Source organism: Rathayibacter sp. AY1E2, assembly GCF_002932325.1.
GTDB lineage: Bacteria > Actinomycetota > Actinomycetes > Actinomycetales > Microbacteriaceae > Rathayibacter.
The window spans coordinates 55,092-112,762 of sequence record NZ_PSVO01000008.1; the positions used below are offsets into that span (position 1 = coordinate 55,092).

Here is a 57,671-nt window from a genome sequence, read left to right on the forward strand (position 1 = left end):
GGTCGGCGGGCGGTGGGGCGGGCGCCGTCGAGCGTCGGAGTCCAGGATCGCGCTCTCCCGCCCCCAGGGGAACCGTGTCCGGGGTGCTGTCCACCTGGTTGGGGGCTGCGGAGTCGAGGTGCGCGACAGGTGTCCGCTTACTCGACTGTTCCGGGCCTTCTGAGTGCGGTGAGGACTCGGCAGCCGCCGTCCTCGCGCGTGACCACGGCGACTCCTGCAGAGTCGCCGGCGGGCCGGGCCGAGGGCGGCCGAGGGTCGGTGGCGCGGATCGACTGGCGCGAATGGACGGGTTGAAGTGAGGTAAGGCTATGCTTACTCGGGCTGCGCGCCGACACGCGGGTGCCGCCCGCCGACGGACCGGGCCGACGAGCCCTGCCGGCGAACCGGGCCCATGAACCGGGCCTATGAACCGGGCCGACGACCGACGCCCACGAACCACGGGAGATCCATGTCCACGCACCGACGGCGCCCCGCCGCCCTCGCCCTCGCCGCCCTGACCCTGCTCGCCCTCACCGGCTGCGGCGCCTCCGAGCAGATCGAGCCCGAGAGCACGGCCGCCGCGGGGGAGGGCACGACCTCGTACCCGCTCACGCTGGACAACTGCGGCACCGCGACCACCGTCACCGCCCCTCCGCAGCGGGTCGTCTCCCTCGACCAGAACTCGACCGAGATCCTGCTGTCCCTCGGCCTCGAGGACCGGATGGTCGGCACCGCCTCCTGGACCGACCCCGTGCTCGAGACCCTCGCCTCCGCGAACGAGAGCGTGCCGCGCCTGGCCGACAACGCGCCCACCTACGAGGTGCTGCTCGGTGCCGACCCCGACTTCGTCACCGCCTCCTTCGGCCGCCACTACGCGCCCGAGGGCGTCGCCTCGCGCGACCGCCTCGCCGAGACGGGGATCGGCTCCTACCTCGCCCCCTCCGACTGCGACAACGGGGCGAGCGTCAACGGCGGGAGCGGCACGCGCACCGTCCCGCTGACCGTCGACGTCCTCTACCAGGAGATCCACGAGCTGGCCGAGGTCTTCGACGTGCAGCAGCGCGGTGACGCCCTGGTCGCGCAGCTGCAGGAGCGCGCCGCCGCCGCCACCGAGGGGGTCGACCTCGGCGGCCGGAGCGTCGCCTTCTGGTTCGCCGACACCAAGACGCCCTACATGGCCGGCGGCTACAACTTCGCCTCGATGCTCGGCACCACGACCGGCATGACCAACGTCTTCGCCGACCGCACGGAGGACTGGCCCGCCGTCGGCTGGGAGAGCGTCGTCGCGGCCGACCCGGACGTCCTGGTCCTCGGCGACCTGCAGCGCGACCGCTTCCCCGGCGACCGCCTCGACGACAAGACCGCGTTCCTCCCCTCCGACCCGCTGACCAGCAGCCTGCCCGCGGTGCAGGACGGCCGCTTCATCGCGCTCCACGGCGCCGAGATGAACCCGTCGATCCGCTTCGTCGACGGGCTCGAGAAGATCCGCGCCTGGTGGGACGAGAACGGGGCGTCGCTCTGAGCACGGGCACGGGCACGGGCACGGTCCTCGTCCGCCGGGTGCCGCGGGGCCTTGCCGCCGCGGCGCTGGTCGTCGGCGGGCTGCTCGCGCTGGCGCTCTCGGTCGGCGTCGCGGTGACGCTCGGCCCGGCCGACGTCTCGCTCGTCAACGTCCGCGACATCCTCCTCAACCACCTCGGGCTCGCCTCCGTCCCGGTGCGCCCGGCCGAGGACGCGATCGTCTGGCAGGAGCGCCTCCCGCGCGCACTCGTGGCCGCGGCCTGCGGGGCGGGGCTCGGCGTGTGCGGAGTGATCCTGCAGTCGCTGCTGCGGAATCCGCTCGCCGACCCGTTCGTGCTGGGCGTCTCGTCCGGAGCGTCCACGGGCGCGGTGCTCGTCGGCGTGCTCGGGGTCGGCGGAGGAGTGGTCGGGCTCTCCGGAGGCGCCTTCGTCGGCGCGCTGGTCGCCTTCGGCTTCGTGCTGCTGCTCACGCGGTTCTCGGCGGGCGGCACCTCGGGCGTGATCCTGGCGGGGGTGGCGAGCACGCAGCTGTTCTCGGCGCTGACCTCGCTGATCGTGTTCGCGCTCGCCGACTCGGACGAGACGCGCGGCGTGATGTTCTGGCTGCTCGGCTCCCTCGAGGGCATGCGCTGGGACGACGTGGCGCTGAGCGGAGGAGTCGTGCTGCTCGGCTCCGTGGTCTGCCTCGCCGCGGCGCGCACGCTCGACGCGTTCGCCTTCGGGGAGGACGTGGCCGCGTCGCTCGGCGTGCACGTGGGCCGCACCCGCCTCCTCCTGCTGGTGGTGACGGCCCTGCTGACGGCGACCCTGGTGAGCATCGCCGGCGCGATCGGCTTCGTGGGGCTGGTGCTGCCGCACGCCGCGCGACTCGTGTTCGGGCAGCGGCACTCGCGGGTGATCCCGGCGACGATCCTGCTCGGCGCGGTGTTCCTGGTGTGGGTCGACGCCGGGTCACGGGTGGCGTTCGCGCCGACTCCGCTGCCGGTGGGGGTCGGCACGGCACTCGTCGGCGTGCCGGTGTTCATGCTGCTGCTCCTGCGGCGGAGGGGCCGCTCGTGACGCTCGAGGCCGACCGGGTCTCGTGGCGCCGGGGCGGCCGCCTGGTGGTCGACGGGGTCTCGCTCCGCCCCGCTCCCGGCTCGACAGTGGGACTGCTCGGGCCCAACGGCTCGGGCAAGTCGTCGCTGCTGCGGCTGCTGCAGGGCACCGCGGCTCCGGACGCCGGCGTCGTCACCCTCGACGGCGCGCCGCTCCGCTCGCTCCGCCGCCGCGAGGTCGCCCGGGCCGTGGCCACGGTGACGCAGCAGGCCGAGACGGAGGCGGACCTCCCCGTCCGCGACGTCGTCCGGCTGGGGCGCACCCCGCACCGCTCCCTCCTGGGCGGAGACACGGCCGAGGACCTGCGCGCGATCGATCGCGCCCTCGAGCAGGTGGGCCTCGAGGCGAAGGCCGACCACCTCTGGCACACCCTCTCGGGCGGCGAGCGGCAGCGCGCGCACATCGCCCGGGCGCTGGCGCAGGAGCCGCGCGAGCTGCTGCTGGACGAGCCGACCAACCACCTCGACATCCGCCATCAGCTGGAGCTGCTGGCCCTGGTGCGGGCGCTGCCGGTGACCACGGTCGTCGCGCTGCACGACCTCAACCTCGCGGCCCTCTTCTGCGACGCGCTGCTGGTGCTGCGCGAGGGGCGCGTGGTCGCGAGCGGCACCCCGGAGGAGGTGCTCACCCCGGCGCTGATCGCGGACGTCTACGGGGTGCGCGCCCGCGTGATCGTCGACGCCGGACGGCCGCACGTGCTGTTCGACTCCTGAATCCGCTGCCGCATCCTGACCCCACTGCCAGACGATCGTCGATCAGTCAACGGTCTCGTCCACTTCCAGCAGCGCGTTCTACCGTCAATGAACCGGCTTCGAGACCTCACAGGAGAGGTCCTCCTCGCGCTGGGCGAGGTGCTCTCCTGACGGAGGGCGATGGACGTGCCGGTGACGACGAGGGGAGTCGAGAGATGTCCAGAGACGACGTGGCACCGGGGCGGTTCGCGCGGTTCGTGAAGTGGGTCAACAAGGCCGACGGCTGGGAGCCGCAGTACCTGCGCGGGCGGGTCGTGGCCAAGAAGGACGGCGAGTGGATCGTCGCGGTCGACGGCGAGGAGCGCCGGATCGTGAAGAAGGAGTGGAGCGTCTACCGCTGACCCTCGGGGAGGACTCGTGATGCTGCCCGACCGGCGCACTCCCGAGATCAGAGAGGCGCGTCCCGGAGTCTTCGTGCTCGAGCTGCGCCGCACCCGCCGCCGGCCCGCCGAGGAGCTGGGCGTCCTGATCCGCACGGGCACGACCTGGACGGTGCTGGGCCCCGAGGGCGTGCTCTCCGACGTGCCGAGCTTCCACGACGCCGTGGCGGCCCTACGCGAGTAGCGAGGCACCACCGAGGTACCCGCGGCCCCGCTGAGTCGCCCGAGACGGTCGCCCGCTCTGGCGTGTCGACGACCGACTAGGGCGCCTCAGCGCTGACGCGAGAGTGGACGGCGCGGCGGTGGTGCCGCCGAGGCGTGGGCCCGCCGCGCCTACAGCTGGCGGCCCGGACGCTGCACGCCGACGACGGTGACGGTGAGCGTCGCGGAAGTGCTCTGCGCGGCGGACGGCGCGGACTCCGAGAGGCGCACGGTCAAGCGGAGGTGGTCGGTCGCTCCGACGGCGAGGGCGGGGGAGCCGGGCAGGTCGAGGCGGGAGGCGGCGGGGCGGTCGGCCGACACGGTGGTGACGGTGCCGGGGCAGGTCGCGGCATCGGCCGACCAGGACAGCGAGCAGCGCTCGATCGCGAGCTGCAGGCCGTCCGAGAGGTCGGTGCCCGTGGCGGTCTGCAGTTGGAGGGCCGACATCGGCAGGGTCCCGGCGTTCGTCAGGTCGAGGAGGCGCCGGGCCGTGCCACCGGGGACGAGGCCCGCGACGGGGACCGGCACGGTCGTCGCTCCGGTGCCGGTGAACGTCGCGATGACGGTGCCGGAGGCGACCCGCGCGCTCACGGAGCCCCGGTCCAGGAGCACGGCGGTGGCGGTGGCGGCGGCGCCGAGGACGAGCGCGCCGGCGACGAGTCCCGCCAGGCCGGCGCGGGAGACCACGCGGCGGCGGACCTCGGGGGAGTGGCGCGGGGCTCCGCGGTCGCGGGAGGACGGCCGGGCGCTGTGCCGCCCGTGCTCAGCGGGCGGACGCAGGGGCTCCGGGGGCGGCGTGCCGTCCGACGAGCGGTGCGCGCCGCTCACGGGGCGACCTCCGCGGGGCGGCGCCAGATGGCGATCAGGAGCGCGCCCACGATGACCGCGCCGCCCGCGGCGAAGAGCGCGAACCGCGCCTCCGGGTGGGCGAGGCCGATGCTCGGCCAGCCCAGCAGCGGCACCACCGAGCTCTCGCGCCAGATCCGCTCGTCCGCGATCGTCACGATCCACGGGTCGGCCGACTCGTTGTTGTCGCCCTTGGTGGTGAGCGCCAGCTGGCCGGGCTCGCGGCCGCGGAGGGCCGCCGCCTCCTCCTCGGAGTAGACGAGGGTGACGCGGTGGATGACGCGGCGGCCCGGATCGTCCGGGTCGGTGAAGACGATCACGTCGCCGGCGCGGATCGCGGCCTGGTCGACGGGCAGGGTGACGGCGAGGGAGCCGACGGGCATCCCGGGCGCCATCGAGTTCGACAGCACCGGCACGAGCCGCACGAGACCGAGCGCGGAGAGGACGAAGACGGCGATGCCGGCGACGGCCACGATCGTGACCAGTCCGCCGAGGAGAGCGCGGAGGGCCTTCACGCCTGCTCCCTCCGGTGACGACGGCGCGCAGCCGCGGCGAGCAGGGCGCCCGAGCCGAGGGCGAGCATCCCGCCCAGGAGCGCGGCGCCCAGGTCGCGGCCGGTGACGGCCAGCCCGCCGCCCGCCGCTCCGGGGAAGGAACCGGGGCCGGGCGTCGCGGAGGGATCCTCCTCCGTCGTGCCCACGAGCACCCGCAGCGACGCCGCCGCGAGCTCGGTCCCGTTGCCGGCCGACTCCGGGAACAGGACGCGGACGCGCACGCCCACGGTGGCCCCGCGCTCGAGCGGACGGACACCGTCGAGCCGGCCGAGCGTCGCCGCGGGTCCGGATCCGAGCGGCATCGCTTCCTCCGGGCAGAGGTAGCGCTCGACCGTGCGCCCCCCGTCGACGACCTCGGCGACCGTGAACGCCGAGTCGCAGAGCTCGACGGACAGCTGGAGGCCGTCGCGCGGGTCCTGCGCCAGCGTCCCTCCGTCGACCGCGAAGGCCACGGAGACCCCCTGCGGCGACAGGCCGGTGCTGGTCACCTCGACCGCCCACTCGGCGCGGTCGCCCGGAGCGAGGTCGGTGAGGGATCCGGGCGCCGAGAGCTCGCGCACGTCGAGCACGCCGACGGGCTCGGCGCTCGCCGCGGGCGCGAGGATCACCGCCGCGAGGACGACGACGAGCGCACGGGCGTGGGGCATGGGGACGACTCCGGGAGGAAAGGGGGATGCCTCCGCCCCGCGCCGGTGGCGGCCGGGCAGGACGGAGGCGGTGGGGGACGGTCTACTTCTGGATGCCGGCGCGCTGGATCGCGGCGGCCGTGAAGGTGACCGTGGCGGAGGCGTTCTCGTACGCGTTGTCGGCCGCGGTCGGCAGGACGAGCTCGATCAGCGTGTTCAGCGTCACGTCACCGGCGTCCGAGGGGAAGGTCCCGGTCGTGGTGGGGGTGATGCCGAAGTTCGCCGGGGTGAAGTTCGCCGCGTTGGCGACTCCGCCGATGGTCGAGAGCTTGCCGGTGCCGGTGACGGTCTGCGTGCCCGCGCAGGTGTAGGGGCCGGCCTCCGCGGGAGCGGCGGCGGGGACCCAGGCGGTGGAGCAGGTCAGCAGGCGGTAGTCGAGTCCGTTCGCGCCGGTGACGAGGGACGCGCCGACGCGGCCCGGGTCGGTGGTGTCCGAGCCGACGACGTCGTTGGTGACGTCCTGGTAGAAGCGCACCGACGAGACGAGGTCCCCGTCGTTGGTCGCGTTCGGCAGCACGAGGCTGATCGGGCGCTGGACGGTGTCGCCGGGCGCGATGTTCGCGACCGTGAACGCTCCGGTCACCGAGATGTCGGTCTGGCCGGCGTCGACGTTGCCGACGGCGGTCCCGGAGTCGGTGAACACGGCGAAGGCGCCGGCGCCGGCGAGGGCTCCCGCGGCGAGGAGGACGCCGCCGGTGAGGGCGATCTTCTTCCAGGGGCTGCGACGGGTGGGTGCTGTGGTGGTCATGGCGACCGTTCCTTTCTGGTGGGTGGTGCCCGGTGCGGGCGTGGTCTCCCTCACGAGGACACGTGCAGGACGAGAGGGGTGTCGGCGGGGAGGCATCAGCAGCCTCCGGCGGTGGTGACGGCCGGCTGGGCGACGGCGGTCGAGGCGGCGGACGCGACTCCGAGCCAGCGCTGCAGGTCCGGGCGGACCCGCCACTGGTAGCTGCGGCCCTCACCGACCCGGTCGTCGGTGAAGCTCGTCGCGGAGGCGGCGGGTGCCGCGATCACGGTCCACGGGCCGGGCGTCGTCCCCGCGAGGCGGCGCTCCAGGGTCCAGCCGGTCGCTCCGGCGGCGGCCGACCAGCTCACGAGGGTGCTCGGCCGACCGGCCGTGCAGCTCGCGACGGGCGTGGCGACCACGGAGGAGCTGGTCCAGGCGCCGAGCCCGACCGCTCCGCTCGTGCTGCCGGTGCCGGAGAAGCCGCGCCGGACGAGGGGGGCGGGATCGACCCACACCGTGATCGTGCCGCCCGCCGTGAGCGCGCCGTCCGTGACCGTGTACGCGATCGTCGCGCTCCCGGTCCAGCCGTCGGTCGCGGGCGTGTAGGTGCACGTGGATCCGGAGCAGGAGAAGGTGCCGCGCAGCCCGGCCGGGACGCTCGTGCCGGCCAGGGCGAGGGTCGTGCCCGGGTCCTCGTCGGTGTCGTTCGCGAGCGGAGCGACGGTGACGGCGGGGCCGCCGGTGGTCGCGACCACGCGGTCGGGCCGGGCGACCGGCGCGCGGTTCAGCGCGGTGACGGTGACCGTGACCCGCACGTTCCAGGTGCCGTACTGGCCCGAGAGGGAGTAGTCGAAGACGTCGGTGCCGACGAAGGCGGCGATCGGGCGGTAGGTGCACTGGCCGCGGGTCGCTCCGCTCGCGACGCAGGAGACGGACCCCTGCACGGGAGTGGCGGGGGCGGGGGTCGCCGCGCCTCCGATCGCCTTCGGGGTCGCCGAGAGCTGCGCGCGCGAGAAGGTCGCTCCGGTCGCGGCGGGCCCGTCGTTCGCGAGCACGTCGATCACGACCGATCCGCCCTGCACGACCGTTGCGGCGTCGGCGGCAGGATCGGGGATCACCGAGATGCTCACCGAGGCGGTGCGGGTGAACGCCCCGCCGGTCGGGCCGGTCGCCGTCGCCGTGGCGGTGTTGGCGATCGTGCCGGCGGTGACGTCGGCGGCGGTGGTCGTGTAGGCGGCGGTCGCGGTGACGACCTGGCCGGGTAGCAGTCGTCCGGAAGTGCCCGGCCAGGAGTAGGTGAGAGCGGAGAGCCCGCTCTTGGGGTCGCTGATCGCGACCGCGGTGAGGGTGGTGGTGCCGGTGTTGGACGCGCGGAAGGTGTAGGTCACCACGGTGCCGGCGGCGCTGATGAAGGCGGGGTTCGCGGTCTTGGTGAGCGCGAGGTCGTTCGTGCGGGCGATCGTCACCGTCCGCGAGGCGGTGGCCGTGACGGCGGCGCCCGTCGGAGGGGTGCCGGTCACGGTCGCGGTGTTGAGGACCTGGCCCGCGTCGACGTCGGCCTGCGTGAGCGTGTACGAGGCGGTCGCGGTGACCGACTGGCCGATCTCGAGGCGCCCGGCGGTCCCCGGCCAGGAGTAGGCGAGCGCGGAGAGCCCGCTCTTGGGGTCGGTGACCGCGACGGCGCTCAGTCCGGTGTTGCCGGTGTTGGTGGCGGTGAAGCTGTAGGAGACGGTCGAGCCCACGGCGGCGCCGGTCGGGATCGTGCCGTTCTTCGTCAGCGAGATCGAGGGCGCGTAGCGGATCGGCGTGGTGGCCGTGGAGGTCGCGGTGACCGTCACGGGCGTGGCGGCCAGGGTGCGGCCGGAGACGGTCGCCGTGTTGACGAGCGACGTGTTCTTGTCGATGTCGGTCTGAAGGACCGTGTACGGCGCCGACGTGAAGGTGGCGCTCGCTCCGGGGGCGAGCTGCGTCGAGGCGGGCGTGATGCCGGTGACCTTCGGGTCCGTGACCGCGACGTTCTGCAGAGTGACGGTGCCGGAGTTGAGGGCGAGGAAGGAGTAGCGGATCTGCTCGCCCGCGTCGGCCTGGGCGTTGCCGTTCGTGTCGGTGAGCAGGGCGGTCTTGGTGAGGGTCAGAGCGGGAGCCGGGGTGGCGATGGGGGCGGTGACGGTGGCGGTCCTGCTCGTGACGGTCGTCGTCGTCTCGCCGGTCGCGGTCCGTGTGGCCGAGGCCGTCGCCGTGTTGACGAGGGAGCCGGCCACCGCCTCTGCGGCCGTGACCGTATGGGATCCCGTGCAGATCGTGGAGGCGAGCGGAGCGAGCGTCGTGGCCGCGCAGGTGATCGTCGCGACCTTCGGGTCGGTGACGACGATCCCGCTGAGGGACGCCTTGATCGAGCCGTTCGTCACGACGAACTGGTAGGGGATCGCAGCGCCCTCGGTGTAGGCGGAGGGCTGGGCGGTGGTGCGGTCGATCTGCTTGACGAGGGTGATGTCGTCGAGCGTGTTGATGGACGAGACGGAGACGTTCCGGATCAGGTGGGTGTCGAACGAACCCCCCGTGGAGGCGGTGAAGCCGAGCTTGTACGTGGACGGAGCTGCGGTCGGCATCGTGAACTGCATCACCTGCGCGAGTGAGGCGGCCGCCAGGCCTGCGGTGGAGCCGTAGTAGACCGTCACCACCGGCGTGGCCGCTGCCGACACCGTGATGCGGATGGTGCGTCCGTTCGACGCCGGCGGATTCGTCGGGTCCCCCAGGTTGACCGTCGGGCGCAGGGACTGCAGAGTTCCGGGCGACGCTCTCTGGATGAAGCAGTAGCCGGTCCTCCCGTCGCCGGGCCCGCGAGCGACGATCCGGTTGGCGAGCGACCCGGGAGGAGCGGTGGGGCAGCCCGCTCCCAGCCCGTTCGCCGTGCTCGAGAAGTTCCCATAGGCGTCCAGTCCGATACCGAGGTAGCCGCCGCTGACCCCGTCGCTGGTCGAGGACTGCCCGTATCCGAGCGAGGCTCCGGAGGCTCCCGCCGCGGTGAGGCTGCGGGAGCCGTCCGTCAGGAAGAACCCGATCCCGTCACCGCCGGTGACGTCGAGCGTGCCCTGGTACTGGTACTGGTCGAACTGCACATCGAGTCCGCCGGTGGCCGGGATCGGCCGGTTGAAGACCGCGCCTCCCTTCGAGGATCCGCGGCTGTCCGTCAGCTGCAGGAAGCCCGGATCCGTCGAGGTCGCCGGCGCCGCGTTCTTCGGGGTCACGCACGTGCCCAGCCGGGAGCTGCCGGTCGGCGGAGTCGCGGTCGCCCGGGTGAGGCACGCGGCGTCGAGCGGCTGCCACGCCGAGTCCGCGACGCTGGTGCCGCCGAAGCCCTCCTGGAGGAGGACCGTGGCCGCCGCGGCCCTCGACGCGGGCAGGACCACGAGGACGGCGGCGAGCAGGAGCAGCACCAGGCCGAGGGCGATCGAGCGGTCGTGGCCCGGTCGGGCATGCGCGTTCGACACGGATCGACCTCCCCCCGGGGCGCCTCGCCGGGCCTTCCGGATGGAGCGGGATCACGATAGGTCGCGGCTCGGAGTCGCCCTGTCCCCCTGAGACGGGACGTGGGCGGCGGACGACGGACCCTCGATCCGGTCGGCACTCAGAGGGGGGAGAGCAGGCGCTGAACCAGCGATCAGGTCGTGCTCAGATAACGAGACTCATCCGGGGGTCTCCCGCGAGAGTGTTGACGTGCGCATGGCCCTCGCGCCGGGCGCAACGCGGCCTGGATCCGTGCCGGCCCCGTGACGCCCCGGTGTCCCGCCACCGGGACGATGCGGTTCCGCTCCCGTGGCGGGCATCTCCAGAGCAGTGGCGCGAGATAGCGCTCTCACCAGGACCTTCTCGCGTCCCTCCGCCGCTCGATGCGAGGTGGGAGCGCCGCCGCGGGTGTCCCTGAAGCGGGTCTGGCGGTCGCGCGGCGGACGCGGGAGGATGCACTCGCGCCTGCCCGCCCGCACGGTCCCCCGAAGGACCGCACCGCGCCCCCTCCACGGTGGTCCGATCCGGACCGCAGCACCCCCCTCACTCCTTCCGGTCAGGCTCCGCCGACCGAGCAGCCCTCTCCACGTCGGGATCCCATGTCCTCTCCTGCGCGCCACAGCCGCCGTCTCGTCCTCACCGGAGCCGCCCTCGGCGTCGGATCCGCCTTCGCCTACGCGATGACCGCGTCCGCGGCGCCCGACTACAGCGTGATCCCGCCGCTGCCCAACGAGCTCGGGCGCAGCGACACGGCGATCTCGCGCGTGGGGAAGAAGCCGTACCAGATCATCGACGTGATGATCGGCACCGACCGTGCGCGGCTCTTCGTCCCGCACACCGCGGTCCCGTCGCAGCGGATCGGCCGGGTCGTCTACTGGTACTACCACGCCAACGGGAGCACCTACGCGGCCCTGTCCGGCGCCTACCAGTACAGCGCCGACCAGGCCGTCGACAAGGGCGTCATCTCGATCTGCCCGAACTACGGCGGCAGCATCTACACGAACAAGCGGGCCGTCGCCATGCAGGTGGACGCGGTCGCCTGGTTCCAGAAGACGTGGCGGATCGGGGCGAGCTTCCTCCGCTCGAACTCCGGCGGTGGCGCACTGCTCTGCTGGGCGTACGGCAACAAGCTGGTCCCCGAGATCCGCGGCGCGTACCACGCGGCCGGCGTCTACGACATGGCCGACATGGCCCGCCGCGACCCGGAGCGCGTCCTGCCGGACTACGACAACGACCCCTCGACGATCCCGGCGACCGACCCCGCGCTGCTGCCGCAGGCCTCGTGGGCGGGGGCGCGGATCCGCACGACCGGCTCGACCGAGGACGTCCTCGTCCCCATCGCCGTCCACGGAGGGGCGTGGGTCGCGCTCGCGAAGCCCGTCGCGAAGGAGGCGGTGGTCCTCTACACGCCGACCGACGGCGCTCCGAACGGCCACAACGTGCCGAGCCTGACGAACAAGGACATGCTCGACACGTTCGACCGCTGGCTCGCGGAGCAGCCGGTCGTTCCGCTGCCCGACGAGCCCGCCTCGTCGATCCCCGGCGAGGGCACCTACCAGAACTACTCGCCGCTCATCACGACCGCGGGCACCTGGAGCACGATCTCCTCCTCCGCCGACAGCGGTGGGAGCATCAGCTACTCCAGCTCGGCCGGAGCGTCCGCGAGCTTCCGCTTCTCGGGCACGGGCGTCAGCTGGGTGAGCCGGATGACGGCGACCTCCGGCATCAACGAGGTGCTGCTCGACGGCGTCCTCGTCGCCACCGTCGACCGCTACAGCCCCACGACCCGCTCGGGTCAGACGGTGTGGACGAGCGGGCCGATCGCCGCCGGCACCCACACGGTCACGATCCGCCGCGGGACGACACGCAACCCGGCGTCCACCGGATCCACGCTGATCCTGGACGCCTTCGTCGTGACCGCGGGGACCGTCTCCACGTCGACCCCCACCCCCACCGCGACGGCGTCTCCGACCAGCACGCCGACGCCCACGGACACGCCGACGCCCACGGACACGCCGACGCCCACCGACACGCCCACTCCGACCGAGACCCCGACGGCCACGTCCACGCCCACCCCGACCTCGACGCTGCCGGCGGCGGGGACGTACCAGAACGGAGCCGCCGTCATCGCGACGGTCGGCACCTGGGCGACGCTCTCGAGCACCGCCGACAGCGGCGGCAGCATCTCGTACTCCAGCACCTCCACGGCCTCGGCGACCCTCCGCTTCCGGGGCACGAAGGTCAGCTGGGTGAGCCGGATCACCCCGACCTCCGGCATCAACGAGGTCCTGATCGACGGCGTGCTCGTCGCCTCCGTCGACCGCTACAGCGCCACGAACCGCTCGGCCCGCACCGTGTTCACCAGCAGCACCCTCAGCGCCGGCGAGCACACCATCACCATCCGCCGCGGCAGCAAGCGCAACGCCGCCTCCACGGGCAACTCGCTGATCCTGGACGCCTTCGTCGTCGTGTGAGCCGCTCGGGCACCCGAGCCGCCCGCGTGATTCCGGACAGAGGACGCGGGCGGGCTCGGGTGGTCGGGTGTGCGGGGGCTCGTGGAGGGGGCCCTTGTCGCTGAGGCGCTCGCTCGGCGCGCACCGCGTCGAGTCGCCCGAGGATGCAGCTGTTTCAGCGTTCTCGGAACCGTCTCGGGCACCTCAACGGGCCTCGCGAGAGGAGCCCGTGCGAGCATGCGGGGATGAGAACGCTGATCCTCGGAGGCACGGGCTGGCTCGGCGGGCACCTCGCGGCGGAGGCGCTGCGGCGCGGCCACGACGTGACCTGCCTCGTGCGCGGGACGGCCGTGCCCGCGGGGGTGTCTCTCGTCCGGGCCGACCGCGACCGCGAGGACGCTCTCGACGCCGTGGCTGCGGCACCGTGGGACGCGGTGATCGACGTCTCCTCGACCCCGCGGCACGTCCGCCGATCCGTCCGCGACCTGCGCTGCAGCGCCTACGTCCTCGTCTCGACCACGAGCGTCTACGCCGAGAACGCGGTCGTCGGCGCGGACGAGGACGCCGAGCTGCTCCCTCCCTCCGACGACCCCGCCTCGTACGGCGCCGCGAAGGCCGCCTGCGAGCAGACCGTGCTTGCCGGATCCGCGCCGTCCCTGATCGCGCGCGCCGGCCTGATCGGCGGCCCCGGCGACCCCACGAGCCGCTCCTCCTACTCGCCCTGGCGCTTCAGCGCGCGGTCCCGGCCCGTGCTGGTGCCGGATGCGCCCGAGCTGCCGACGTCCGTGGTCGACGTGCGGGACCTCGCCGCCTGGCTGGTGGCGTCCGCCGAGGCGCGGGTGGAGGGCGTGATGAACGTCTGCGGGACCCCCGTGCCGTTCGGCGAGCACCTCGCCGTGGCGCGCGGCGGGTCGTCCGCCGAGCCGGTCGCCGTGCCGGAGGAGTGGCTGCTCGAGCGCGGCGTCGGCCAGTGGGCGGGCCCCGGTTCGCTCCCGCTGTGGATCGCGGACCCGGACTGGCGCGGCATGAACGCCCGCTCGACGGCACGGGCCGAGGCCGCGGGCTTCGAGCGCCGCGAGCTCGCCGAGACGCTGCGGGACGCGGCGGCCGCGCACGTGCCGGGACGCGGCGCCGGACTGGGGGAGGAGCGGGAGCGGGAGCTGCTGCGGGAGTGGGGTGCGGGGCGGGATTGAGGCGGCGGGCCGTCTGGGCTGAGTCGATCGGACAGGGGCGGCTGGGGGAGTGCGGACATGCTCGGGCGGCAGTCATCCGCCCGAGCACGCGATCAGCGTGTGATCGGCGTCAGGAAACCCAGTACCCGCCGGATGCTCCGAGCACCACCTTCCCCTGCCGAACCGCATCGTCGATGGACTGAGCGACCAGACCGCGGATGTTGTCGGTCATGCGGAGGATTCCGAGAGTGGTCATCGTCGCCCTGACCAGGGCGTAGTGATCGATACCGGGCGTCGCGCGAACACACTGCGAGACGGCGTTCGCGGCCTCGAAGGGGTCGATGTGCTCGTACACCCGGTCGACTCCGAGGTAGACACCCGTCCGAGCCCCGTCGTAGTCGTCGGGCCCGAGACCCGCAGGCCAGAGGAATCCCGGATCCGCCAGGCGCCGGAAGTGCTCGGGGAAGCAGTCGACGATGCTGTCGACCCGGGCTGTGCTGACCTTGTTCAGCTCATAGGCCCCGGCGATGAGCTTGGCCGCGCGCGTCTCGTGGAGGGGCCCCTCCGCCTCGACCACCTCGGACACCAGCTCGGCGATGGCGCGGCGGGACGACTCTGCGGGGAGGGCGTTCAGCACGTCCTTCGACCCGACCACGCGTTCCCGCCAGGCGGTGTACGTCGTGATGCCGCCCTGTCCGTTCGCCCCGGGCCGCTCCGGTGCTGCGGGTACGGAGACGGGCTCGGAGCGTGATCGGAAGGTCCCGGCGACGACGTGGAAGCTCCGTGCCAGTTCCGGTGCGTCGGCGACGAGATCGACGACCTCGGGTTGTGGCGGGGTCGGAGCCGAGGGCTCGGCCTCCGGCAGCTCGACCTCAGGTGTCGACGCCTGCTCGTCCCGCACCAGATCGTCCGCTCGCCGGACCGCGTCCCGCAGGCGCTCGATCACCGCGTCGCGATCGGCCAGCCATTCCGGCAGCCACACCCGCTCGACGGCGGGCCAGCCCATCGCGTTCTTGAGCACGGCGCCGGGGAGTCCGTCGCGGTCGCTGACGGTGCGACGACGGCGCCAGGAGGCTCCGTCCAGCAGCACGGCGACGAGAGGCCGGCCGGGCCGCTCCGCGGTCGCCAGCGCGATGTCGACGCGGAACTCCGACAGGCCCACGTCGATGCGAGCGGCGAGGCCCGCCTCGATGAGGGCCGCGGCGAGCTCGTCGCGGTGCGCGTCGGGGTGCGGGAGCCTGTCGAGGGCGTCGTTCACTCCACCGGAGCCCGCCTGCGCGAGCTGCAGATAGGCCTTCAGGTGCTTCACACCGACGGACTGGGTGTCGTCCGCTCGCAGCTCGGCCGGGTCGAAGCTGCAGAAGAGGACGACCTCCCGGCGGGCGCGGGTGATGGCGACGTTCCAGCGCCGTTCGCCCCCGGCACGGGTGAGCGGGCCGAACTGCAGAGGGACCATGCCCTTCTCGTTCGCGCTGAACGCGATCGAGAACAGGATCGTGTCCCGCTCGTCGCCCTGCACGTTCTCGAGGTTCTTCACGAACAGCCCGTCGGTGACGTCGAGCGACCGGGCGATGCGGGGATCGGACGAGCTCCGGAGCAGGCCGTCGATCAGGTCGCGCTGCTGCGCGTTGAACGTGATGATGCCGAGGGACGGGACGACGTCCGGCGACGCGTCGAAGCGGCGGTGGACCTCGGCGACGATCGCTTCGGCCTCCGCCGCGTTCGTGCGCAGAGCCTTGCCTCGACCGGTGCGGATGAAGGTGCCCGCCACGCGGACGAAGGAGATGCCGTAGCCCTCCTGCCCGTCGCCGGCGTCATCGGCGTGCGGGGTCGGGAAGGACGAGAGCCGGCTGTCGTAGTAGCGGCTGTTGCTGAAGGCGATGAGCCGCTCGTCCTGGCTTCGGTAGTGCCAGGAGAGCCAGCGCGACGGGACCCTCGCCTGCGACGCCTCGGACAGGATCGACTCCTCGTCCACGACGGTGTCCGCCGGAAGCGTCTCGTCCTCGACCGCGCCCGTCTCGGCGAAGCTCGTCGGCGGCATCTGCTTGCTGTCTCCGACGATGACGGCGCTGCGCGCCCGTCCGAGCGCACCCACGGCGTCGGCGACCCGGACCTGCGACGCCTCGTCGAAGACGACGATGTCGTAGAGGTCCGCGTCGACCGGCAGGAACCGGGCGACCGACTCGGGACTCATCAGGGTGCAGGGCGCGAGCCGGGTGATGAGCGGACCGAAGTCGTTCATCAGGCGGCGCACCTTGAAGCCGCGCGCTTTGTACTCGAGCTGGCGCTTGAGCCCGCCCATCATCGATGCGGGAAGCGAGCTCAGGTCCCGACGGGCGAGCACCTGCGACGGGATGATGCGCGGCAGCTCGTTCCGCACGGCGCTGGCGCTGGTCGTGTAACGGCCGAGGAGCCGCTCGTGCGCGGCGGTCTGGAACCCGCCGAGCTCCGTGCTGGCCAACCGCTCATCGACCGAGGAGGCGGCGAGACCCTTCTCGAAGGCCAGGAGCGCGTCGTCGACGTCTCCTCCGCCCTCGAGGTACTGCCGGCGGGCCGTCGACATCCCCGCTTCCCGGAGCGGTTCGAGGCGCTCCAGGAAGGCCAGCCAGGTCTCGAGCGAGCGGACAGCACCTCGCCCGCTGCCGCGCTCGGTCGCGGACTGCCGCCAGGCCTCCACGACGGGTCTGCCGCCGGCCCAGTCGGACAGCTCCTCCGACGGTGCTCCGGCGACCTGCAGCAGGGAGCGGTGGGCGTCGATGAAGCGCTGCAGTGCCGCGCCCAGGACCGCGCGGTCGGGACGGGCGTAGACCGACCGGATCAGGTCGCGGTCGACCGCTCCGTTCGCCTCCTCGCCGACCACGACGAGCCGTCGCAGGGTGCGCAGCACGCCGATCTCGGCCGAGATCCGACGGAGGGTCTCGCCGTCGAAGGCGTTCCACCGCTCGGGGGCGATCGGTGCGGGAACCTGCCGGACGAGCTCGCGGAGGTAGAGGGCGTGCTGACGAGCGAGGAGGACGCGGTCGATCAGGGCGACGAGGCCGTCGAGAGGAACGCTCTCCGGTCCGGAGCGGAGGTACGGAGCGAGGCGGTCGCGGACCGACCGGCGCAGCTTCTTGCGCGCGAGCAGCCCGGCTCCGTCCGCGGCGACCGCCGCCGCCCGGATGTCGTCCAGGTCCGCGTCGATCACCCTCTCGTGGATGACGTCGAGCACGTCGAAGCGGAGCGGGGCGAGGCGCCGGAGCTCCTCCTGCGCGTGGGCGAGGTGCGCGTCCCATCCCTGCTCGATGAACAGGTCGAGCGTGGCGAGCGGCCGTTCGTCCGCCTCCGAGGCGCGGATCGCCGGCTCGAGCAGTGCCGGGTCGGACGCCGCCGCCAGCGCCGGTGCCGGGAAGTCGAGGCGATCGAGCTCGAGGAGCACTGCGTCCAGTTCGTCGGCCGCGTCGGCGACCTCCCCGGCGAGGCCGGGGGCGAGGCGGGAGGGGGAGACGAAGGACCACGGGTGCCCAGGCCGAGGCCGGGCCGCGTGGAAGTCGTCCGGGAGCAGCCGCAGCGCCCGCCGGATCGAGTCGAACTGCTCGAGCGTGCCGTTCTCGACGAACCGGCGCGGCACGTCGAGAGCCTGGATGTGCTCCTCGGCGAGGACCTCCCGCTGGTGCGCTTCGTAGAGGGAGTATCCGGCGCCGTTCTCCTCGTGCACGTGGTCGGCGTAGCGGCGCAGCTGGCGCGTCGTCGACTCGACCGTGTCCTGCTGGATCGCGAAGCCGTGCGAGTCGGGCTGCACCGAGAAGTCGAGCGCGGCGCGGATCTGCGCCCGGGCCTCGGCCGGACGGGCGCCCTTGTCGTGGAGGTCGAGGCAGAAGGGGCCGAGCCCGACCTCCTCCAGGCGCCGCTTCACGACGTCGAGTGCCGCCCGCTTCTCGGCGACGAAGAGGACGCGCTTGCCCTCGGCGAGCGACCTCGCGAGCAGATTGGTGATGGTCTGCGACTTGCCCGTCCCGGGAGGGCCCTCGAGGACGAACGTCTTCCCGGCCACTGCGGCCGCGACGGCTTCGAGCTGCGAGGCGTCGGCAGGAACCGGCACCTGGGCGGAGAGCTCGTCGAGATCGAGGTCGAGCTCCTCGCCCGCCGGGTCCTCGAACGCCTCGAGCGGCGTGTTGATCAGATGGGAGACGAGGGGATTGCGGGCCAGGACCTCCCACTGCTCGTCGAGGTCACGCCACAGCCGGAACTTGGCGAACTGCAGCACCGCGAGGTCGACCGTCTCCTCGACGCGGAAGGGAAGGCCGCGCTCGGTCAGGGTCGCTCGCACGGAGTCGAAGACGGCGCGCAGGTCGATGCCCGACTCGTCCTCGGCCGGCGCGGCGAGGCCGGGCAGGTCGAGTCCGACGCTGACCTTGAGCTTCTCCACCAGGCAGAAGTTGGGAGTCGACGAGCCGGACTCGTCGAGCGTGATCGTGAAGACGGAGCCGCGGGCCGTCTCCTTGATCGTGACCGGCACGAGGACCATCGGCGACCTGAGCTCCCGGTCGTCGAGCGTCCAGTGCAGAGTCCCGAACGCGAGGTAGAGGTTGTTCGCGCCGGTCTCCTCGACGATCGTCTTCGCCGACGCGGCGAACTTGCGGAGCTTGTCGGTGTAGGCGGCGGCGGTGACATTGACGAAGACCTGCTTCTTGTCGAACAGCATCTCCGTCCGGATCTCGCTCGGCAGGTCCTTCCCGTTCTGCATTCCGCGCTCCCGGGCGATCTCGGAGACGTTGTCGGACGGCACCAGCTGAATCGGGGTCGCCTGATTGATCACATCTTCGAAGCGGGCGAGATCCGTTCCCGGCACGGCCAGCGAGAAGCCCGCGCGGTCCGTGTAGTTGATCAGTCGATTGCGGAGGCTCAGGTCGAGAAGCGCGTTCTTCCAGGTCGCGACGCGGGCCGGGCCGGTGGTCGTGTCACGCCTGCGACCGCGCCCTGCACCGGCGAAGTCGAACACGATCTCCGAATCACCGGGCTTGTACTCGTGCACGGTCACGACGCCTTCGGACGTCACCGCCCGACTCGGCAGAGGATAGACGCCGCCGTTGCGAGCCTCTCTGATGTCAGCGACACCCTTCAGGTCATCGCTCTTGTCGGCGAGCTCTTCGCGGGCTTCGCGATGGGCTTGGGCGATGGTCGCGGACTCTCCGGTGAGCATGGTCGTCTCGACGACGCGGATCAGATCGCTGTCGGCGAGGTTGATGGCCGTGCCGACATCGATCGACGCTGCGGCACCGAGAGTGCGATCGACTCGCCAGTAACCCAGGAAGATGTGCCCCTTGGTGAGCCAGAGAGTGCTGTTGATGCCCGCCTGCTCGAGAACAGCGGCGAGCGTCAGGGTGGTGTCGAGACAGGTGCCGAGTCGCCCGTCCAGCACCTCAGCGGGCGTTCGAGTCTTCTGACCACCTTCCCTACGTCCGTCCTCAGTCACTCTGCCCCAGCTTGCGGGCGGTTCGGTGTACGCGATCTTCCTGGCTCTGATCGCGTCCCAGACCGCCTCTGCGATCGCATCGACCCGGGTCGGGTCCTGGGTCTGATAGCCGTTGAGCGCTGAGTTCCCCGTCGCCTCGCCGAGGAGGTCCGCTGCCTCGCGCAGCACCTTCTCGACGACGACCGCATTCGGCTGCACGAAGGACGGAAGAAGCTCCAGCCCGAGCTGAGTCGGAACGAGCCGCCACTCGCTGGCAGCGAGAACCAGTACATCGACGTTCGTGCTCGCGACCTTGTCGCCGTCGGCGGTCCGGAGTGTCGCGCGGATGCTTCCCGACCGCCGTTGCTCGACTGCGAGCATGCGCTGGGGGTCGAGAGTGAGGGCGACGTTCTCCAGGTCCTTGTCCTGCTCGGCACCCAGGTCGAGACGGATGGTGCGCGGGCCTCCCAGCGAACCGTGCGCGTCCACGACCTCCAGATCGAGAGAGGCACCGCGGAGTTCGTCCCCGCCGTTCCTGATCAGCACGCGCTTGACCGGTTGGATCCGAGCGCTGGCCATCGCGTAAGAGAGCTCGTCGTGGGTCTCGAGCTGGATGGTGATGCGAGGAGCCGGTGGAACCTCGTCGACCACCACTGTCAGCCCCTCGTAGCGGGCCGCTCCGCGCGGGCGCCGCAACGGAGGCTCGCTCGTGGGAGTGCTCGGCGCATTCATGCCCTCGACGGGCGTGTCCTCTGAGCCTGAAGCCACCGATGCCGGCTCGGTCGCCGTCTCGCTTCCCGCCGCCGTCTCGGCCGGTGCGACCTCGGTCCGCGAGGGCGGCGCGACCTCGGCGAGGTCGGCCTTCTCCACGCCGTCGGCCTCCGCCAGGATCCGGCCCCGCACCTCGCCCAGCTCCTTTGCGAGGTGGTCCATCGCGACCTCCTGCAGCAGGGTCTGAGCGGCCTGAATGGCACGATTGGTCATCGGGCGGTCGAACTGCTCACCGTGGGCCCAGAGATTGCGCACCTTCCGGAGGTATTTGAGAGATCCCTCCGCCAGAGGCGATATCGCGCGGGTGAACGGCCGACCCAGGGGATCGAGATCCGAGGTGAGCAGTCGCACCAGCTGATTGAAGTCGCGCTCGCCGTATCGCTGGTTCCTGTTCTGAGGGTTCGGGTTGGCCTCGTCGTGACGTCGGAGGACGACGGTCCAGTCCTCATCCGGCCCGATGTGGGACGCCAGCACGCTGTTCACCGTCGGGAGCAGTCCGTCGACGACCGCATTCAGTGCTCGGTCGACGAGTCGGCGGTACTCGAGATCATTCATTCGACGGAATCCCCCTCAGGTCCGCGGCGCGGCGCGACACGGCGTCGGTCGATCCTATTGATGCGCACGCATACTCGCGATCCGGCACGGAAGAACTGCTCATCCCTCTCCGGCACCGGGCCGGCCATCACGTACGGGTGTTCGTGAGATGACGTCCGATGTATCCGATGTAGATCCTCCCGGAGCGATCCGTGTCGTCGAAGTAGTGCATCCTCGGCGCGAAGGAGTCGTTCGTCGACACCTTGAAGTGCGCAGGCATCAGGACGGATCCCGATGGGTGCACGTCGTCCGGAACCGGCAGCACTCGTTCGCGCGCCCAGGCGGCGTTCGCGAGGACCGACTCGCTCTCAGTCGCCGCGTGACGCGAGGCCGGGCACTTGAAGCCGGCTGGGGCACTGTCGGAGGTCAGGTACGTGTGGACCGTGCCGCGTTCCCAGCCGCTCGCCTTCGCCTCCGCATAGTCGTGCAGGACGTGCACGAACTCCCAGACCTTCGAGGAGTACTGTCCGAGGCCGTCCCGCTTGTCGACCTCCTCGGCGTCGGAAGCGCGTCCGCAGAACACGACCCGCTTCGCGATGGAGGCTCTCTCGGGGTCCGAGGTCTCATCGGGCAGCAGAGTGGCGATGACCTCCGACATCGAGCCCGGCGGCTCCCACCGCGCATCGAGCGGCACGTCGAGCTTCTCGAAGGCCTGGAGTGCGGCGAGCTGCTCGCGGAAGTATCGAGCCTCGCGCTCGGCTCGGCGCAGTGCTTCGCTCTCGACCGCGAGATCGAGGAACACTGAGTCGATCCGCTGGTTGAGCTCGGTGTTCTCCTTCGTCAGGGCGGCCTGCTCGCGACCCTGGCGCTCGAGCTCCTCCTCGGCGACGAGCACCTCGGACGCTCGGGTCTCGATGAACTGGTCGAGAAGATCGATCGTCCTCTCGTCGGCGTCGTCCCGGTGGAGCCAGCGGTTGACCAGCCCGCGGACCCGGGTCAGGAGGGGGACGCCGACAGGACGGGCGTCGGACTCCGGGAGATCGTCGGCGAAGGACAGAAGGCTCTCCAACGACGTACCCGCATCGACCGACGATCGAGCAGAGACCGGCGCCGGAGCCGGCGCGGGTGCGGGCGGGACTGCCGGATCCGGAGCGGCGACGCGGGCGTCGACGAGAGCCCGTCGGTGCACTTTGTTCTCCGCCTGCGCCAGCTCCTCCATGGCGAGTCGAACATCGTCGGGTAGACCGAGGGCGAGGAACCGCCTTTTCATCGCGGCCGCATGCGTCACCTGGAGGCGTTCCGAGACGTGCCCGTTGGAGATCGACCGTGCGAAGGTGGCGGGCCCGAGGACGCGGTGCCGGAGGGCGTCCTGACGGGAAGTGAGATCGACGTCCGGCAGGAAGGTCCGCACTCGTCCACGAGGCACCTGGTGGCTGTCGGGGAGGCGCTGCTCGAACAGCTCAGCAGCTGACGCGCTGACGACGAAGGTCGTCGCCACCCCGTGGCTCTTCTTCGTGAGGCTCGCGACGATGCGGGTGAACTGCTGGTCGGTCTCGGAGTCGACCGATGTCGCGACGATCACCGAGCAGGTCCGAGTGGGGTCGGTGAGGGCGGCGATCACGTCGGCCACTCCTCCGGCGTCCTGGATGAGGACGGGCGCCGCCGTGAGCCGCGTCCGTCCCTCGACCACGACGGCGTCGCGGAGCAGCGTGCCGACGATGTTCGGAGGTGCGACGACTTCGACCGGATCGGCGTCACCCTGACCCGTGACGCCGGCCTCGACGACCAGGGACTGCGTGAATCCGGGGGACCCGGGCGCGGAGATCGCCAGGACGGAGACGTCGAACGTCTTACCCGAGTTGGTCTCCGAGAACCGGTAGCGGCGGAGCCATCTGCTGTTCGTCGGATCGTCGCGATGGGTGGCGATGAGTCGACCGCTCCCACCCAGATCGAATTCGCCCTCCCCGACCCACTCGGCCTTCTCGAGTCTGCCGCGCTTCGACCCCGACCGGAGTTTGGATCTCAACCACTCCTGGAGAGCCTTCTCCGCCACGTCGATCGCATCGGCCGAATCGTCCAGCCTGAGTACGGCTCTGTATCCGATGACCATGCCTGACCCCCTGTTTCTCGTCACGGTAGCGGACTGCTCCGACAACGATCCGCCGGTCGTCCTCGACGAACCGGCCGTATCCGGTCCACGGCGGTCGAACCTCCGACCCGACTGCACATGCGCCACCCGCCGGTCCGACAAGTGGGGATCGGGGGTATTTCCGATGTCGGGGGAAACACTCGTCCGCTCTCCGCGGTCGAGCCGGGGTAGGGGCCATGGCCTGCCTGGAGCTTCTCCGGTTCATGCTGTGGTGCTCCGGTAGCGTGCGCAGATGTCTCCTTTCAAGGAACTCCATTTCACCGAGCACGACGTCAGGGACGGGGGATCGCTCGCACTCTTCGTCGAGGATCGCTCCCGATGCGGCATCTACTGGCTGGACTTCGAAGACGGCGCCTCCTATGTCGGTCAGTCCGTGAACGCGCGTACTCGTCTCGCGTCTCATCGGCGTCGGTGGAGCGACGTGACCACCGCACGATTCGCGGAATGCCGACCTGAACGCCTGGACGAACTCGAACTCGCTGTGATCCAGCACGTCCAGAAGACACGACCTCTACGGAACGTTCTCCTCACATCCCGTCCCGGTGGGCTCGACGACCTGATCGTCACCGTCAGGGAGGGCGCATCCCTCGCGTTGCCCTGGGAGCGCGAGCGCCGCGGTCGACTTCTCGAGGAGACGGTCGCTCCGCTCAGTGGGAGACAGACGAATGCGAGCTGGGAACGACTGCGTCTCCATGAGGACTATTCCGGCCTCGTCTCCTCCTTGAGGACGTTGCTCCTCGAGTCGTTCCCCAGTCCGGCACAGACGCAGGAGCTCCTGTGGACGCTGACGGCTCTGCCCTCCACGAACCGGAGCGCCGGGTGGCGACGTCTGTGCACACTCAGTGCCGGACGTCTGGAGATCCTGCGAGTCTTCGAGGAGACCCTGAACGGCCGGAAGGCTCTGCGCTGGTTCCTCAATCTGCATCCTGAGGCGTCGGGGAGGAGAGTGCGATCGGCTCTGGCGCACGTGGACGCTCCGGACTCGACGGTTCGACGAGTCCCCTATAGGGCGGTATCGGAGCGGGTGTGGACGATCGACGCCGTGGGGCTCGATTCGTTGGACGCGGTTCTGAAGGACGAACACGTTCTGAACGAGGTCTACCGTCTCGTCGTCATGCTGATGAGGCAGGGCATGAACCCGCTCCGACGTCACCACAATCACCAATTCGCCACTGATGTCCTCAAGACATCGGGGACGATCCCGATCGAGTCATGAGGGCTGCGCCGACGGCGGCATCGCTGAGAGCCGATCGGCGTACCCCGACACCGCTCCCTCGAGAGACACCGGCGCCGGGGACGACCACCCGGGATTCGACGGATCAGTCGCGATTCCGCTTGAACAGCCCTACGACCTTCCCGCCGACGGCGTCGGCGGCGCCCGCCACTGCAGACGCGGCGCCCTTGACCGCGGTGAGCGCCTGAGCCTCGTCCGGGATGCCGTCGCCGTCGAGGTCGACGCTGCGGAACGGCCTCGACAGCGCGCCGGCCGCACTGGCAGCTCCCTCACCCACAGCGCCGGCGGTACCAGCGACCCAGGTCCCGGTCGACCTGGCCGCGTCCTCGAGCGCCGCGAGGGCGCGGTTCGGCTCCGCGTCCTCGTCCTCCCCGTCGACGACCTCCACGTGGGCGAGGTGCACGGGGAACTCCTCGGGCGCCTCCGGGAAGGCGGCGCGGGACGCGGCGATGACCTCGCGACCGAAGACGAAGCGGACGATCCCTCCCGACAGCGCACCGACTCCGTAGTCGACCGCCGCTTGCTGCTTGCCGCTCAACGTGTCGCGGACGCCGGCGAGCTGGCCGGTCTGGATGGTCTGGACGAGTTCCTGGGCGCCACCGGCAGGGAGGGACCTCGCGAGAGTGCTCGCCCAGGGGGAGCGCTCGACGGTCTTCGACGGGCCGGTGACCGTGTCGCCGGTGGAGACGGCGGCGACGTCGGATGCCATGGCCGCGATCTGCGCGCCTCCCACCCGATCGTTCGTCAGACCGTAGACCAGCGCCTGCGCTTGATCCTTGTCGAGGTCCATCCCGTGTATGTCGGCGATCGCCAGCGCGAAGATCGCTGTGATCTCGAACTGCAGCTGCTCGTCTCCGGCGGGGAGGAGGCTCGCGGCCCGCTGCGCACCCGACTTCGCGGCGCCGAGGGCGACGTTCTTCGCGGCCGTCTTCACAGCGGCCTTCGTCGCCTCCTTCGTCGCCTTCTTCGCGGCCTGCGTGCCGGCGCTCTTCACTCCGGCGGCAGCGGCTCCCACTCCGGGGATCATCGCGATGCCCACGTCGGCCGCGATGGCGCCCGCCGAGATCAGGGCGCCCGCAGCGGTGATGGAGGTGCCGTAGTGGCGCTCGAGCATCCGCACCAGTTCGGCGGGCGTCGCATCGGGGCGCCTGCGCCGCAGCCTCAGGACGTACTTGCGCGCGATCGTGTGGCGGGCGCTGACCGCCTTCGCGATGTCGTGGACGGCCTCCTCCGCTGGGAGCTCGGTCTGAAGCGTGATCGGTTCGACGGCGATCGCCTCGTCGACGGTCTCGGTGGTCTGGTCCTCGGTCATGGTCGTTCCCCTCTGTTGGTTCGTGTTCAGCCGGCGGGCTGCCGCTCGAAGCGGTGTGGTGGTGGCGTCGCGCGATGATCGGTGAATCAGGCCGACGTCGGTTCTGGCGATGTCGGGGTCAGCGTCTCAGACCTCGAGGTGTCGTCCGCTGCCACGAACACACGGTTCACAGCGCCGCCTCCCGCTCCGTCGCGTACCGCGGGGCCATCGACTCCATCTGCTCCATCACGAGCTTGATGGCGCCGGCCTGCTGGTCCGGCGGGTACCGGTAGCGCACGAGGAGCCGCTTGATCGAGGAGCGGAGCTTCGCGCGGACGTCGTCGCGGACCGTCCAGTCGGTGCGGACGTCGCGGCGCATCGTCTGCACCAGCTCGCGCGCGATCTGCGCGAGCGTGTCCTCGCCCTGCAGCGTCACCGCCGACTCGTTCTGCGCGACCGCGTCGTAGAAGGCGACCTCGTCGCTGCTCAGCGGAGGGTCGAACCGCTTGCCGCGGTCGGCCTCGTCCGAGATCTCGCGGGCCAGCTCGACCATCGCTGCGATGACCTCGGCCGAGGTCAGCTGCTGATTCGTGTACTTCGTCATCAGCTCCGCGATCCGAGCGGAGAACGCCTGGCTGCGCACGACGTTGTTGCGGGTCGCCGCGCTCGACTCGTCGACGAGGAGCTTGCGCAGCGCCTCGATCGCCAGGTGCGGGTTGCGCGCCTTCTGCGTCTTCTCGACGAACTCGGGAGTGAGCTGGTCCAGGGACGGCTTCGGCATGCCGGCGGCGTCGTAGATGTCGAGCACCTCGCCGGTCGCGGTCGCCTGGGCGAGCAGTTGCCCGAGCAGGCGCTCGATCTCGGCGGGGATCGGCTCGCCGTTCGCGTGGCGGTCCTCGGCGTCGAACTTCGCCATCCAGATCCGCACGTCCTCGTAGAACGAGATCTCGGGACGGAGCTCGGCGAGATTCTGCGCGCCCGAGGCGAGCGCCCACGCGCGCGAGAGCTTGCTCGCGAGCGCGCGAAACCGTGCCGCCGGATCCTCTTGGCCCTCGGCGGTCGACTTCGACCGCGAACGGAGGAAGTTCACCGCACCGGAGGCGGCATTGAGATACGCCTTGGGGTGCGGGGACGACGCCTCCGTCTTCCAGTCGTGGTCGGCGAGGAGCTCGCGCAGCTCGGCGACCATCTCGATCGCGATCCCGACGGCCTCGTCGATGTTGCGGCCGACGGGCTTCTCGGCCTGGTCCGCCGCGGTGTACTCGGCGAGAGCGGCCGTGAGGTTGTCGACCAGCGGGGCGTAGGCGACGAGCAGGCCGTCCTGCTTGCCGCGGAAGGTGCGGTTGACGCGCGCCAGCGTCTGCATGAGCAGCGCACCCTTGAGCGGACGGTCGAGGTAGAGGGTGTGCAGTGGCGGCGAGTCGAAGCCGGTGAGCATCATGTCCTTCACGATGACCAGCTCGAGCTCGTCGTCGACGTCCTTCATCCGCTTCTTGACCGTCGCGTTCTGCGAGTCGCGGCGCACGTGCTCGACGACAGGCGAGACGTCGGAGGGAGTGCCCGAGTAGACGACCTTGATGCGGCCGCCGGCGAGGTCATCGGAATGCCACTCCGGCTTCAGTGCCACGATCGCCGAGTAGAGGCGGGCGCAGATCTCGCGCGTCGCCCCCACGATCATCGCCTTGCCGGGCGAGGCGATGGCCGCCTTCATCCGCTCGCTGCGCTCGCTCCAGTGCTGCACGATGTCGGCGGCGAGGGCGTCGATCCGCTCGGGGGCACCGTAGAGGGCGTTGATGACGGCGACGCTCTGCTCGATCCGGGTCCGCTCGGTCTCGTCGAGACCCACGGTGAACTCGTCCGCGGCCGCATCGATCTGCTCCTGGCTCACGCCCTCGGCCAGCTCGACCTTGATCAGGCGCGGCTCGAACGAGACGGGCACCGTGGCACCGTCCTCGACCGCGCGGCTGAGGTCGTAGATGTCGATGTAGTCGCCGAAGACCTCGCGGGTGTCGCGGTCGTCGAAGCTGACCGGGGTCCCGGTGAAGGCGATCAGCGTGGCGTTCGGCAGGGCGTTGCGGAGGTGCCAGGCGTAGCCGTCGAGGTCGTCGTAGTGGCTGCGGTGCGCCTCGTCGACGATCACGATCACGTTGCGCCGGTCCGACAGCAGCGGATGTGCTGCCTTCGCCTCGCGCTCCTCCTTGCTGAGTCCGAACTTCTGCAGGGTCGTGAAGTAGATGCCACCGGTGAGCCTGTTACCGATCTGCTCCCGCAGCTCCGCTCGGCTGGTGACCTGCTTCGGCTTCTCGGGCAGCAGGAGGCTGCGCTCGAATCCGGAGAAGAGCTGCCCGTCGAGCTCGGTGCGGTCGGTGATGACGACGACCGTGGGGTTCTTGAGGTGCGGGTGCCGGGCGACGAGGTTCGTGTAGAGCTCCATCTCCATCGACTTGCCCGAGCCCTGCGTGTGCCAGACGACGCCCGCCTTGCCGTTGCTGTCGACCGCGGTGATCGTGCGGCCGACGGCCTTGGCCACCGCGAAGTACTGGTGCGGCTTGGCGATGCGCTTCTCGAGGCCCTCGGCGCCCTGGTCGAAGGCGGTGTAGTGACGCAGGATCTGCAGGAACCGCGTCTGGTTGTAGAGCCCGTCGAGGGCGCGCTCGAGCGGAGTGACGACGTTGCCGTCCTCGCGCTCGTCGCGGCCGACCGGTTTGCCTTCCTCGTCGACGTTCCACGGCGCGAAGTGGTTGAGCGGAGTGAAGGGGGTGCCGTACTGCGCCTCGAGCCCATCAGAGGCGACGGTGAAGACGCAGAACCGGAACGCGAGCGGGAACTCGCGCAGGTAGGTCTGCAGCTGCGCGTGCGCGGCGGCGACCTTCGCCGCGTCGCTGCCGGCCTTCTTGAGCTCGAGGATGCTGACCGGCATGCCGTTGAGGTAGAGGACGAGATCGAAGCGCCGCTTGTGATCGCCCTGCTGGATCGTGACCTGGTTGACCGCCAGCCAGTCGTTGTCGTCGGCTTCCGCGGCGAGGAGCCGCACGGTGACGTTGCGCTCGACGCCGTCGGCCTCGAGGTAGGACAGGCGGTACCCCTCGACGAAGAAGCGGTGGATCCGGTGGTTCTCGGTGATCGCGTCCTGCGAGGAGGGAGTCGCGATCTCGGCCGCCGCCTGCGCCAGATAGGTCGGCGGGATCGTCGGGTTCAGCTTCTGCAGCGCCGTCATCAGACGAGGGCGGATGAGCAGCTCGGCCCACGAGTCGCGCTCACCCGTCCCCGGGGCGATCTGCTCACCGCGGAGCGGCTGCCACATCAGGTGCTCCTCGCCGAGCCTGTCGAGCGCGAGCTCCTCCCACTGCGCCTCCGAGAACCCGGCCATCAGAGCACGTCCTCGACCGCGCGCTCTGCGTCCCTGACGTGGAGCTTGCCGGACATGAGGGCGGGGAGAAGAGTGTCGCGGAGTGCTTCCAGCCGTGACGCTTCCGCAAGGGAAATGTCAATTGTCTGTCGGAGCAACGACGCCTTCTCGTTGAAAGTTTTCAGGTCTACTTTCCCTGGATCGGGCATCGGGCAGTTGACGATAACTTTTGCATTCATGTTCGACTGGACGGACCCTTGCTTGGAGAACTGCACGTAGTCCAAATAAGCCTGCGATTGAAGGAAGTGATAAACGAATGCACTTTGAGTGGGGTCGTGGACTTTAAGGCGAACCAGATAAGACGCGAACACCGCTTCCAGCGGGTCGGAGGAGATCCACGCCGACTTTCCAGGATCGGCCATTCGGGCGACGACGATGTCGCCGGGAGCTAACTTGTACCTAATCATGTCCGCGGGACTCGGATCGCAAAATGGGACTGATTCCCACGTAATCCAAGGGCGCTTATTTATATCCGTCACACGAAGTAGTTGCGCGGGTCCGCCCGTGGCCGGAGTTGTGAGGCCGTATTGTGTTGCCACAAGGTCACCTAGGAGCACCGAGCCGCCGGCATTCCGACTGACTTGCGAGTATAGAGCGGCGGAGAGGGCCCATGACGCATGCGCGGTGCGCTGATTGGCGGCAATCTTGTCGTCGAGTGCGCCCAGCACCTCCGCGATCGCAATCTGGTCGCTCCTGGTGGGAATCTCGAGAGCGAGAGAACCCATGTCAGAAAGATTAATGTAGGCCGCCATGTCGGTGTTGTTCATCCGGTCGCGAGCCTGGCTCCAGAATTGCTCGCTCTGCAACCAGTAGAAAAGCCATCTCCTATCGATACAAGATCCGTCGGCAATTCGGAAGTAGCAGACCTGTGGGCTGTAAACGGCTTGTCGCGGTAAGGACGGGACTATCGCGATTCGGCCGACCGTTCCTTTTGTGGTCAAGACGATGTCGCCTTCCATCGCCTCCTTCGCGCCGATGGCTCGCCTTCTAGACGCATGAACGAAATCGCTTCCGTCGAGTTTGATCGATCCGTTACTGATGTCGGCGACGCGTAGGATCTGGAACCCGGATGTGGCGAGTTCACTTCGTTGCGTCCGATAGCCATCGCTGTAGTGGAGTTCACCGGCTGCGGAGAGTGCGGCGATGGTGGTGACGCTCACAGCACACGCTCCAGCTGCTCGCGCACGACCGCGGCGAGGCGGTCGGACTCGTCCATCGCCGCGAGGAGCTCGCCGCGCAGACGCGCGATCTTCTCCTCCAGCGGCTCCCCGTCGTCGGCCAGTTCGGCCGCTCCCACGTAGCGCGCCGGCGTGAGCGCGTAGTCGTTCGCCGCGATCTCGGCGTTCTTCGCCGAGTAGCAGAAGCCCGCCCTGTCCTCGTAGGCGGCTCCGCCGGCGGAACGTGTGCCGCGCCAGGCGTGCACGGTCCCCGCGATCGTCGCGATGTCCTCGTCGCTCAGCGCCCGCTCGGCGCGGTCGACCATGTAGCCCATGTTCCGCGCGTCGATGAAGAGCACCTCGCCGCGGCGGTCGGCGACGCCTCCGCGCCCCGGCGTCTTGTCCTTCGCCAGGAACCAGACGCAGACCGGGATGCCGGTGCTGCGGAACAGCTGCGTCGGCAAGGCGATCATGCACTGCACCAGGTCCGCCTCGACGAGCTGGGCGCGGATGGCGCCCTCGCCGCCGGAGTTCGACGACATCGAACCGTTCGCCATCACGACGCCGGCGCTGCCGCCGGGGGCGAGCTTCGAGACGATGTGCTGGATCCAGGCGTAGTTCGCGTTGTTCGCCGGCGGCACTCCGTAGGCCCAGCGCGGGTCCTCTTCGTTGCGCGCCCAGTCCTTCACATTGAACGGCGGGTTCGCGAGCACGAAGTCGGCCTGCAGCTGCGGGTGCTGGTCGCGGCGGAAGGTGTCCTCCCAGCGCGGGCCGAGGTTGCCGTTCAGGCCGTGGATGGCGAGGTTCATCTTCGCGAGCCGCCAGGTCCGCTCATTGAGCTCCTGTCCGTAGACGGAGAGGTCACTGCCTTCGCGGTCGTGCGCCTCGAGGAACTTCTCGGTCTGCACGAACATGCCGCCCGACCCGCAGCACGGGTCGTAGATCCGGCCCTCGTGCGGCTCGAGCACCTCGACGAGCACCCGGACGACGCTCGATGGCGTGTAGAACTCGCCGCCGCGCTTGCCCTCGGCGCGGGCGAACTTCTCGAGGAAGTACTCGTAGACCTCGCCGAGCAGGTCGCGGGCCCGCGTCGATCCCTCGCCGGTGAAGCGCGCGGAGTTGAAGATGTCGACGAGCTCGCCGAGACGTCGCTGATCCACGCTGTCGCGGTTGAAGATCTGCGGCAGCGTTGCGGCGAGGCCGCTGTTGTGCTCCATCAGGAGGCCCATGGCCGCGTCGACCAGCTCTCCGATCGACCGCGCGGGCTCGGCGGCGGTCGCCTCGGTGCCCTTCGCGTTCTCGGCGAGGTGGCTCCAGCGCGCGGGCGCCGGCACCCAGAACACCCCGCGTCCCACGTACTCGTCGACGTCGTCGATCAGCTCGGCGATCTGGTCCTCGTCGAGGCCGTCGGCGGTCAGCTCGGCACGGATCTGGGCGCGGCGCTCCTCGAAGGCGTCGGAGACGTACTTGAGGAAGACGAGCCCGAGGATCACGTCCTTGTACTGCGAGGCGTCCATCGAGCCGCGGAGCTTGTCGGCGGCCTTCCACAGCGTGTCCTTCAGCTCCTTCATCGTCGACGGGGCGAGGGGGACGGCGGTCTTGGCGAGGCGGGGTGCCATCAGCTGCCTTTCTGTGCGGTGCCGTCGACGTCGTCGGCGGCGGTCTCGGTGCGGGTGGGAAGAAGAGGGTGGCGGATGCTGCCGTGCACGGCGCCGTCCGCGATCAGGGTCTCGAGCTCGTCGAGGGCCTGGAGTCGACGCTCGGTCTCGGCCCGCAGCTCGATGATGCGCGACAGCGCCGACATCAGGGGCGGGACGCGCTCGGGCACGACCCGGCGGACCGTCCAGTCGCGCCAGCGGCGGGAGCCCGGGGGCCGACCGGCGATGTCGGCCGCGAGCAGGTCGGGAACGAGGCCCGAGTCCGGATCCACGATCGAGAGGATGCGGGCGGGGGAGGCGACGACGGAGCCGCCCTCGTGGTCGACGATCGCGGCGAGCGGCGAGGTGCAGAAGACGATGTCGCCGGGCTGCGTGCGCGCTGATCGTCCGTGCGCCCGCTCGAACTCGAGGATCCCGACGCGGCGCGAGCCCCGCTCGGTCTCGCCGAGGAGCTCGGGCAGACCGAGCACGCCGTGGCCGGTGGTTCCGATCTCGGCCTCGGTGAGGCGGGTGCCCGCGCGGTAGCGCAGAGCCTTCGAGGTGCACAGGGTGCCGATCGACTGCGGAGAGAGCGACGCGACCTCGGCGTCGGCCGCCACCGGCTCGGCGGCCAGGTCCGCGACCCTCCCGCCGACGACCCCGAGGAGATGCTCGATCCGGACGGCTCGCGCAGCGGCGGCGTCGAACGGGACACGACCCACTTGCGGCCCGCGGCTGCGCTGCGTCAGGAGGGAGCCGGACTGGGCGAGGACCGCGGTGGCGGCCTCCACTCGGCCGAACGCGAAGGCGTGCGCCCTCAGATCGGCCGCCCGGCCCATCGTGGCGAAGACGTCGCCGACGATCAGTGACCGCACCGCCGTGTCGAGCGTCCGCTCACCGACGTCGGCGAGCAGGGTCCACCGCCGACCCTCCTCGACTCTGCCGTCGGCCGGGCCCACGACCCACAGGGCGAGGGACTGACGGGGATGAGCGGGGAGAAGGCCCTCGGGGAGTCGGACGATCGCCCCGATGCGGCCGTCGCGCAGCGCGTCTCGCCGAATGTTCGCTGCGGCGGCCGGCAGGCGATCGCAGAGTGCCGCGGCCGGGCCGATGATCACCCCGCGCTGGGTGGAGGGCATGCCGAGCAGGAGCTCGTCGATCGCCTCCAGCACGGGGACGGCCGCGGTCGTCGTCGCCCCCTCGTGCGGGAACTGCGCGACGAGTGTCTCCACGGCGCTCCCGCTCGTCTCCTCGTCGAGGCTGAGGTCGCGCCAGCGGACACCGTGAGCGGCGAGCCGTCGGCGCGCGCGGCGTCCGGCGCTCGCGTCGGACGGAGCTCCGAGGACGGCGTCGATCTCGCCGCCGTCGCCCGCGCGGATGCCGACGGAGATGATCAGCGCTGCGCAGACGCCGGTCGGGTCGACCACGGTCCCGGTGGCGTCGCCTCCTGCGAGGACGAGGGCGAGGTCGGCGACGAGAGCTTCCGCCTCCGGGTCGAGTGCGGTGCGCTCGGGAGCGGCCGGCCGTGCCCGGTCGAAGGCCGCGCCGGGAGTCCAGGCCGCCTCGACAGCGGCATCGGCCTCGAGGGCGGCTGTCACGAGGTGGGGTCCCAGCGCCTCGATCTCGGAGACGAGCCAGGCGTCGCCGGGGTCGATTCCGCGAGCGGTCGCGACGAGATCGTCGACGGCGGCCAGCTCCTCGCCGAGCTGCGCGCGCAGAGCGACGAGGGCGTCGAAGGCGTCGGGCTCGCGATCCGCTGCTCGACCGAAGGAGAGGACGTCCGCAGTCGCGTCCGGGTTGTTGCCCTTCGTGGTGGCAGCGAGCCACGCGGAGACGTCACCGGCGGAGAAGCGCTCCGAGCCGACCGCTCCAGTCACGGGCGCGGGGAACGGCGCGGCGCTGCCGCGAGCCCGTGAGCGCCAAGCCGAGACCGTCGGGCGCTGGACGCCGGCGAGCGCGGCGATGTCGGACAGGGACAGCAGGGTGTCGGTCATCGCTCCTCCTCGGTCGGTGCGGGTCGGTGTCTCGAAGCTACTGGGTCCTGACCCCCAGTGGCTTTAATCATCGATAAGGGGGCTTATCGCTGTTTGTCTCGCAGTCAGATAAGGCCAGCCTCCAGTCTTCTCATCACCGCAGCAGCACCCGCCGCCGCACCGTCGCCGAGGAGGCCACATGCCCTACATCCGCCGCATCTCCGTCACCGCACCGGGGACCCGCAACGAGCACATCGTCGCGGTCCAGCACTCCGTCCGCGCCACCGGCCCCCTGCACTCCGAGCCCGTCGGCTCCATCGTCGGGCGCATCGACAGCGGGGCGGTCTTCCGCTCCCACAACGATCGCACCGGAGCCGAGGCCCAGGTGATCACCCGGCGCTCCGGCGCCGGCCGCCGGTACATCGCGACGACGTCCAACGGCGTCGAGTCCGACAACCTGCTCTCGCTGCCGAGGTACTGATCATGGCCGACGACCAGACCGGCCCCGAGCCGACGTACCCCGCTCCCCAGCCGGATCAGCTCGCTCCCGAGCGGGGACGGCGCGCTCTCCCGACCGACGACAAGGATCACCCGGCGGAGAGCACAGCCCCCGCTCCGGAGGGCCTCGCCCCGAAGCCTGACGTCCCCGCCGCGGAGCACGGCACCACCTCCGCGCTCGCCGGTCCGCAGCGACGGGGGGTGGCACCCGCCCTTCCCCGGGTCCTGCCGGTGGTGACGGCGGCCGGCGGCCTCCTGATCGGGATCGTCCTCGGGCTCTGGGTCCTGCCGGCGATCGGCTCCGCCGTCGGCTCGGTCGGGCCGACCGCCATCGAGACAGCTCTCGAGACGTGCGATATCTCGCCCGGCGGGTACTTCGCACTCGGTGACGACGGCACGAGCCTCTCGATGCAGACGGAGGGCGCGGAGAGCCCCGGAGCTGATCTCGCGGACGTCGCCTGCGTTCTCACCGAGGTCGACGTGCCCGACAGCGTCCTGACGCGCATCGACAGCACCCGTGCCCTCGACGGCAGGCAGGAGGCGTCCTGGGACGACCTCGACGCCTCCTGGGGCTACCACCCCGACGACGGACTCGATCTCGTCCTCGAGCGCCACCGCGACTGACCCGCACGACCCTGAACGGAGACCCTCATGTCCACCACTTCTCAGAAGTCCTTCCTCACCGCCTGGCTGCTCGCCCTGCTTCTCGGCGGCCTCGGCGCCGACCGCTTCTACCTCGGCAAGCCCGGCACCGCGATCCTCAAGCTGATCACCTTCGGCGGACTCGGGATCTGGGTGCTCGTCGACCTGATCCTCCTGCTGACCGGGGCCACCCGGGACGGGCGGGGCAGGCCGCTCGAGGGCTACTCCCGCGCGAAGGTCCCGGCGATCGCCGTGACCGCGGGCCTCCTCGCGCTGTCGGTCGTCGTCGGCGCGGTGTCCGGCTCGCGGGATCCGGCACCGGAGCGCCCGGCCGCCTCCGCCGAGGCCGCCTCCTCCGCCGAGCCGGAGCCGGCCGAGTCGGCGCCCGCGGCATCCGAGGCCGAGGCCTCTCCGGAGCCCGCGCCGGCCCGGACGGCGCAGCCCGAGCCCGAGCCCGTGGTCGACGAGACCGCGGAGACCGCCGCGTGGGCGACCGACGAGTTCGGCACCTTCGCCTCCGTCACCGAATCGGGAACGGGGGACAGCGTCGTGACGCTGCCCGCCGGCGCGACCGCAGGAGTGGTCACTGCCGAGTACTCGGGCGAGGGCAACTTCGCGGTGCAGATCATCGACGCGCAGAACGCCTCGACCGGGGAGCTGCTGGTCAACACCATCGGCTCCTACTCGGGAGTGACCGTCTACGGCTTCAATTCCTTCGGCACCGGCGCCTCCGCCCAGATCACCGCGAGCGGCCCGTGGACGCTGCGCTTCGACCCCGTCTCGGCGAGTCCGGCACTCGCTCCGAGCGGCACAGGGGACGCCGTGTTCCTCTACTCCGGCGACGCCTCCCGACTCACCGCCTCGCACCAGGGCACGGCGAACTTCGTGGTGCAGGAGGAGACCGGCGGTTTCGGCTTCGGGCTGCTCGTGAACGAGATCGGGGCCTACTCGGGCACCGTCCCGCTCAGCGCAGGCCCCTCCGTGGTCTCCGTGACCGCGGACGGCTCGTGGACGCTGGCCCTCGGATGACCCGCGAGGAGGAGGGAGCCGTACCCTCCGACGCCGACGGTGTCTCCGGTTCGTGGCAGTCTGACGGACACCTGTCGAACACTCCCGGGGGAGCCCTCATGCCGAACAACCCGACCGTCGACGAGCCCGCCGAGGATGACGAGGCGGCTCGGGCCGACCTCGCGGAGGAGACGGGCAAGCTGCGCGAGTTCTTGTCGAGCCTGACCGCGGACGACCTGAAGTCCGGCAACTGGTTCGAGAAACTGCTCGCCCAGTCACTGAAGACCTACACCGAGAAGGTCGATGCGGAGTACTTCCGGCGGAAGTACGAGGGCGTCCCGGCGGACGGGATCGTCGACCGGCGCATCAAGACGGCGGCGAACTATGCGGCGCTCGAGGGTGGCCTGTCCGCCGGCGCCTACACCGCGGCGATCATCACGACCCTCGGCAGTCTCGGAGGAGCGAGCCCGCTCACACTCCCGGCTGCAGGCGTCACCGTCATGGTCGACATCGCCTTTCTCACCCAGCTGCAGGTCCGCCTGGCCTGGGACGTCTCCGTCCTCTACGGGATCCGACTGGATCCCTCGGACCCCGAGGATCTGTGGAAGCTCATCCGGGTCGCCTTCACCATCAAGGGCGGAGAGGTCGTCAGAGAGGGAGTGCTGAAGGCGGCACCGGCGTTGATCCGACCCTTCGTGAAGCGGTTCTACTCCGGCCCCGCCCTCGCGGCGGCCAAAGGTCTTCCGGTTGTCGGGAAATATCTCCTGCAGCGCAACGTCGTCAAGATCGCCATTCCGGCAGCCGGAGTACCGCTCGCGATCGGCATCAATCGCTGGACGACGGTCCTCGTGGGTCGCCACGCCCAGACCGTGTTCCGCAACGAGGCTCGGGTGATCGAGATCGCGACGGGGCTGAGCCGGCGGACGCGTCACCCGCAGCTCATGCTCTGGACGGCCTGGCTCGTCATCAACGCGGACAAGCGGATCTCGGACGACGAGATCCTCCTGATGCGGCACCTGATCGCCCTGGTGCGGGAGACGCACGAGGTGGTCGACGAGCGGCTCGCCCGCGTCGTCGACGTCGACCCGGAGGACGTCTGGGAACGGATGGCTTCGGAGGACGGGGACCTCTCGGACGTGCTCGACGCGGCTCATCGAGTGGCGGCCGTGGACGGCGACGTGAACGCGGCGGAGAAGGCCGTCCTCGCCGAGATCACCAGCCGCGCACACCGCGCCTGACGGCTCCGCATCACTCGGCCCCGACCTCCACGGCCTCCCTCCCTCTTCTCGAAAGGCATCACCATGACCACTGCGACCGGCGACTTCCATGCCCGCGCCTCCGTGCAGTCGGGGCTGGATCACCTGGCACACCGGCTGAACGACATCCTCACCCGCAAGCTGGCTCACGTCCTCGGAACTCTCGAGTGGCCCACCGTTCTGCGCGAGCTCGACCGGGCGAAGGGATATCCGGAGCGCACCTACGACTCCGCGGATCTGCAGGCTCAGCTCCGCATGCTGACCGAGCGCCTCGGCGGGCTCAAGTACCCGTTCGACGATCCGTCCACCCGGGTCGTCTCGACGCTGGGGAGCGAGCTGAGGATCGTCCGCAACCGTTGGGCGCACAACGACGACTTCACCGGCCTCGATGCCTGGCGGACGCAGGACTTCGTCGTCCGCCTCCTCGAGCAGTTCGACGACGGTGAGGGTCTGCCGGCCGCCCGCGAGCTGCGCGAGGCCGCCATGCTCGCCGTCGTCCAGGAGTACGGCATCGTGCCGACGGCCGCTCCCTCCGGAGTGGCGGAGGAGGAGAAGCCGGCCGGGGAGGCGCCTGCCGGGAAGGAGGAGGACGTCGTCCCCGATCAGGCCGTCCTCGTGCGTGAGGACGCGGCCGCCACTCCGACCATCGGTGCGTCCCGCACGGAGTTCGAGCCGTGGACCGTGGTGTCCGTCGGCGACGTCGCCGTCCTCGACGAGCTGCCGAAGAAGGCGGCCAAGGAGAAGGTGCGCGCGGTCGTCGCCGAGATCACCGCGTTCGAGGGGCCGATCGAGCTCGAGCGGCTCGCGACGCTCGTCGGCCGTTCATTCGGTCTGCAGCGGGTCCACTCGGCGCGGATCGAGAAGATCCGGCGGCAGATCAAGGCGTCGGAGGTGGTGATCGACCGCGAGCGCTTCGTGTGGCCGCCGGAATTGGATCCGGAGACGTGGTCGGAGTTCCGGCCGAACACGAGCGGCGCGGATCGTCCGCTCCTCCAGATCAGTCCTCGCGAGATCGCCAATGCGGCCGAGTTCCTCCTCCGGACGGACCCGCAGCTGGACCGCGCGACCCTCGAGAGTCGGCTCCTGCAGACCTTCGGCCGCCGCCGGCGGACGGCCGCCTTCACCGCCCACCTCGCGAAGGGCATCGCCCGGCTGCCGAAGGGCTAGCCGGCGGCGGATCGACCAGCCCTCGGCGCCGACTCAGCCATCGATCTCCACCTCCGCAGGCCGCACCGCGTGCACCGCATCCACGAGGAACCGCGCCGGCCGCGCACGCGGCAGCACCGCGCTGACCTCCTGGAGCGCCTGGTCGGCGGGGATCCCGAGGTGCCGGACGCTGTACGCGGCTCCGACGGAGGGCGTCCGGCTCCGCCCCTCGAAGCAGTGCACGAGCACGGTCAGGCCCTCGGCGCGGTAGGCGGCGATGGAGTCGGCTGCATCCGCGAGCACGCCGGCCGGATCGGCGTTGCTGCCGTCCTGGTCGACCAGCCAGACCGCGGTCCGCTCGCCGATGAAGGCCGGCACCTGCTCGCGGCCCACACGGCACAGGGAGACGACGGCGTCGACGCGCGGGCCGGTGCCGTCCTCGGCGAGGGTGTCCAGGGCGGTCAGGTCCCCGAGGAGCACGCCGTCGTCGTGCGGGTGGACGACGAGCGTGGCGGGCAGGCCGCTCACCGGCCAGCGCGCGGCGGCCGGCCAGCCGTTCTCGCCCGCGACGCCTCGGCGGGTGGCGAGCACGGCGCTGCGCACCAGGTCGTCAAAGGTCAGCCCGGGCCAGCCGTGCAGGTGCCGGAGCCACGCGGAGGGAACAGCGGAGCGTCCCCAGCGGGCGCCGGCGAGCGACCCGGTGATCGCCGCGACCGTGTCCGTGTCGTTGCCGCTGCGGACGGCCAGCTCGATCGCCTCCTGGAGGGTCGTGCTGTGCGTGAGGGCGCACCAGGCGGCCTGGATCGCCGCGACGACCCAGCCGTTGCTCCCGGGGATGTCCTTCGGGTGCGCGGTCCGCTCGGCGACGTCGAAGCGCTCCGACCACAGCGTCCGCCGCTCCTCGGGCAGCGCGGTGATGCCACTGCGGACGTTGAAGGCGCCCTCGAGGATCGCGTGGCGGATCGCGAGCGACCACAGCACGCACGCGTCTCCGGCGTCGTCCTCGAAGTGCGTCAGGTCGCTCAGCCGACGGGCGGCGGCCGCGAGGGTCGCGTCGTCCGCGTGCAGCAGGCCGAGCGCGACCGGGCCGGTGCGCATGAGCGAGCCGTTCCCGGCCGAGCGTCCGGTGGACCGGTGCACCTGCTCCGCCGTGGCGCGCAGCTCGGACTCGCTCGCCCCGGGGGCCGTGGACAGCACGCGGCGGATCTGGATGCCGACGTCCTTCGCGGTCCCGGCCCAGGTCCGCCACTGCCTGCCGATGCGGTGCAGCGTCTCGGGATCGTCAAGGGAGGCACCGGCCGCGAGCTCCTCGAGGATCGGGATCGCCATGCTCGTGTCGTCGGTCCACTCGCCCAGATCCCAGCCGCCGCCCGCGTGCAGCCGGACGGGGACGCCGTCGGCGAGCGGCGGGTGGAACTCGTACGGTGCGCCCAGTGCGTCGGCGGCCGCGGAGGCGACGATCGCGCCGACCGCCCGGTCCGTCTGCATCGACGTCAGCGACGTCCGGTGTGCGGTCATGAGACTCCCCGTTCCGGTTAGCGCGTATCTGCGCTAACTCCATGACACCGAAGTTAGCGCACTTCTGCTTCAATTACCAGATGGCAACCGCAGAGCTGACCGATCATCCGCGACCGTCCGTCGCCGTGGACGCCGCGGTACTCACAGTGCCTCCCGGCGGCCCGCTCTCGATCGTCCTCATCGAGGACGGGTACGGCCGTCGCCTCCCCGGCACCTTCGTCCACGAGCGGGAGCGCCTCGACGACGCCGTTCGACGCGGACTGCGGACGAAGACGGGCATCGAGGGCGTCGAGCTGCGCCAGCTGCACGTCTTCGACGCTCCGGAGCGGGACGACCGCGGCTGGGTGATGTCGGTGGCGTACCTCGCGGTCGCGCCCTGGGAGGCGACGCAGGCGTCGGGCCTCGCCGTGCCCGTCGCCGAGAAGGGACCTCTCGCCTTCGACCACGACGAGATCGTCGCGCGCGCGCTGCTCACCATCGGGGAGGAGTACCGGAACCGCCCCGACCCGTACCGCCTCGTCGCCGAGCCGTTCACCATGCGACAGCTGCACGACCTGCACGAGCAGGTCGCCGGCGAGCCGCTGATGCGGGACAGCTTCCGCCGGGCGATGCTGCCGTTCCTCCACGAGACGGGCGAGCTGGCGTCGGGGGCTGTGGGGAAGCCGGCGAAGCGGTTCGTGCGGGCTCGGTAGTCGTCCGAGCGGGCGTCGACGAGCTGCAGCATGTCGGTGGGCGCCGAAATGATGCGGGCATGCGGACGATCCCGAAGCCCTCCGAGCTCCTGTCGACGCGGCGGCCGTTGATAGCCGAGGAGGCGCGCTTCGCCGAGATGGTGCGTGGGTGGGCAACGGCCAGCAGGCTGCCCTCCGGGCCGGTGACGACCATCGCGACCGACGGCGCCTTCAGCAGACGGGCGGGGGCGGGAGCTTCGCCTGGGTCTCGGAGGGCGGCTCGTTCGGGGCGGAGCGCGCCGTAAGCGGATCGAGCTTCCATGCCGAGCTGATCGCCATCGACGAGGCGATCCGCGCGCAGCCGCAATTCAGCCGACTCCGGCTCCTGGTCGACTGCAGGCAGGCTCTCGAGGCCGTCACTCTCGTCCTGGCGTAGCCGCCCGCGCGCCGGGAGCGGACGGATGCGGTCGAACGCAGGCTCGTATCCATCGCGAACGCGGGTGCGAAACGCGAGGTCGAACTGGAGTGGGTGCCCGGCCACAGCGGTCACCCGCTGAACGACGCCGCCGACCGGATCGCTGTCCTTTTCAGGCGCAGCGAAACCTGGGGGACCGAGAGCGACGTCGCCACGGATCTCGCCGCATCGATCGCGCGAGGGGCTGCCGCGCTATTCTCGCCGCAGGGCTCGTCAACGACCGACGAGAGCGATGAACCGACTGAGCGTCGCCACTCCCGCCGGCGTCGACGGCAGCCCCTCCAGGAGCTCGGGCGAGTAGAGCAGGAAAGAGGCCCACTGAGCGCGCGAGATCGCGACGTTGAGCCGATTCTTCTGGATCAGGAACTCCATGCCACGTGGCACATCGGTCGCCGATGAGGCTGCGAGGGTGACGATCGAGACGACCGCCTCCTGGCCCTGGAACTTGTCCACGGTGCCGACCCGCACCTCGGGAAGCCCCGCCGCATCGAGTGACGCTCGCACGGTGTCGACCTGTGCGTTGTAAGGCGTGACGACGATGAAGTCGGCTTGAGCCAAAACGGAGTAGCCGCGCCCCGCCGCCTCGTCGTGCCAGGAAGCACCGAGATGCTGCAGCACGAGCTGCACGACGAGTTCGGCCTCCTCGGAGGAAGACGTCGAATTGCCGGTGTGAGTTACGGGCCGTGCGTGCAGCCCCGGTTCTATCCCGGTCAGTGACCGTTCCGCCGTGGAGGGATGGGAGCGCAGCTTCCCGTCGTAGGAGAGAGCGGACACGGGAGCCGCGACAGCAGGATGCATCCGCCGGCTCTCGGAGAGGAAGTAGCCGAGCTCGGGCGGAAGGACATCGTGCCGAGCGCTGATCCAGCCGAGCGCCGACTGATCGACCGGCTCCGGGTGGATGCCCTGGCTCACCTGCGGCAGCTGCTGAGGGTCGCCGAGCAGCAGCAGATTGCGGGCACCGACCGCGGCGGCGACCGTGAAGGCCAGGGAGAACTGTCCCGCCTCGTCGACGACGAGGAGATCAAGACTGCGGCGTGGGATTCTCCGGGTGTTGGCGAAGTCCCAGGCGGTCCCGCCGATGACATGACCGTCAGGGTTCTCTGACGCGAATGGGAGGAAGCCGCTCTTGTCCAGGCTCCGATAGACCTCGCTGTCACCTCCTGAGGCCTTCTTGCCCACTTGGCGCCCGGGTACTCCAGCACTGACGACGGCGGTGAGGAGGTTGTCCACCACCTTGTGTGATTGAGCGACGACACCGACCTTCCAGCCGTGCTCGAGAACCAGAGCCGCGATCACCCGCGATCCGAGGTAGGTCTTCCCGGTTCCGGGAGGGCCTTGAACAGCCAGGTAGGAGTCGTCGAGATCGAGGACAGTCGCTGTTACGGCAGCGATCATGTCGCCACGCTCGAGGGCGAGGACGGAGGAACGAGTGCGAGGAGGAACGCGCCGGAGGAGGTCCGTGACGGGGTCCCGTGGCCACCTCGGGTGAAGATCCGCGAGGCTCTGCGCCCATTCCGCGATCGCCGGCTGCTGGTCGAGCGCGGGCGGAGGTTTTGCCGGAGTTAGAGCGAGAGGAAGATCGTCGAACTTGTCGACGAACCGAGGCTGCGTTTCCTCGATCTCGACGAACGCGCCGTCGTACGCGGTCACGACTTCGACGGGATGAGCGTGACGTTGGTCTTCACGATCTTTCGGCCCCGAGATCGACGCGCCGAAGTCGTAGACAGCAAGGGGCTTCACGGTGTCGTGCACGTCGAGGGTGCCCCCGGCCGCAAGCTCTCCATGCAGTTGGAGAAGACGGCGATCTATCCTCTGCCGGTCGCCCCGATGCCAATCACGGATGATGTCCACCCGCTCGGCGCGAAGCACGCCTTTCTGGTCGTCCCATTCGTCGATCGGGTGGCCGAGGCGCCAGAAGTGCTCCCACCAGAAACTCTTCGCCTCTCGGGCGTGGAAGTCGAGTGTCGCCGCAGCGAACGCGATCGCCGTCTGATCGTCGGTGCGATGGGGATCCAATGGGTCCCCTGCCAGAGCGAGAAGTTCTGCGTGCAGGCCCACGTCTGTCTCCTCTCCCTTCGGATCCTCCTCCACGGCGCTCGCACGCGGACCCACACCCGCTTCCTTCGCCAGATCGAGCAGCCACCGGTGCAGTCGCAGCGTCGATACGCAGTCGTATCGGTTGTAGTCGGCGATCGCTCCCTGCTTGGCCTCGCCCTGGGCGATGCGAGTGGCGGTCGCTCCGGGATCGTCGGGATCGGCGCTCTGAATGAGATCCCGTGCAGCCGCGTATTCGGCGATGGATGCGGCCGCGTCCGTGACGTCTCCGTCCCGCAGCTCATCGCCCATGTAGAGGGGTTCGAGCTTCTTGATGGAGTAGGACGGCGAGCCGATTCGGATGCCGCGGCGGACGATCGGGTACAGGTCGACGAGGATACCGTCGCGCAACATCTGGTCGACCTGCTCGACCCCGACCCCGTGACGAGCGGCCAGTGACGCCAGGTGCGTCCGCTCGTAGGACGCGTAGTGGTAGATGTGCATAGCGGGATCACGCCGCTGCCGCTCGGCGACGTCAGCGAGAAAGGCGCGAAGTGCTCCACGCTCCTCGGCGAAGGAGTGCGCCCAGTGCGCAGTGAAGGTCTCGTCTCGGTCGACGTAGCCGAACAGGTAGTCCAGTCCCCATCGGGCCCCTCCGCCCTCGGAGTACAGGGGGTCGCCCTCGAAGTCGAAGTAGATGTCACCGGGGGAGGGCTCGGGCAGGGCGCCGAAGGCGTCGGGGGTGTGCACCTCCACAGGAGGGACGCCACCAGCAGCCGTGGTCTGGAGCAATGCCTGGCTGCGCAGCTTCGCCAGAGTGTCTGTTCCGATCCCGTTCACATCATGGGTCGAGGACGCCAGCTCGTCGATCGTGGTGATGCCGGCACTCCGCAACCGCTCCCGCTGGAGAACCCGGAGCCCCGCGACCAGAAGGACATCGCGGCTCGCCTCTATTTCGTTCGTGCAGTGGGCGCACTGCCCGCAGATCGTGTAGCGCGGGTCGCTCCACTGGACCGGCGTCGACTCGACCAGGTGCTCGCTCACGATCGTCTCGAGCCGCGCTCGACGCCTCCGGTAGACGGGCAGGACGTCCGCGAGCTGGTGAGTGCTCGTCGTTCCGTCGCCCAGCAGAAGGTCGACCGCGTCGTCGACCGGGACTCCGAGCCGCTCGAGCTGGTCCGCGTAAGCGGCCAGCTGGAGGAGCGCCGTCACTTTCGCGGAGCGGGCCAGCTTCGTGTCCTGAACCCGGTAACGGCCGTCGGGGCGCCGGATGATGAAGTCGGCGAAGCCGATGAAGGCCTCATCGGCGAACGTTCCTTGAAAGACCACGTCCGCCTGGTTCGCGAAGGCTCCGCGTGTCACCTCGACCGCTGTGCGGACAGCTGCCGGATCCCGCACATCGGGCTTCGGCACCTCCACGACTCCGCCCCCGAAATCGACTCGGTACTTCCTCAAGGTCCGGTCCTCGTGCTGGTCCCCGAGCGCGGAGGTCCGCTCGTTCATCTCATCGCGCTCAACAGGCAAAGGTTCGAGGTGCCCGATCTTCTCGTCGAGCCGGCGGAGGAACGCGAACTCGCAGGTCGAGGCGCTGCTGAGGTCGCTGGGGCTGAGCACGGCCACGCCGTCGCGAAGGAACACGAATCGTCACTTTCCTCGACACCATCGCCGACAGGAGGACCGGATTGCTGACGGAACCAGAATAAGCTTTCCAGAGTGTCGTCGGGCGCCACCGAGCTGCGACTCCCGGTCCAGTGATTCGGCGGTCGGCAGGGTTCGATCCTAAGCGCTGACGTACCAAGCCTGAACGTGTCGATCTGCCCGAAGAGTCACGTAGGTGTTGCGCCTGAAGGAACTGGGCTGAATGTAGTGGAGGAAGAGATGCGAACTTCAAAGATGCGGGTCGGCGAAAAATTGAGCATGAGATTCATTCCGAGTGCCACTGTGAAGCCGTTGACATTCGTCGCCGAGACCGACAGTTTGGAGCGTGCAACGACGCTCATGAATCTGAACGACTTCTCCCAGTTGCCTGTCGTTCGCGGGAAAGGCCGCCCGGTCGGGGTGATCAGTTGGCATACAATCGGGCAGACCCTTTTCTCCAACCCGGACGCTTCCTTGAAAGACTGTATGGAGGAAGCTCGGGAAGTGTTGCTCGACAGCGATCTGCTCGACGCGATCCCAATGGTCAATGCCAATGGTTATGTCTTGGTGACGGACTCGAGAGGATTTCTCTCCGGCATCGTGACAAGCGCGGATCTCGGGCAGGCGCTTTCGGATATAGCAAACCCATTCCTCCTCGTAGAGCGATGCGAGATGTCGTTACGAAAAATCGTCGACGAGTTGCTCGACTCGAGGCTTCTCTCTGAGAAGGAGTTGCTTGAGTCCCTTCCGTCATCCGCGTCGAAGGAGTTCAAAGGATCATCGGATCTAACTTTCGGCGAACTTAGTAGAATTGTGACTAGTCCGGTTGCTTGGAAAAGTTTCGGCGCTCGTATGGATCGCAAGGAGGTCAGTAATTCCCTTGACCGTATAGCGAGGTTGAGGAATATACTTATGCATTTCAGAGAGCGGGATGATGAATTCGGCAGGGCGCAAATCGAGTTGCCGAAGATGGCGCAGATACTCTCCATCCTTTCTTCCTCGATCACGGCGTGAAAGCGCGGCACCGACGCGACCCGGTCGATGACACGTCAAGCAGATACCTCGTCCGGCAGACTCTCGGATGGCGATCGAACCTCGACTGATGTGGCACGATCAACCCATGCCCGGCTCACTGCACGCCTATGTCGTCGAAGGAACCCGTCTCCGAGTGGATGTGGTCTCGGATCAGGGGGCGACTCTCTCCCTTGCGGGGGAATTCACCGATCTCGAGCCGGTGACGGAGAGCGGTGGCGTTCTCGAGAGCAATCCTGCACTGCGCAGCAACATGTGGGCGTACGCCAAGACCTGGTATCGCGCCCGCATGACGTCCAATGCCGAGGCTCTCGCGTATTCGGATCCGGCCGAGCAGAAGGCCGCTCTCCGGCAGGTGGAGCAGGAGCGGCGGACCGCACAGAAAGTGGCCGAGACGTACGCGAAGACGGCGCAGTGGATCGCGGACGTCGCAGACGATGTCTCGCTGCTGGACGTCCAGCACGGATGGTGCTCGTCGTGCTTCTTCAACACCGAGCACCGGAAGTCCAACCGTCCCGCGGGGCAGCTTCCGGTGTACGTCTGCCAGGGCTGCGGATCCGCGACGCTCCCGTGCGTGGCTGTCGGCTGCGGCAACATGGCGGTGCGCGAGCGCGGCGCTCTGCGCGTCCCCCAGTTCTGCGCCGAGCACAAGCACGAGATCCCGGGCTTCGAGAAGGCCCAGGGGAGCTTCGGCGAGCTGCACGACTACGAGGCCTTCCTCGAGTACGAGAAGCCCGACCTCGACGCGACCTCGAAGATCATCGTTGGCGGCATCGCTGTCCTCGCGATGGCGGCGCCGGTCGCTCTCCTCGCCGCTCCCGCCATCGGCGGCGCGATCGGCTCGCTCGGCGTCTTCGGCGGATTCACCGGCGCAGCGGCGAGCTCACACGGACTCGCGCTGCTCGGCGGCGGCACCCTCGCAGCGGGCGGGCTCGGCATGGCCGGCGGCACGGCGGTCGTGACGGCCGTCGGAGCGGCGGTGGGAGGTGTCCTCGGGGCATCGGTCGCGAACGCCTACCTGAGCGAGGACAAGTCGTTCCAGATCGAGCTGCTCCGTCCGGGAACGGGCGGCGTCCCCGTGGTCGTCGCTAACGGGTTCCTCACGGACGGTGAGGGAGACCGATGGGGCAAGTGGAAGTCGATCGTCGACTCCCGCTACCCGGACTCGCCCGTCTACCGCGTCCGATGGGGGTCGAAGGAGTTGCGGGATCTGACGGATCTCGCCCTGGGCGCAGCAGGCAAGGGCGTCGCCATGGGGCTGCTCAGAGGAGCGGCGGCGCTCGGGCACAAGGCGGGGGCGAAGCTTCTCGGAGGCGTCGCCGGGCCGGCGATGATCGCCTCGGACCTCGCGAGGAACCCCTGGCACGTCGCGAAGAACCGCGCCGACAAGACCGGCGTGATCATCGGTGATCTCCTTGCACGCACGAACGCGAAGTCGTACGTGCTCATCGGTCACAGTCTGGGAGCGAGGGCGATGGTCGTCGCCGCGCAGTCCATGGGCACGAAGCCCGGAGGGCCGCGGATCCAGGCCGCACATCTCCTCGGCACCGCGATCGGTGCGAAGAGCAACTGGGACTCGTTGACCGCCTCGGTCGACGAAGCGGTCTACGGCTACCACTCCCGCAACGACGCGATCCTCAAGTTCGTCTACCGGACGGCTCAGGCCGGTGAGACGGCAGCTGGTCTGGTGGGCTTCATCCCAGCGTCCAGCAAGCTGCAGAACATCGACGTCTCGGATCGTGTCCAGACGCACTTCGAGTATCAGGACAACGTCGAGCTCCACGACGCCGTCTGAGCGGTGCCGGGCGGGAGGTCGGTGACCTCTCGCCCGCGATCAGTCGATCCGCTGGTCCTTCGTCCATTCGCGCAGGAGTCGCCGACGACTGCCGGCTCGGCCGTTCGGCCCTCGAGCGACGAGCGCTGTCCGAGCTAGCGCCCTTCCCCACCCAGCCGCTCACTCATCCCCGCGACCTCCTGCCACGCTCCGGTCGCCCGTTCCTCCGCCGTCGTTTCCCGCAGCAGCGCGATGAGCCGCTCCCGCAGCCGCAGCTCCGCCTCGGTCATCGCGCTCTCGTGCCCCCGCGCGAGGAGGTACGAGTGGGCGTCCGTCGCGAAGGCGGCCAGGGCGTCGAGGAAGATCTCGAGGACGCGGGCGGCCTCGCCGACGCGGGACGGATTGTGGGGCACCGGCAGCATCGGCACGAGCCGCAGCCTTCCCTGCCAGAGGCGCTCGTCGAGTGGATCGGCGAAGAGGGTGAGGGCGGTCGCGAGCGTTCCTGAGGCGGAGGAGGGGAACGCGCGGCGGACGTCGTGGACGATCTCGTGGAAGTGGTCGTCGGTGAGGCCGAAGCCGACGAAGAGCAGGTGCCGGGTCGCGAGGGTGGCCTTCACGATCGAGGAGAGGGCGCGGCGGGAGGAGTCGAAGCCGAGGTAGTCGTCGCGGGTGAGGACGATCGAGGACGGGTCGTCGACGGTGCCGTGGAGCTTGAGCAGCCAGCGCTCGTGGTCGCCCTCGTGGTCGCCGGGGATGACGGCGCGGGGGACGCCCGCGTCCTCGGACGCCGTCTCGAAGAGGCGGTCGTAGTTGAGCGTGATGGCCTGCTCGGAGTCGATCGCGGTGAGGAGCGCCGGGGCGAGACCGTACCGCTCGAGGGAGCCGATCTCACGGGCGACGGCCTCGGCGAACCGTCCGGGCTGCTCCTCGTCGAAGAGCGTCGCGAGATAGGACGCCTGGTCGAGCACGTTCTTCCCGCTGAGGACCGCGGACGTCTCGGAGTCGAGCCCGATCTCGCGACCGAGCTCCTCGAGCAGTCCGTCCCAGGAGGGGCCGCCGGCGCTGACGCTGGTCCCGGCGCCGAGGAAGGGCACGAGCCGGCGGCGCCGGGCGCGCTCGGCGAGGCTCTGCGCCTCCTCGAGGGCCGGAGCCTCCAGCTCGGGCCAGGACGTCGCGGGATCGAGTCGCCGCCTGGACTGGGCGAAGGCGTGGACGTCGGCGCGGAGGGTGACGATCGCGATGTCGACCTGGAACGCCTCGGCGGCCTCCCGCAGCACGCGGAGCTGCTGGGCGAGCACGGCGTCGCGGAGGGGCCCGGACCCGCCGCCCGCCGTCGCGAAGAGCGGCACGGCCAGGAGCGGCAGCGGCCGCCTCGTGCGCCGATCCCTCGTCGCCGTCCGCGCGGCGACCTCGACGAAGGCCCGGAGGCGGCGGGCGATGTCGGCGAGTCCTTCGCTGTCCTCGGCGTCGTGCACGGCGCGATCGGGGACGGCGGTGAGGACGGGAGTGGGCTCGCCGTCGCGCGGCGCGAGCGGCAGTGCCGCCTGTCGGCCGTCCGAGAACTCCGGAGTCAGCGCGGCGCGTGCGCGATCCTCCAGCTGCGGCACCCCGCGCCAGAAGTCCGTGAACGAGAGGAAGCGGTCCGTCGGCAGGAGCCACGCGTCGCAGGCGAAGTGGAGGAGGCTTCCGCGGGTGACGAAGAGATGAGGTCGAGGCACGGCCTCTTCCTATCAGCATCGCTCAGTCGCCCGGGAGGGCTCGTTCTCCGCGTCGAGAACGAGCCTTCTCGGGCGACTCGGTGCAGCGGGCCGGGAGTCACGCGAGCATCCGATGCCGACGTGACGCCGGCGTCAGCGCCCGAGCACTCCCGCGTACACCGCCAGGTACTCGTCGACCATCCGGTCCACCGCGAAGCGGCGGCGCGCCGTCTCCCGGACGGACGCGCGGTCGAGGAGTCCGACCCGTTCGACCGCGGCGACCGCCTCCGACAGGGAGCCCACCGCGTACCCGGTGACGCCCCCGTCGATGATCTCGGCCATGGATCCGCGGCGGTACGCGATCACCGGCGTCCCGCACGCCATCGCCTCGACGACGGAGAGGCCGAACGGCTCGTCGAAGCCGATCGGATGCAGGAGCGCGAGCGCTCCGCCGAGCACGAGGGCACGCTCCTCCGGCCCGACCGAGCCGCGGTAGACGACGCGCGTCCCGTCGACGAGCGGCTCGACCTCCTCGCGCCAGTAGCGCTCGTCCTGCACGATGCCGCAGAGGAGGAGTCGGCGCCCGGCCGCGGCGGCGATCCGGACCGCCTCCGCCGTGCCCTTGTCGGGGTGGATCCGGCCGAGGATCACGAGGTCCTCGCCTCCGGATCCGGCGGGGAAGCCGTCCACGTCGATCCCGTGGTGCACCGTCGCCGCGTAGTCGAGCTCGGGGGAGCGGTCGCTGTCCGAGATCGACACCAGGTGCGCGGTGCGCGGGTGCCGCAGCGCCTCGCGGTAGGCGGGCAGGATCTCGGGCCCCGAGAAGCCGTGCACCGTCGTCACGAGTGGCACGGGCCACTGCGCCGCGAGGGCGAGCGGCAGCCAGTCGAGGTGGTTGTACACCAGGTCGAACTCGCCGGCGCGGTCGAGGACCGCCGCGATGTGCAGCGCCTCCCAGACGCGGCCGTCGCGGCCCGACTCGGCGTAGCCCGTCGGCGCGACCGACTCGAGCGCGGCCGTCGTCACGGAGTCGCCGGTCGCGAAGAGCGTCACGTCGACTCCGCGGCGGACCAGGCCCTCGGTCAGGAGGCTCGCGACCTGCTCCCACGGCCCGTAGTGGCGCGGCGGCGTGCGCCACGCGATCGGTGCGAGCATCGCGATCCGCAGCCCGGCCGCCGGGTCCCCGGGTCCTGCGGTCATCGGGCGGCGACGGCCGAAGGGGCCGCCGGGACGCTCGGCCGCGTCGGCTGCAGGCCGGCCCGCCGCACGACGAGCGAGGTGTGCAGGGCGGCGATCGTCGACTCCGCGCCACGGTTCTCGTTGCGCCCCTGCGGCTCCAGCCCGTCGTACCCGGCTCCGGAGAGCGGATCGACCATCACGGTCGCGGAGTCGTTGACCCCGTGGAACCAGGCCCAGCAGGAGGCGAGGCCCTCGCGCCAGAGCGGATCCTCGTCGAGCGTCAGGGCGCGGGCGCACGCGGCGGCGATGGCGGCGACCTCGATCGGCTGCTGGTCGAAGAGCACTCCGAGCTCGTCCGGCCCGCGGCCGGCCACGCCCGTCACCGAGAGGCGGCCGTCGCGCGATTCGAGGCCCAGCAGGAAGGCGAGGGCGGCGAACCCGCGCGCGAGCAGCGGCGGATCCTGCAGCGCCTCGCCGGCCGCCAGGAGCGCCTCGGGGACGCAGCCGTTGGCGTAGCGCAGGCGCGCCTCCGGCCAGGGCCAGGCCTGATCCGTGCAGGAGAGGAGCATCGGCGCGGCGTCGTGCAGCAGCTGGACCGCGACCAGCGAGTGCGGGCGGACGGCGACGACCTCGACCGCGCCGAGCACCGCGAACGTCATGGCGCGCAGGTCCGGCGAGCGCTCCTCCGCGAGGTGGAGGAAGAGCCGCATCGCGCGGCGGCGGGTCAGCGGCAGCTCGGCGTGCGCGGCCACCACCCCGGCCGCCCAGAGGCTGCGGCCCCACCAGTCGCCGAGCGAGGAGGCGTCGGCCCACTCGCCGTCGGGCGACAGCCGGTTGTGCACGGTGCCGTCCGGCTCCGCGGCCGCCTCGAGGAAGCGGAGGTACTGCTCCGTGAGGCGACGGGTCCGGAACGTCTGCTCCGGCTCCTGCGCCACCACGATCAGGGCGCGCGAGACGTCGTCGACGCAGTAGCCATGCTCGGGCCGGGGCGCGTCGAGCAGCGCGTGCTCGTGCAGTCCGCGCTCGTCGGTGAGGGCGTCGAGGTGCTCGTAGGGGAGTGCCGTCGCGAGGGCGGGCCCCGCGGTCACGCCGCGTGCTCGATGCGGAGGCGCTCGACGAGATCGAGGTAGAGGCCGGCGGCCGCGGGCCAGGAGAGGGCGGCCGGAGCGGCTGCGGGGGCGGAGTCGGCGAGCACCTCGCGCAGCGCCGCGGCTATCGCGGCGGGGTCCTCGTGCGCGACCGTGCGGCCGCGGCCGTTCCCTAGCAGCTCGAGAGCGTGGGGGAACTCCGTCGCGACGACGCGTCGTCCGGCGGCCAGCGCCTCGACGAGCACTCCGGAGGTGACCTGGTTGCGGGAGTCGTAGGGCAGCAGGACGGCGTCGGCGTCGGCGACCGCCGCGGCGAGCTGGGAGGGATTCAAATAGCGGCCGTCGAGCACGACCCGGTCCTCGAGCCGCAGCTCGGCGATCAGGTCGGCCAGCGACTCCCGGTAGGCCTCGCCGGCGTGCGCGACGACCTTGGGGTGTGTCTGCCCGTAGACGGTGTAGCGGGCGGAGACGCCGGCGTCGCGCAGGTCGGCCATCGCGCGGATCCCCCACTCGACGCCCTTGCCCGGGCCGATCAGGCCCCAGGTGATGATCTGCGGATCCGCGGCGGCGGCGGGGCGGGCGGCCGCGTTCCAGACGGGGACGCCGTGCGCGATGACGACGACGCGCGACGCGTCCACGTCGTACCGGCGCTCGAGGATCTCGGCCGCGACGGCCGTCATCACCACGACCGCGTCGGCGAGGGAGGCGACCCGCTCCAGCACGAGGCGCTGCGAGGGGGTCGGCGTCTCCAGCACCGTGTGCAGGACCACGATCACGGGCACGGCCAGCCGCTCCATCAGGGCGATCACCTCGTCGCCGTCGGGTCCGCCCTAGATGCCGTACTCGTGCTGGATGATCGCGACGTCGCAGGAGTCGAGCTCGGCGGCCGCGCGCGCGGTGCTCGCCGGGTCGCCCGCGACGAGCTCGGCCACGACGCTCGTGCCGGGCGTCGATCCGGGCACGGCGAGCTCGTCCATCACGCGGACGGTGCGGATGCCGGCGCCGTGGTCGTCGGCCAGTGCTCCGCCGAGGGCCTCGGTGAAGGTCGCGAGCCCGCACCGCGTGGGCGGGAAGGTCGACAGCAGTCCGACGGTGGTGCCGGATCGCCGGTGCGCGAGGGGGAAGGGGGACTCCATGCTGACTCCAGCCGCGGGGAGGCGGAGCCTTCCCGGGGAGGGCGGTCCGCGAACGGGCGAGACGACTGCCGGGCGGCACCCCTCGCGGGATCCGTGTCGGATCCGGTCCACGGCCGGAGGACCGGGCATGAGTAGCGTCACCATAGTGGGGGTGGATGACGATCCGGGGTCGCCCGCGGCGAGGCTTCGCCCACCGGCCATCAGGGCGCGGGCTTCGGCGAACGGGGGCGGCGGCCTCGATGACGGCCACCAGGAATACGGCCGCGGCGGCGTCGACGTCGACGCAGCGGCGGATCAGCAGGCCGGCGTCGCGAGTGGCGTCCTCGCGTCCGCGCCCGGCGGGGAGGGCCTACTCGAGGAGGAAGGCGCGCCCGTTGATCAGCAGGGTGTCGCCGTCGGTCGCGGCGAGAACGCCGAACTCGTCGACGGAGCGGGTGGAGTCCCCGGCGGTGTCCGAGGTCGCGGCGACAGCGGGAGTGGCTGCGGCGGCGGTGAGGAGGAGCCCGCAGGCGAGTGCGGTGATCACGGTCGTGCGGTTCATCGGCGTCGTCCTTGGCGTCGTGGTGGGCCGCTTCTCGTGGAGGCGGCGGGAACTGGTTCCGAGCCTAGGGCGCTGAGCCCGTCAACGCCCTGGGTCGTTCCTTGGGTTCAGCTATGAAGTACCGTGCAGCCATGCCCTGGGGACGCCTCTACTTCGCCGTGCAGGCCCTCGGCGGCGCGGCCTGGTGGGTCGCCGTGGCGCTCGTCCCCGCGGTGCGGATCGCGACGCTCGGCAGCCTCGATCCCGTCCCTGTCGCGGCACTCGACCTCCCGCTGTTCGTCGGCGCCTCCGCTCTGGCCGCCACGGGCATCCGCTGGGCGGCCGTCACCGCGACGGCCTGGACGCTCCTCGGCGCGGTCGCCCTGGCCGTCTGGGCCACCCTGACGGGGGAGGCGGGCTGGGGCGTCGTCGCGATGATCGCCGCGGCGGGCGGCTCCGTCGTCCCGGCGTGCCTGCTCCTGCTCGGCCGGGTGCCCACGCGCTGGATCGCCTCCGGTCCCTTCTCCTTCCGGGTCGCGACCGCGGGCCGCCGACCCGGATCGCACCTCGCCGCGACCCTCGGGCAGATCGCGGTGTTCTGGGGTGGCGCGCTGGTCGTCGTCCCGCTGGTGATCGCCGCGCTGGAGGAGCGCTGGGGCGTGGGCCTCGGAGCGGCGCCGCCCGCGGTCGTCGGCGTCGGCGTCCTGCTGCTGGTCGCGGCGAGCGCGCTCGGGATCTGGTCGGGGCTCACGATGTCGCTCCTCGGCGACGGCACGCCGCTGCCGATCGCGATGACCAACCGGCTGGTGATCGCCGGCCCCTACCGCTGGGTCCGCAACCCGATGGCGGTCGCCGGCATCGTGCAGGGAGCGGCGGTCGGGCTGCTGCTCTCGTCGTGGCTGGTCGTGCTGTACGCGCTCCTCGGCGCCGTCGTCTGGAACCAGGCCGTGCGCCCGCTGGAGGAGGCGGACCTCGCCGCCCGCTTCGGAGCCGACTTCGAGCGCTACCGCTCGCGCGTCCGCTGCTGGGTGCCCCGCCGCCCGGAGCCGCTGCCGCGCCGGGGGTAGCCGCTGCCGCGGTGCGCTCGCCGAGGCGTTCCGCCCCCGCCGGGACACCGCCGCCAGGCCGGCGTCTCGTCGACGAGGGCTGTGTCTCGAGGCGCGGTCCGCTCCTCCGCCCCGACAACGCGCCTCTCGGGACGGCGACGCGCCTCGCCCGCCGACCACGTCACTCCGCGGTGCGCCCGCGCCCCACCACCGCGGCGACCAGCCCCGCCGACACCGCGGCCAGCGCGACCAGCACCCCGCCCACGCCGAGCAGTCCCGCCACAAGCGGAGTCGCCAGCGCCAGCGCGACACCGGGGAGCGCCAGGCGCGCGGGCATCGGCTGGTGCTCGCCGAGCGGCGCGTGCACCGCCCACAGGGTCAGGACGAAGGCCGCGACCGGGACCGCGACGGCCGCGCCGATCACGGTGTCGGACGCCTCGAGGTGGCCCGCGGTCGCGGCGACGGCCGCCTCCAGCCCGGATCCCAGCGCTGCGAGGGCCGCGAACGCCGCGAAGTGCGCGTAGCCCCAGCGGTAGGAGAGGGCGCGCCGCCGCTCCAGCAGCTCGCCGGAGGGATGCGAGAACGACAGCCACCACAGCGCGAAGACGATCACCAGCCCGCAGGCCGCGACCAGCACGAGCGAGGTGCTGACGCCCGCCTCCGTCACCGCCCGCTGCACGCCCATCACCGCCGCGAGGACGCCCTCGCCGAGCAGGATGATCGTGAACAGCCCGTACCGCTCGGCGACGTGGTGCGGATGCCAGTTCGCGTCGCCCGCCCGCTGCGCCCAGAGGGGCACGGCCAGCTCGCAGGCGACCAGGAGCAGGAAGCTCACCACCCCGACCTCCTCGGGCAGGAGCAGCCGCAGCAGCCAGCCGACCTGCACTATCGAGAAGCCGACGGCGTTGCGCACGGCGGAGGTGCGGTGCTCCGGAGTGGACACGGCGACGCGGATCCACTGGCTCACCAGCGCGAACCGCATGATCGCGTAGCCGATGGTGATCGCCCGGTAGTCGCCCTCCTCGAAGCCGGCCGGGACGCCGGCCGCGAGCACGAGGACGCCGCCCATCTGGGCGAGGGTCAGCAGCCGGTAGGGCACGTCGTCGGTGTCGTACCCGGAGGCGAACCAGGTGAAGTTCATCCACGCCCACCAGATCGCGAAGAACACCATGCCGAAGGGGAGGAGCCCCTCGGCGAGGTGCCCCTCCTCGGTGGCGTGGGCGAGCTGCTGGGCGATCTGCGCGATCGCGACGACGAAGGTCAGGTCGACGAGCAGCTCGAGCGGACTCGAGACGCGGTGCGCCTCGTCGATCGCGCGCGGCTGCATCCGCACGCGGAGGGGGTGCGCGGGGGAGGCGGGCATGCGCTCATCCTGCACCCGGAGGGCCGCTGCGCGAGTGCCGCGCCCGCCTCCCGCGACCCTCGGCGCCCGCCCTCGCACCGAGTGTCCAGAAGTCGTCGCACTCGAGCGCGAGTGCGACGACCATCGGACACTCGCGGGCGGCCGGATCTCGCCAGGTCGGGCGCAGCCGACACCGCGAGCACGCAGAAGTCGCGGTACTCGCGCTCCCGTACGGCCACTTCCGAGTTCTCGTGCGCCCCGGGCGACACCCGGCGGCCCCGCGCCCGCGCCCCGCGCCGGCCCGCGCAGGACCCCCGCCTACGATGGGTCGGGATGTCCCCCGAATCCGCGCTCGCCGCCCCGACCCGCGCGTCCCCGGGCGCCCGGCGGTCGCGGCGCGGGCCGCTCCTCGGGCTCGCCCTGGTCGCCGTCCTCGTGGCGACGCGCCTGCTGGCCCCGGACGCGGCGGGCGACGCCCTCTCGGACGCGGTGCGCGACTTCCTCACCCTCTCGATCAGCGTCGTCATCGAGTCGCTGCCGTTCGTCTTCCTCGGCATCGTCCTCTCGATCGCGGTGCAGCTGTGGGTGCCCGAGGCCGTGCTGCTGAGGATCCTGCCGAAGCGGGCGCTCCCGCGGCGGCTCGTGATCTCGCTGCTCGGCGTGCTCCTCCCGGTCTGCGAGTGCGGCAACGTGCCGCTCGCGCGCGGGCTGATCGTCAAGGGCCTCTCGGTGTCGGAGTCGATGACGTTCCTCCTGGCCGCGCCGATCGTGAATCCGATCACCATCGTCACGACCTACCAGGCCTTCGGCTGGGCCGACGGGATCCTCGTCTGGCGCATCGTCGGCGGCTTCGCGATCGCGAACCTCGTCGGCTGGATCTTCAGCCGCCACTCCGAGCCGATGAGCCTGCTCACCGACCGCTTCCGCGCTGCCTGCGAGGCGGGCGAGCGGCCCTCCCGCTCCCTCCGCGACCGCTCCCGGCGCAGCGTGCTGCTGTTCGCCGAGGAGACCGGGGCGATGATGCCGGCGCTGTTCGTCGGCGCCGCCATCGCGGGGCTGATCCAGGTCGGCGTCTCGCGCGACGTGCTGACCACGCTCGGCGGCGACCCGCTCTGGTCGGTGCTGGCGCTGATGGTGCTCGCGTTCGTCATCTCGATCTGCTCGAACGTCGACGCGTTCTTCGTGCTCTCGTTCGGCTCCACGTTCCTGCCGGGAGGCATCATCGCGTTCCTCGTCTTCGGCCCGATGATCGACGTCAAGATGCTCGCGCTGCTGCGCACCACGTTCTCGGCCGCGACGCTGGTGCGCGTCACCGTGCTGGTCGCCCTCGCCGCCGCCGTGCTGGGACTGGCGGTGAACTATGCGCTCTGAGCGCCTCCTCGCCCGCTGGAAGGGCGTCGTCCTCAGCCTGATCGGCGTCGTCTCGACCCTGTGGCTCGCGGCGACCGGCCGGCTCGGCCTCTACATCCACCCCCGCTACTTCGAGTTCTCGGTGGTGCTCGCGGTGATCGCCGGAGTGCTGCTGATCGCGGCCTTCGCGGTGGTGCCGCGAGCGGAGGAGGACGAGCACGAGCACGAGGACGACGTCGAGCACCTCCACGCCCCCGTGCCCGCCCGCCCCTGGCGCCGGGTGGTCGCGGTCGCGGCCGGAGTCGCGGTGATCGCCTCCGCCTCCGTCGCCCTGCTCGTGCTCCCGCCGGCCGCCCTCACCGCCTCGACCGCGACGCAGCGCGAGGTCAACACGAGCGCCGTCGACGCCTCCGTGACCGCCGCGGCGCCCACCGGCGACACGGCCTCGTTCAGCGTGCGCGACTGGGCGACCCTGCTGCGTCAGGGCGCGAGCGAGCAGTTCCTCGCCGGCCGCACGGCGACGGTGAGCGGATTCGTGACGCCCGACGCCTCCGACCCCGAGAACGTCTTCTACATCGCCCGCTTCGTCGTCACCTGCTGCGCGGTGGACGCGCAGCCGGTGGGCGTGCCGGTCTACCAGGCCGGCTGGGCCGACACCTGGTCGGAGGGGCAGTGGCTGGAGGCGAGCGGCGGCTTCGGCGCGAACCCGAGCGTCACCAGCGCCGAGGCGGTCGTGCTGGAGCCGGAGGCGCTCACTCCGATCGACGAGCCGGCGATGCCGTATGTCTACTGAGCGCGGCGCGAATCCTGAGCGCGGCGCGTCTCCGGAGCGCCGCACGTCGGCGCAGAGCGGGCGACGGGCCGAAGGCGGCGCGCGGCGGGCTCCCGGCCTCGACTCCGCAGGCGCCTCCCGCTTCCCCCGCCTGTTCTGGGCGGTCGTCGCGGTGCTCGTCCTCGCGGTCGGAGGCCTGACCGCCGCCACCGTCGCGAAGGGGCCCCGGGTCGCCTCCCTCGAGGTCAGCACCGACGGCGTGGTCGAGCGCGACGGATCCCGCGCCCGCCTGCACCTCGACCAGGCGCTCGAGCCCGACGCGCTCGACCGCGTCCGCGTCGCTCCGGACGCCCCGCACACCGCCGAGCTCGACGGCGGCGTGCT

42 protein-coding genes (1 of these 42 only partly in view) are annotated in these 57,671 nt (G+C 70.9%); 21 read left to right on the forward strand and 21 right to left on the reverse strand.

The genetic code is table 11. The annotated features are described in order from the left end of the window. Positions 1-448: 448 nt before the first annotated feature. The 5 genes from C5C49_RS08280 (at position 449) to C5C49_RS08300 (ending at position 3,914) form a co-directional block, all read left to right on the forward strand. Positions 449-1,501, forward strand: a complete 1,053-nt coding sequence (locus C5C49_RS08280) for an ABC transporter substrate-binding protein (RefSeq protein WP_104345904.1) — start codon at positions 449-451, stop codon at positions 1,499-1,501. Next, positions 1,474-2,559, forward strand: coding sequence for an iron ABC transporter permease (locus C5C49_RS08285; protein ID WP_104345905.1), 1,086 nt, complete (start codon positions 1,474-1,476; stop codon positions 2,557-2,559). The genes C5C49_RS08280 and C5C49_RS08285 overlap by 28 nt, the downstream gene beginning before the upstream one ends. Then, a complete protein-coding gene (locus tag C5C49_RS08290; protein ID WP_104329795.1) occupies positions 2,556-3,311 on the forward strand; it encodes an ABC transporter ATP-binding protein in 756 nt (251 codons plus the stop codon). The genes C5C49_RS08285 and C5C49_RS08290 overlap by 4 nt, the downstream gene beginning before the upstream one ends. A 194-nt stretch (positions 3,312-3,505) precedes the next feature. After that, positions 3,506-3,691 carry a hypothetical protein gene (locus C5C49_RS08295; protein WP_104223398.1) on the forward strand — a complete coding sequence of 62 codons (186 nt, stop codon included), beginning with the start codon at positions 3,506-3,508 and terminating at the stop codon, positions 3,689-3,691. Positions 3,692-3,710: 19 nt separating this feature from the next. Next, positions 3,711-3,914: a hypothetical protein gene (locus tag C5C49_RS08300; RefSeq protein WP_104234084.1), complete on the forward strand. Its 204-nt coding sequence runs from the start codon at positions 3,711-3,713 to the stop codon at positions 3,912-3,914. Between the two features lie 149 nt (positions 3,915-4,063). On the opposite strand, the gene C5C49_RS08305 is transcribed toward C5C49_RS08300, so the two are convergent. From C5C49_RS08305 to C5C49_RS08325, 5 genes are all read right to left on the reverse strand, one after another. Continuing rightward, positions 4,064-4,759 (reverse strand): peptidase, encoded by a 696-nt coding sequence (locus C5C49_RS08305; protein ID WP_104260823.1) that lies wholly within the window; start codon positions 4,757-4,759, stop codon positions 4,064-4,066. Further along, positions 4,756-5,292, reverse strand: coding sequence for a signal peptidase I (locus C5C49_RS08310; protein WP_104223395.1), 537 nt, complete (start codon positions 5,290-5,292; stop codon positions 4,756-4,758). Before C5C49_RS08310 ends, C5C49_RS08305 begins: the two co-directional genes overlap by 4 nt. Next, positions 5,289-5,978: a hypothetical protein gene (locus C5C49_RS08315; protein ID WP_104345906.1), complete on the reverse strand. Its 690-nt coding sequence runs from the start codon at positions 5,976-5,978 to the stop codon at positions 5,289-5,291. The genes C5C49_RS08310 and C5C49_RS08315 overlap by 4 nt, the downstream gene beginning before the upstream one ends. 82 nt (positions 5,979-6,060) lie before the next feature. Then, a complete protein-coding gene (locus C5C49_RS08320; protein WP_104329561.1) occupies positions 6,061-6,765 on the reverse strand; it encodes a TasA family protein in 705 nt (234 codons plus the stop codon). Between the two features lie 95 nt (positions 6,766-6,860). Next, a complete protein-coding gene (locus C5C49_RS08325; protein WP_258068418.1) occupies positions 6,861-10,235 on the reverse strand; it encodes an Ig-like domain-containing protein in 3,375 nt (1,124 codons plus the stop codon). Positions 10,236-10,850: 615 nt separating this feature from the next. On the opposite strand from C5C49_RS08325, the gene C5C49_RS16955 reads away from it, so the two are divergent. Together C5C49_RS16955 and C5C49_RS08335 are read left to right on the forward strand one after the other, a co-directional pair. Then, on the forward strand, positions 10,851-12,725 hold the full coding sequence (locus tag C5C49_RS16955) for a hypothetical protein (protein ID WP_181135738.1): 1,875 nt from the start codon (positions 10,851-10,853) through the stop codon (positions 12,723-12,725). 224 nt (positions 12,726-12,949) lie between these two features. Then, positions 12,950-13,897: an NAD-dependent epimerase/dehydratase family protein gene (locus C5C49_RS08335; protein ID WP_104345908.1), complete on the forward strand. Its 948-nt coding sequence runs from the start codon at positions 12,950-12,952 to the stop codon at positions 13,895-13,897. A gap of 109 nt (positions 13,898-14,006) precedes the next feature. Here C5C49_RS08335 and C5C49_RS08340 read toward each other — a convergent pair whose 3' ends face one another. Together C5C49_RS08340 and C5C49_RS08345 are read right to left on the reverse strand one after the other, a co-directional pair. Next, positions 14,007-20,636 (reverse strand): DUF4011 domain-containing protein, encoded by a 6,630-nt coding sequence (locus C5C49_RS08340; RefSeq protein WP_104345909.1) that lies wholly within the window; start codon positions 20,634-20,636, stop codon positions 14,007-14,009. Between the two features lie 127 nt (positions 20,637-20,763). Next, positions 20,764-22,641, reverse strand: coding sequence for a hypothetical protein (locus C5C49_RS08345; RefSeq protein WP_146084867.1), 1,878 nt, complete (start codon positions 22,639-22,641; stop codon positions 20,764-20,766). Between the two features lie 355 nt (positions 22,642-22,996). Between C5C49_RS08345 and C5C49_RS08350 the strand changes: the two genes are divergently transcribed. Next, entirely contained in the window at positions 22,997-23,980 is a 984-nt protein-coding gene (locus tag C5C49_RS08350; protein WP_146084868.1) for a GIY-YIG nuclease family protein, read from the forward strand. 103 nt (positions 23,981-24,083) lie between these two features. Here the strand turns inward: C5C49_RS08350 and C5C49_RS08355 are convergent, their stop codons facing one another. The 5 genes from C5C49_RS08355 to C5C49_RS08375 form a co-directional block, all read right to left on the reverse strand. After that, positions 24,084-25,310: a hypothetical protein gene (locus tag C5C49_RS08355; RefSeq protein WP_104345912.1), complete on the reverse strand. Its 1,227-nt coding sequence runs from the start codon at positions 25,308-25,310 to the stop codon at positions 24,084-24,086. A gap of 166 nt (positions 25,311-25,476) precedes the next feature. After that, the gene (locus C5C49_RS08360) at positions 25,477-28,659 is read right to left on the reverse strand and encodes a type I restriction endonuclease subunit R (protein WP_104345913.1); all 3,183 of its coding nucleotides are present in this window, start codon (positions 28,657-28,659) and stop codon (positions 25,477-25,479) included. Continuing rightward, a complete protein-coding gene (locus C5C49_RS08365) occupies positions 28,659-29,858 on the reverse strand; it encodes a restriction endonuclease subunit S (RefSeq protein WP_146084869.1) in 1,200 nt (399 codons plus the stop codon). Before C5C49_RS08365 ends, C5C49_RS08360 begins: the two co-directional genes overlap by 1 nt. Continuing rightward, positions 29,855-31,474, reverse strand: a complete 1,620-nt coding sequence (locus C5C49_RS08370) for a class I SAM-dependent DNA methyltransferase (protein ID WP_219814581.1) — start codon at positions 31,472-31,474, stop codon at positions 29,855-29,857. The genes C5C49_RS08365 and C5C49_RS08370 overlap by 4 nt, the downstream gene beginning before the upstream one ends. Beyond that, positions 31,474-33,486 (reverse strand): hypothetical protein, encoded by a 2,013-nt coding sequence (locus C5C49_RS08375; protein ID WP_104345915.1) that lies wholly within the window; start codon positions 33,484-33,486, stop codon positions 31,474-31,476. The genes C5C49_RS08370 and C5C49_RS08375 overlap by 1 nt, the downstream gene beginning before the upstream one ends. A gap of 178 nt (positions 33,487-33,664) precedes the next feature. Here C5C49_RS08375 and C5C49_RS08380 point away from each other — a divergent pair, with 178 nt between their 5' ends. The 5 genes from C5C49_RS08380 to C5C49_RS08400 all read left to right on the forward strand — a co-directional run bounded on the left by C5C49_RS08380 (position 33,665) and on the right by C5C49_RS08400 (position 38,036). Continuing rightward, the gene (locus tag C5C49_RS08380) at positions 33,665-33,946 is read left to right on the forward strand and encodes a DUF3892 domain-containing protein (RefSeq protein ID WP_104345916.1); all 282 of its coding nucleotides are present in this window, start codon (positions 33,665-33,667) and stop codon (positions 33,944-33,946) included. 2 nt (positions 33,947-33,948) lie between these two features. Next, positions 33,949-34,587 carry a hypothetical protein gene (locus C5C49_RS08385; protein ID WP_104345917.1) on the forward strand — a complete coding sequence of 213 codons (639 nt, stop codon included), beginning with the start codon at positions 33,949-33,951 and terminating at the stop codon, positions 34,585-34,587. A gap of 27 nt (positions 34,588-34,614) precedes the next feature. After that, positions 34,615-35,634, forward strand: a complete 1,020-nt coding sequence (locus C5C49_RS08390; protein WP_104345918.1) for a TM2 domain-containing protein — start codon at positions 34,615-34,617, stop codon at positions 35,632-35,634. A 98-nt stretch (positions 35,635-35,732) separates the two neighbouring features. Then, positions 35,733-36,851, forward strand: a complete 1,119-nt coding sequence (locus C5C49_RS08395) for a TerB family tellurite resistance protein (protein ID WP_104345919.1) — start codon at positions 35,733-35,735, stop codon at positions 36,849-36,851. Positions 36,852-36,914: 63 nt separating this feature from the next. After that, positions 36,915-38,036 carry a DUF3320 domain-containing protein gene (locus C5C49_RS08400; protein WP_104345920.1) on the forward strand — a complete coding sequence of 374 codons (1,122 nt, stop codon included), beginning with the start codon at positions 36,915-36,917 and terminating at the stop codon, positions 38,034-38,036. A 33-nt stretch (positions 38,037-38,069) separates the two neighbouring features. On the opposite strand, the gene C5C49_RS08405 is transcribed toward C5C49_RS08400, so the two are convergent. Beyond that, the gene (locus C5C49_RS08405; RefSeq protein ID WP_104345921.1) at positions 38,070-39,533 is read right to left on the reverse strand and encodes an ADP-ribosylglycohydrolase family protein; all 1,464 of its coding nucleotides are present in this window, start codon (positions 39,531-39,533) and stop codon (positions 38,070-38,072) included. An 80-nt stretch (positions 39,534-39,613) separates the two neighbouring features. Here C5C49_RS08405 and C5C49_RS08410 point away from each other — a divergent pair, with 80 nt between their 5' ends. Then, entirely contained in the window at positions 39,614-40,225 is a 612-nt protein-coding gene (locus tag C5C49_RS08410) for an NUDIX hydrolase (protein ID WP_104345922.1), read from the forward strand. A 148-nt stretch (positions 40,226-40,373) separates the two neighbouring features. Beyond that, positions 40,374-40,640: a hypothetical protein gene (locus C5C49_RS08415; protein ID WP_104345923.1), complete on the forward strand. Its 267-nt coding sequence runs from the start codon at positions 40,374-40,376 to the stop codon at positions 40,638-40,640. 252 nt (positions 40,641-40,892) lie between these two features. Here C5C49_RS08415 and C5C49_RS08420 read toward each other — a convergent pair whose 3' ends face one another. Continuing rightward, positions 40,893-44,351: a bifunctional RecB family nuclease/DEAD/DEAH box helicase gene (locus tag C5C49_RS08420; protein WP_104345924.1), complete on the reverse strand. Its 3,459-nt coding sequence runs from the start codon at positions 44,349-44,351 to the stop codon at positions 40,893-40,895. A 168-nt stretch (positions 44,352-44,519) separates the two neighbouring features. Between C5C49_RS08420 and C5C49_RS08425 the strand changes: the two genes are divergently transcribed. Together C5C49_RS08425 and C5C49_RS08430 are read left to right on the forward strand one after the other, a co-directional pair. Beyond that, on the forward strand, positions 44,520-45,365 hold the full coding sequence (locus C5C49_RS08425; protein WP_146084870.1) for an HPP family protein: 846 nt from the start codon (positions 44,520-44,522) through the stop codon (positions 45,363-45,365). Positions 45,366-45,672: 307 nt separating this feature from the next. Further along, positions 45,673-47,178, forward strand: coding sequence for a DUF726 domain-containing protein (locus tag C5C49_RS08430; protein WP_219814582.1), 1,506 nt, complete (start codon positions 45,673-45,675; stop codon positions 47,176-47,178). Between the two features lie 134 nt (positions 47,179-47,312). On the opposite strand, the gene C5C49_RS08435 is transcribed toward C5C49_RS08430, so the two are convergent. The 6 genes from C5C49_RS08435 to C5C49_RS08455 all read right to left on the reverse strand — a co-directional run bounded on the left by C5C49_RS08435 (position 47,313) and on the right by C5C49_RS08455 (position 52,798). Beyond that, complete coding sequence (locus C5C49_RS08435; RefSeq protein ID WP_104345927.1) at positions 47,313-48,875, reverse strand: SIR2 family protein; 1,563 nt, start codon at positions 48,873-48,875, stop codon at positions 47,313-47,315. A 132-nt stretch (positions 48,876-49,007) separates the two neighbouring features. Then, entirely contained in the window at positions 49,008-50,009 is a 1,002-nt protein-coding gene (locus C5C49_RS08440; protein WP_104345947.1) for a glycosyltransferase family 4 protein, read from the reverse strand. A 41-nt stretch (positions 50,010-50,050) separates the two neighbouring features. After that, positions 50,051-51,121 (reverse strand): glycosyltransferase, encoded by a 1,071-nt coding sequence (locus C5C49_RS08445; RefSeq protein ID WP_181135739.1) that lies wholly within the window; start codon positions 51,119-51,121, stop codon positions 50,051-50,053. Next, a complete protein-coding gene (locus C5C49_RS08450) occupies positions 51,118-51,930 on the reverse strand; it encodes a glycosyltransferase (protein ID WP_219814583.1) in 813 nt (270 codons plus the stop codon). The genes C5C49_RS08445 and C5C49_RS08450 overlap by 4 nt, the downstream gene beginning before the upstream one ends. Positions 51,931-51,951: 21 nt before the next feature. Beyond that, positions 51,952-52,257 carry a hypothetical protein gene (locus tag C5C49_RS17195; protein ID WP_219814584.1) on the reverse strand — a complete coding sequence of 102 codons (306 nt, stop codon included), beginning with the start codon at positions 52,255-52,257 and terminating at the stop codon, positions 51,952-51,954. 349 nt (positions 52,258-52,606) lie between these two features. Beyond that, the gene (locus tag C5C49_RS08455; RefSeq protein ID WP_104223384.1) at positions 52,607-52,798 is read right to left on the reverse strand and encodes a hypothetical protein; all 192 of its coding nucleotides are present in this window, start codon (positions 52,796-52,798) and stop codon (positions 52,607-52,609) included. A gap of 131 nt (positions 52,799-52,929) precedes the next feature. Here C5C49_RS08455 and C5C49_RS08460 point away from each other — a divergent pair, with 131 nt between their 5' ends. Continuing rightward, positions 52,930-53,844 (forward strand): isoprenylcysteine carboxylmethyltransferase family protein, encoded by a 915-nt coding sequence (locus C5C49_RS08460; RefSeq protein ID WP_104345928.1) that lies wholly within the window; start codon positions 52,930-52,932, stop codon positions 53,842-53,844. A 160-nt stretch (positions 53,845-54,004) separates the two neighbouring features. Here the strand turns inward: C5C49_RS08460 and C5C49_RS08465 are convergent, their stop codons facing one another. After that, a complete protein-coding gene (locus C5C49_RS08465; RefSeq protein WP_219814585.1) occupies positions 54,005-55,186 on the reverse strand; it encodes a low temperature requirement protein A in 1,182 nt (393 codons plus the stop codon). A gap of 312 nt (positions 55,187-55,498) precedes the next feature. Here C5C49_RS08465 and C5C49_RS08470 point away from each other — a divergent pair, with 312 nt between their 5' ends. The 3 genes in view from C5C49_RS08470 to C5C49_RS08480 are tightly spaced (each overlapping or abutting the next) and all read left to right on the forward strand, a layout consistent with a single transcriptional unit that may run on beyond the window. Beyond that, a complete protein-coding gene (locus tag C5C49_RS08470) occupies positions 55,499-56,536 on the forward strand; it encodes a permease (protein WP_104223382.1) in 1,038 nt (345 codons plus the stop codon). Continuing rightward, complete coding sequence (locus C5C49_RS08475) at positions 56,526-57,308, forward strand: TIGR03943 family putative permease subunit (RefSeq protein ID WP_104345929.1); 783 nt, start codon at positions 56,526-56,528, stop codon at positions 57,306-57,308. The genes C5C49_RS08470 and C5C49_RS08475 overlap by 11 nt, the downstream gene beginning before the upstream one ends. Then, on the forward strand, positions 57,298-57,671 hold the start of the coding sequence (locus C5C49_RS08480) for a hypothetical protein (protein WP_104345930.1). The gene runs 1,114 nt beyond the window's last position; 374 of the gene's 1,488 nt are visible here — the first part of the coding sequence; its start codon is at positions 57,298-57,300; its stop codon lies off the right edge, out of view. Before C5C49_RS08475 ends, C5C49_RS08480 begins: the two co-directional genes overlap by 11 nt.

Bases quoted from the DNA above. Each gene is read 5' to 3' on its own strand.
- C5C49_RS08280 (WP_104345904.1), top strand. From the start codon at position 449: ATGTCCACGCACCGACGGCGCCCCGCCGCCCTCGCCCTCGCCGCCCTG.
- C5C49_RS08295 (WP_104223398.1), top strand. From the start codon at position 3,506: ATGTCCAGAGACGACGTGGCACCGGGGCGGTTCGCGCGGTTCGTGAAG.
- C5C49_RS08300 (WP_104234084.1), top strand. From the start codon at position 3,711: ATGCTGCCCGACCGGCGCACTCCCGAGATCAGAGAGGCGCGTCCCGGA.
- C5C49_RS08315 (WP_104345906.1), bottom strand. From the start codon at position 5,978: ATGCCCCACGCCCGTGCGCTCGTCGTCGTCCTCGCGGCGGTGATCCTC.
- C5C49_RS08320 (WP_104329561.1), bottom strand. From the start codon at position 6,765: ATGACCACCACAGCACCCACCCGTCGCAGCCCCTGGAAGAAGATCGCC.
- C5C49_RS16955 (WP_181135738.1), top strand. From the start codon at position 10,851: ATGTCCTCTCCTGCGCGCCACAGCCGCCGTCTCGTCCTCACCGGAGCC.
- C5C49_RS08335 (WP_104345908.1), top strand. From the start codon at position 12,950: ATGAGAACGCTGATCCTCGGAGGCACGGGCTGGCTCGGCGGGCACCTC.
- C5C49_RS08340 (WP_104345909.1), bottom strand. From the start codon at position 20,636: ATGAATGATCTCGAGTACCGCCGACTCGTCGACCGAGCACTGAATGCG.
- C5C49_RS08350 (WP_146084868.1), top strand. From the start codon at position 22,997: ATGTCTCCTTTCAAGGAACTCCATTTCACCGAGCACGACGTCAGGGAC.
- C5C49_RS08355 (WP_104345912.1), bottom strand. From the start codon at position 25,310: ATGACCGAGGACCAGACCACCGAGACCGTCGACGAGGCGATCGCCGTC.
- C5C49_RS08360 (WP_104345913.1), bottom strand. From the start codon at position 28,659: ATGGCCGGGTTCTCGGAGGCGCAGTGGGAGGAGCTCGCGCTCGACAGG.
- C5C49_RS08370 (WP_219814581.1), bottom strand. From the start codon at position 31,474: ATGGCACCCCGCCTCGCCAAGACCGCCGTCCCCCTCGCCCCGTCGACG.
- C5C49_RS08375 (WP_104345915.1), bottom strand. From the start codon at position 33,486: ATGACCGACACCCTGCTGTCCCTGTCCGACATCGCCGCGCTCGCCGGC.
- C5C49_RS08380 (WP_104345916.1), top strand. From the start codon at position 33,665: ATGCCCTACATCCGCCGCATCTCCGTCACCGCACCGGGGACCCGCAAC.
- C5C49_RS08385 (WP_104345917.1), top strand. From the start codon at position 33,949: ATGGCCGACGACCAGACCGGCCCCGAGCCGACGTACCCCGCTCCCCAG.
- C5C49_RS08390 (WP_104345918.1), top strand. From the start codon at position 34,615: ATGTCCACCACTTCTCAGAAGTCCTTCCTCACCGCCTGGCTGCTCGCC.
- C5C49_RS08395 (WP_104345919.1), top strand. From the start codon at position 35,733: ATGCCGAACAACCCGACCGTCGACGAGCCCGCCGAGGATGACGAGGCG.
- C5C49_RS08400 (WP_104345920.1), top strand. From the start codon at position 36,915: ATGACCACTGCGACCGGCGACTTCCATGCCCGCGCCTCCGTGCAGTCG.
- C5C49_RS08405 (WP_104345921.1), bottom strand. From the start codon at position 39,533: ATGACCGCACACCGGACGTCGCTGACGTCGATGCAGACGGACCGGGCG.
- C5C49_RS08410 (WP_104345922.1), top strand. From the start codon at position 39,614: ATGGCAACCGCAGAGCTGACCGATCATCCGCGACCGTCCGTCGCCGTG.
- C5C49_RS08430 (WP_219814582.1), top strand. From the start codon at position 45,673: ATGACGTCCAATGCCGAGGCTCTCGCGTATTCGGATCCGGCCGAGCAG.
- C5C49_RS08440 (WP_104345947.1), bottom strand. From the start codon at position 50,009: ATGCTCGCACCGATCGCGTGGCGCACGCCGCCGCGCCACTACGGGCCG.
- C5C49_RS17195 (WP_219814584.1), bottom strand. From the start codon at position 52,257: ATGGAGTCCCCCTTCCCCCTCGCGCACCGGCGATCCGGCACCACCGTC.
- C5C49_RS08455 (WP_104223384.1), bottom strand. From the start codon at position 52,798: ATGAACCGCACGACCGTGATCACCGCACTCGCCTGCGGGCTCCTCCTC.
- C5C49_RS08460 (WP_104345928.1), top strand. From the start codon at position 52,930: ATGCCCTGGGGACGCCTCTACTTCGCCGTGCAGGCCCTCGGCGGCGCG.
- C5C49_RS08465 (WP_219814585.1), bottom strand. From the start codon at position 55,186: ATGCCCGCCTCCCCCGCGCACCCCCTCCGCGTGCGGATGCAGCCGCGC.
- C5C49_RS08470 (WP_104223382.1), top strand. From the start codon at position 55,499: ATGTCCCCCGAATCCGCGCTCGCCGCCCCGACCCGCGCGTCCCCGGGC.
- C5C49_RS08475 (WP_104345929.1), top strand. From the start codon at position 56,526: ATGCGCTCTGAGCGCCTCCTCGCCCGCTGGAAGGGCGTCGTCCTCAGC.